Origin of the sequence: Pseudomonas sp. 1912-s (assembly GCF_029269205.1) — a bacterium.
Lineage (GTDB): Bacteria > Pseudomonadota > Gammaproteobacteria > Pseudomonadales > Pseudomonadaceae > Aquipseudomonas.
Genome location: NZ_JARIXR010000035.1, coordinates 1 through 52,203, shown reverse-complemented (window position 1 = coordinate 52,203; position 52,203 = coordinate 1). Strand labels below are relative to the sequence as shown.

General features: G+C 61.7%; 48 protein-coding genes and 1 pseudogene. 25 read left to right on the top strand and 24 right to left on the bottom strand.

Annotated elements, in window-relative coordinates:
• Window positions 1-42: 42 nt before the first annotated feature.
• From P3C29_RS28690 to P3C29_RS28655, 8 genes are all read right to left on the bottom strand, one after another.
• Window positions 43-198 carry a hypothetical protein gene (locus P3C29_RS28690; RefSeq protein WP_275966036.1) on the bottom strand — a complete coding sequence of 52 codons (156 nt, stop codon included), beginning with the start codon at window positions 196-198 and terminating at the stop codon, window positions 43-45.
• A 251-nt stretch (window positions 199-449) separates the two neighbouring features.
• Window positions 450-2,156 carry an N-acetylglucosamine-specific PTS transporter subunit IIBC gene (gene nagE / locus P3C29_RS28685; RefSeq protein WP_275966035.1) on the bottom strand — a complete coding sequence of 569 codons (1,707 nt, stop codon included), beginning with the start codon at window positions 2,154-2,156 and terminating at the stop codon, window positions 450-452.
• 26 nt (window positions 2,157-2,182) lie between these two features.
• A complete protein-coding gene (gene ptsP / locus P3C29_RS28680) occupies window positions 2,183-4,690 on the bottom strand; it encodes a phosphoenolpyruvate--protein phosphotransferase (protein ID WP_201121618.1) in 2,508 nt (835 codons plus the stop codon).
• Window positions 4,691-4,726: 36 nt separating this feature from the next.
• Window positions 4,727-5,749 (bottom strand): SIS domain-containing protein, encoded by a 1,023-nt coding sequence (locus P3C29_RS28675; RefSeq protein WP_201121617.1) that lies wholly within the window; start codon window positions 5,747-5,749, stop codon window positions 4,727-4,729.
• Entirely contained in the window at window positions 5,730-6,836 is a 1,107-nt protein-coding gene (gene nagA / locus P3C29_RS28670) for an N-acetylglucosamine-6-phosphate deacetylase (protein WP_201121616.1), read from the bottom strand. Before nagA ends, P3C29_RS28675 begins: the two co-directional genes overlap by 20 nt.
• A gap of 10 nt (window positions 6,837-6,846) precedes the next feature.
• On the bottom strand, window positions 6,847-7,605 hold the full coding sequence (locus tag P3C29_RS28665) for a GntR family transcriptional regulator (protein WP_010176837.1): 759 nt from the start codon (window positions 7,603-7,605) through the stop codon (window positions 6,847-6,849).
• Between the two features lie 263 nt (window positions 7,606-7,868).
• Complete coding sequence (locus tag P3C29_RS28660; protein ID WP_010176835.1) at window positions 7,869-8,372, bottom strand: L,D-transpeptidase family protein; 504 nt, start codon at window positions 8,370-8,372, stop codon at window positions 7,869-7,871.
• A 43-nt stretch (window positions 8,373-8,415) separates the two neighbouring features.
• Window positions 8,416-8,964, bottom strand: a complete 549-nt coding sequence (locus tag P3C29_RS28655; RefSeq protein WP_003209606.1) for an NUDIX hydrolase — start codon at window positions 8,962-8,964, stop codon at window positions 8,416-8,418.
• A gap of 146 nt (window positions 8,965-9,110) precedes the next feature.
• On the opposite strand from P3C29_RS28655, the gene P3C29_RS28650 reads away from it, so the two are divergent.
• The 5 genes from P3C29_RS28650 (at window position 9,111) to purT (ending at window position 12,414) form a co-directional block, all read left to right on the top strand.
• Entirely contained in the window at window positions 9,111-9,713 is a 603-nt protein-coding gene (locus P3C29_RS28650) for a CoA pyrophosphatase (protein WP_010176834.1), read from the top strand.
• 39 nt (window positions 9,714-9,752) lie between these two features.
• On the top strand, window positions 9,753-10,277 hold the full coding sequence (locus tag P3C29_RS28645) for a gamma carbonic anhydrase family protein (RefSeq protein ID WP_201121615.1): 525 nt from the start codon (window positions 9,753-9,755) through the stop codon (window positions 10,275-10,277).
• The gene (locus P3C29_RS28640; RefSeq protein ID WP_087695119.1) at window positions 10,274-10,489 is read left to right on the top strand and encodes a DUF1289 domain-containing protein; all 216 of its coding nucleotides are present in this window, start codon (window positions 10,274-10,276) and stop codon (window positions 10,487-10,489) included. Before P3C29_RS28645 ends, P3C29_RS28640 begins: the two co-directional genes overlap by 4 nt.
• Window positions 10,490-10,694: 205 nt before the next feature.
• Entirely contained in the window at window positions 10,695-11,162 is a 468-nt protein-coding gene (locus tag P3C29_RS28635) for a hypothetical protein (RefSeq protein ID WP_003209599.1), read from the top strand.
• Window positions 11,163-11,232: 70 nt separating this feature from the next.
• Window positions 11,233-12,414: a formate-dependent phosphoribosylglycinamide formyltransferase gene (purT, locus tag P3C29_RS28630; protein WP_177083579.1), complete on the top strand. Its 1,182-nt coding sequence runs from the start codon at window positions 11,233-11,235 to the stop codon at window positions 12,412-12,414.
• A gap of 94 nt (window positions 12,415-12,508) precedes the next feature.
• On the opposite strand, the gene P3C29_RS28625 is transcribed toward purT, so the two are convergent.
• From P3C29_RS28625 to ccsA, 3 genes are all read right to left on the bottom strand, one after another.
• Entirely contained in the window at window positions 12,509-13,819 is a 1,311-nt protein-coding gene (locus tag P3C29_RS28625) for an MFS transporter (RefSeq protein WP_010176830.1), read from the bottom strand.
• A gap of 222 nt (window positions 13,820-14,041) precedes the next feature.
• Window positions 14,042-15,280 carry a transporter associated domain-containing protein gene (locus tag P3C29_RS28620; RefSeq protein ID WP_201121613.1) on the bottom strand — a complete coding sequence of 413 codons (1,239 nt, stop codon included), beginning with the start codon at window positions 15,278-15,280 and terminating at the stop codon, window positions 14,042-14,044.
• Window positions 15,281-15,292: 12 nt separating this feature from the next.
• The gene (gene ccsA / locus P3C29_RS28615) at window positions 15,293-16,096 is read right to left on the bottom strand and encodes a cytochrome c biogenesis protein CcsA (RefSeq protein WP_003209591.1); all 804 of its coding nucleotides are present in this window, start codon (window positions 16,094-16,096) and stop codon (window positions 15,293-15,295) included.
• A gap of 243 nt (window positions 16,097-16,339) precedes the next feature.
• On the opposite strand from ccsA, the gene ffh reads away from it, so the two are divergent.
• The 11 genes from ffh to P3C29_RS28560 all read left to right on the top strand — a co-directional run bounded on the left by ffh (window position 16,340) and on the right by P3C29_RS28560 (window position 29,722).
• Complete coding sequence (gene ffh / locus P3C29_RS28610) at window positions 16,340-17,716, top strand: signal recognition particle protein (RefSeq protein ID WP_003209589.1); 1,377 nt, start codon at window positions 16,340-16,342, stop codon at window positions 17,714-17,716.
• A gap of 250 nt (window positions 17,717-17,966) precedes the next feature.
• Entirely contained in the window at window positions 17,967-18,218 is a 252-nt protein-coding gene (gene rpsP / locus P3C29_RS28605; RefSeq protein ID WP_003209587.1) for a 30S ribosomal protein S16, read from the top strand.
• Window positions 18,219-18,223: 5 nt separating this feature from the next.
• Window positions 18,224-18,760 carry a ribosome maturation factor RimM gene (gene rimM, locus P3C29_RS28600; RefSeq protein ID WP_003175898.1) on the top strand — a complete coding sequence of 179 codons (537 nt, stop codon included), beginning with the start codon at window positions 18,224-18,226 and terminating at the stop codon, window positions 18,758-18,760.
• 43 nt (window positions 18,761-18,803) lie between these two features.
• A complete protein-coding gene (gene trmD / locus P3C29_RS28595; RefSeq protein WP_237151084.1) occupies window positions 18,804-19,514 on the top strand; it encodes a tRNA (guanosine(37)-N1)-methyltransferase TrmD in 711 nt (236 codons plus the stop codon).
• A 45-nt stretch (window positions 19,515-19,559) separates the two neighbouring features.
• On the top strand, window positions 19,560-19,910 hold the full coding sequence (gene rplS / locus P3C29_RS28590; RefSeq protein ID WP_003175895.1) for a 50S ribosomal protein L19: 351 nt from the start codon (window positions 19,560-19,562) through the stop codon (window positions 19,908-19,910).
• Between the two features lie 111 nt (window positions 19,911-20,021).
• A complete protein-coding gene (gene xerD / locus P3C29_RS28585) occupies window positions 20,022-20,918 on the top strand; it encodes a site-specific tyrosine recombinase XerD (protein ID WP_010176826.1) in 897 nt (298 codons plus the stop codon).
• Between the two features lie 154 nt (window positions 20,919-21,072).
• Entirely contained in the window at window positions 21,073-21,804 is a 732-nt protein-coding gene (dsbC, locus tag P3C29_RS28580; protein WP_003209582.1) for a bifunctional protein-disulfide isomerase/oxidoreductase DsbC, read from the top strand.
• A gap of 127 nt (window positions 21,805-21,931) precedes the next feature.
• Window positions 21,932-23,236 carry a homoserine dehydrogenase gene (locus tag P3C29_RS28575; protein WP_010176825.1) on the top strand — a complete coding sequence of 435 codons (1,305 nt, stop codon included), beginning with the start codon at window positions 21,932-21,934 and terminating at the stop codon, window positions 23,234-23,236.
• Window positions 23,237-23,303: 67 nt separating this feature from the next.
• A complete protein-coding gene (thrC, locus tag P3C29_RS28570) occupies window positions 23,304-24,713 on the top strand; it encodes a threonine synthase (RefSeq protein WP_275966034.1) in 1,410 nt (469 codons plus the stop codon).
• A 142-nt stretch (window positions 24,714-24,855) separates the two neighbouring features.
• Window positions 24,856-28,404 carry a transporter substrate-binding domain-containing protein gene (locus tag P3C29_RS28565; protein ID WP_275966033.1) on the top strand — a complete coding sequence of 1,183 codons (3,549 nt, stop codon included), beginning with the start codon at window positions 24,856-24,858 and terminating at the stop codon, window positions 28,402-28,404.
• 73 nt (window positions 28,405-28,477) lie between these two features.
• The gene (locus tag P3C29_RS28560) at window positions 28,478-29,722 is read left to right on the top strand and encodes an EAL domain-containing response regulator (protein ID WP_201121611.1); all 1,245 of its coding nucleotides are present in this window, start codon (window positions 28,478-28,480) and stop codon (window positions 29,720-29,722) included.
• Here the strand turns inward: P3C29_RS28560 and P3C29_RS28555 are convergent.
• Both P3C29_RS28555 and P3C29_RS28550 read right to left on the bottom strand, forming a co-directional pair.
• Window positions 29,691-30,344, bottom strand: coding sequence for a response regulator transcription factor (locus P3C29_RS28555; protein WP_169387195.1), 654 nt, complete (start codon window positions 30,342-30,344; stop codon window positions 29,691-29,693). The genes P3C29_RS28560 and P3C29_RS28555 overlap by 32 nt on opposite strands.
• Before the next feature lie 150 nt (window positions 30,345-30,494).
• Window positions 30,495-30,695, bottom strand: a complete 201-nt coding sequence (locus P3C29_RS28550; protein ID WP_177046462.1) for a hypothetical protein — start codon at window positions 30,693-30,695, stop codon at window positions 30,495-30,497.
• 303 nt (window positions 30,696-30,998) lie between these two features.
• Between P3C29_RS28550 and P3C29_RS28545 the strand changes: the two genes are divergently transcribed.
• Window positions 30,999-31,283: a DUF3509 domain-containing protein gene (locus P3C29_RS28545; protein WP_010176819.1), complete on the top strand. Its 285-nt coding sequence runs from the start codon at window positions 30,999-31,001 to the stop codon at window positions 31,281-31,283.
• Between the two features lie 171 nt (window positions 31,284-31,454).
• Here the strand turns inward: P3C29_RS28545 and P3C29_RS28540 are convergent, their stop codons facing one another.
• On the bottom strand, window positions 31,455-32,333 hold the full coding sequence (locus P3C29_RS28540; protein ID WP_201121610.1) for a TIGR02285 family protein: 879 nt from the start codon (window positions 32,331-32,333) through the stop codon (window positions 31,455-31,457).
• Entirely contained in the window at window positions 32,333-33,532 is a 1,200-nt protein-coding gene (locus tag P3C29_RS28535; protein WP_275966032.1) for a CaiB/BaiF CoA-transferase family protein, read from the bottom strand. The genes P3C29_RS28540 and P3C29_RS28535 overlap by 1 nt, the downstream gene beginning before the upstream one ends.
• A 148-nt stretch (window positions 33,533-33,680) precedes the next feature.
• Here P3C29_RS28535 and P3C29_RS28530 point away from each other — a divergent pair, with 148 nt between their 5' ends.
• The 6 genes from P3C29_RS28530 (at window position 33,681) to P3C29_RS28505 (ending at window position 38,884) form a co-directional block, all read left to right on the top strand.
• Entirely contained in the window at window positions 33,681-34,223 is a 543-nt protein-coding gene (locus tag P3C29_RS28530) for a YaeQ family protein (protein ID WP_003209567.1), read from the top strand.
• Between the two features lie 203 nt (window positions 34,224-34,426).
• Window positions 34,427-36,136, top strand: coding sequence for a single-stranded-DNA-specific exonuclease RecJ (recJ, locus tag P3C29_RS28525; protein ID WP_177046946.1), 1,710 nt, complete (start codon window positions 34,427-34,429; stop codon window positions 36,134-36,136).
• A 151-nt stretch (window positions 36,137-36,287) separates the two neighbouring features.
• Complete coding sequence (locus P3C29_RS28520) at window positions 36,288-37,394, top strand: NADH:flavin oxidoreductase/NADH oxidase (RefSeq protein WP_275966031.1); 1,107 nt, start codon at window positions 36,288-36,290, stop codon at window positions 37,392-37,394.
• A gap of 82 nt (window positions 37,395-37,476) precedes the next feature.
• A complete protein-coding gene (locus tag P3C29_RS28515) occupies window positions 37,477-37,977 on the top strand; it encodes an ATP-binding protein (RefSeq protein ID WP_010176814.1) in 501 nt (166 codons plus the stop codon).
• On the top strand, window positions 37,961-38,497 hold the full coding sequence (locus P3C29_RS28510) for a GNAT family N-acetyltransferase (RefSeq protein ID WP_201121607.1): 537 nt from the start codon (window positions 37,961-37,963) through the stop codon (window positions 38,495-38,497). Before P3C29_RS28515 ends, P3C29_RS28510 begins: the two co-directional genes overlap by 17 nt.
• A 201-nt stretch (window positions 38,498-38,698) precedes the next feature.
• Window positions 38,699-38,884, top strand: coding sequence for a hypothetical protein (locus P3C29_RS28505; protein WP_029616165.1), 186 nt, complete (start codon window positions 38,699-38,701; stop codon window positions 38,882-38,884).
• Window positions 38,885-38,929: 45 nt separating this feature from the next.
• Here the strand turns inward: P3C29_RS28505 and P3C29_RS28500 are convergent, their stop codons facing one another.
• The 9 genes from P3C29_RS28500 to P3C29_RS28460 all read right to left on the bottom strand — a co-directional run bounded on the left by P3C29_RS28500 (window position 38,930) and on the right by P3C29_RS28460 (window position 51,010).
• The gene (locus P3C29_RS28500) at window positions 38,930-40,555 is read right to left on the bottom strand and encodes a glucan biosynthesis protein D (RefSeq protein ID WP_010176811.1); all 1,626 of its coding nucleotides are present in this window, start codon (window positions 40,553-40,555) and stop codon (window positions 38,930-38,932) included.
• A 384-nt stretch (window positions 40,556-40,939) separates the two neighbouring features.
• The gene (locus P3C29_RS28495) at window positions 40,940-42,802 is read right to left on the bottom strand and encodes an NAD(P)/FAD-dependent oxidoreductase (protein WP_275966030.1); all 1,863 of its coding nucleotides are present in this window, start codon (window positions 42,800-42,802) and stop codon (window positions 40,940-40,942) included.
• Between the two features lie 91 nt (window positions 42,803-42,893).
• Window positions 42,894-44,318, bottom strand: a complete 1,425-nt coding sequence (locus P3C29_RS28490) for a gamma-aminobutyraldehyde dehydrogenase (RefSeq protein WP_275966029.1) — start codon at window positions 44,316-44,318, stop codon at window positions 42,894-42,896.
• A 21-nt stretch (window positions 44,319-44,339) separates the two neighbouring features.
• The gene (locus P3C29_RS28485) at window positions 44,340-45,149 is read right to left on the bottom strand and encodes an ABC transporter permease (protein WP_003209553.1); all 810 of its coding nucleotides are present in this window, start codon (window positions 45,147-45,149) and stop codon (window positions 44,340-44,342) included.
• Window positions 45,139-46,068 carry an ABC transporter permease gene (locus P3C29_RS28480; protein WP_003209552.1) on the bottom strand — a complete coding sequence of 310 codons (930 nt, stop codon included), beginning with the start codon at window positions 46,066-46,068 and terminating at the stop codon, window positions 45,139-45,141. The genes P3C29_RS28485 and P3C29_RS28480 overlap by 11 nt, the downstream gene beginning before the upstream one ends.
• A 1-nt stretch (window position 46,069) precedes the next feature.
• Window positions 46,070-47,104, bottom strand: a complete 1,035-nt coding sequence (locus P3C29_RS28475; RefSeq protein ID WP_169387200.1) for an ABC transporter ATP-binding protein — start codon at window positions 47,102-47,104, stop codon at window positions 46,070-46,072.
• A 179-nt stretch (window positions 47,105-47,283) separates the two neighbouring features.
• Entirely contained in the window at window positions 47,284-48,435 is a 1,152-nt protein-coding gene (gene ydcS / locus P3C29_RS28470) for a putative ABC transporter substrate-binding protein YdcS (protein WP_177046930.1), read from the bottom strand.
• A 72-nt stretch (window positions 48,436-48,507) separates the two neighbouring features.
• Window positions 48,508-49,965: a gamma-aminobutyraldehyde dehydrogenase gene (locus P3C29_RS28465; protein ID WP_275966028.1), complete on the bottom strand. Its 1,458-nt coding sequence runs from the start codon at window positions 49,963-49,965 to the stop codon at window positions 48,508-48,510.
• Window positions 49,966-50,098: 133 nt separating this feature from the next.
• Entirely contained in the window at window positions 50,099-51,010 is a 912-nt protein-coding gene (locus tag P3C29_RS28460; RefSeq protein ID WP_003209548.1) for a LysR family transcriptional regulator, read from the bottom strand.
• 168 nt (window positions 51,011-51,178) lie between these two features.
• Between P3C29_RS28460 and P3C29_RS28455 the strand changes: the two genes are divergently transcribed.
• Both P3C29_RS28455 and P3C29_RS28450 read left to right on the top strand, forming a co-directional pair.
• Window positions 51,179-51,892: a tellurite resistance TerB family protein gene (locus P3C29_RS28455; RefSeq protein WP_275966027.1), complete on the top strand. Its 714-nt coding sequence runs from the start codon at window positions 51,179-51,181 to the stop codon at window positions 51,890-51,892.
• A gap of 157 nt (window positions 51,893-52,049) precedes the next feature.
• A pseudogene (locus tag P3C29_RS28450) lies at window positions 52,050-52,175 on the top strand (IS481 family transposase); the annotation flags it as partial.
• Between the last annotated feature and the right edge of the window lie 28 nt (window positions 52,176-52,203).

The window sequence follows — 52,203 nt, the reverse complement described above, 5'->3', positions numbered from 1 at the left end:
CAAGCCCGCTCACCACAAGCAAGCTCGCTCACCACAATTTTGCTAGGCGCCGGTTACGGCTTCGCGGCCACTGACCAACCGTTCCAGTGCCTCACCCAAGCCCGACGCCTTGTCACCAATCAGCAAGTGCCAAATACCGCTCTCAAGTTGACTCACGCCCTGGCAACCCAGTGCCGTCAGTTGGGACTCGAACAGCACCGAACCATCCCCCAATTCCACCCGAACAGGCGGATCCGGTTTAGAAACATTTCTTCCCTATAGGCAGTAACCCTGTGGTGAGCGGGCTTGCCCCGCGCTGGGCTGCGCAGCGGCCCTAAAACCTGCCACAGGGTTCTATCTGAAAAAATGCGTCGTTCTTATTGGGGCTGCTGCGCAGCCCAGCGCGGGGCAAGCCCGCTCACCACAAGCAAGCTCGCTCACCACACGCAAGCCCGCTCACCACAATTTTGCTAGGCGCCGGTTACGGCTTCGCGGCCGCTGACCAACCGTTCCAGTGCCTCACCCAACCCCGACGCCTTGTCACCAATCAGCAAGTGCCAAATACCGCTCTCAAGTTGACTCACGCCCTGGCAACCCAGTGCCGTCAGTTGGGACTCGGACAGCACCGAACCATCCCCCAATTCCACCCGCAACCGCGTCATCGCCACCGCGTCCAGTTGCAGCACATTGGCCCGACCGCCCAGTGCGCTCAGCCATTTCTCGGCCTCGTGCACATTCACCGGCGTGCTCTTCTCAACCGGCGCAGCAGCGACCGGCGTTACCCCAACATACGAAGGCATCGCCAACCGAATCTCATCGGCAATGCTGTCCGCCATCGGCCCGACCACCACCTGCAAACTCCCGCCATTACCCGGCCGAACCACAGCCATGGCGCCCAGCGCTTTCAAATCGGCATCCACCGCCTTGTTGCGGTCCACCATGTCCAACCGCAGGCGCGTCGTGCAGGCACCCACACTGAGCAAATTCTCCGCACCACCCAGCGCCCGAATATAAGCCCCGGCCCGCTGGTTATCGGTCATGGTCTCAGCCTGTACGACCTGAATATCCTCACGCCCCGGCGTCTTCAAATTGAAGCGGCGGATGCAGTAATTGAACACGCTGTAGTAGATCACCGCGTACGCGAGCCCAACCGGGAATACCAGCCAGCCGTTGGTTGACTTGCCCCAACCCAGCACCATGTCGATAAACCCGCCGGAGAAGGTAAAGCCCAGGTGGATGTTGAGCATGTTGGTGATCGCCATCGACAACCCGGTCAACAGCGCATGCACCAGGTACAGGAACGGCGCGAGGAACATGAACGCGAATTCGATCGGCTCGGTCACGCCGGTGAGGAACGAGGTCAGCGCCATCGACAGGAAAATCCCGCCCATGATCTTGCGCCGTTCCGGCAGTGCGTTGCGATACATCGCCAGGCAGGCGGCGGGCAGGCCGAACAGCATGACCGGGAACATGCCGGTCATGAACTGGCCGCCTTTGGGGTCGCCGGCAAAGTAGCGGGTCAGGTCGCCGGTCACCACCGCGCCTGTCGTCGGGTCGGTAAAGGTACCGAACACAAACCACGCCATGTTGTTGAGGATATGGTGCAAGCCGGTGACGATCAGCAGGCGGTTGAACACGCCGAACACGAACGCGCCGAAGCTGCCGCTTTCCATCAGTAGCACGCCGAAGCTGTTGATTCCTTGCTGCACCGGTGGCCAGATCAAACCAAAGATCACCCCCAGCGCGACTGCCGAAAACCCGGTGACGATCGGCACAAACCGTCGCCCCCCAAAGAACGCCAGGTACTCCGGCAGCTTGATGTCCTTGAAGCGGTTATACAGCGCGCCGGCCATCAAGCCGCTGGCGATGCCCGCGAGCATGCCCATGTTGATGCTGGCGTCCATCACCTTGAGGGTGGAGACCATCACCAGGTAACCAATGGCCCCCGCCAGGCCCGCCGTGCCGTTGTTGTCGCGGGCAAAACCCACGGCAATCCCGATGGCGAAGATCAGCGCCAGGTTGGCGAAGATCGCCTGCCCGGCGTCGTGCATCACCGCGATGTTCAGCAAGTCGGTGTCGCCCAGTCGCAGCAGGAGGCCGGCGATCGGCAAAATCGCGATCGGCAGCATCAGCGCACGGCCCAGGCGTTGCAGCCCTTCGATAAAATATTGGTACACGGCGTGTCTCCCTATTCTTGTTGTTTTCAGCTCAGCGGCCAGTGGTGTTGACAGGCTTGGCGAACGGCTTTGGCGCTGCTCAGGTTAAGCAGGCTTTGGCTCAGTTGCCGGCATTGGGCTGCGTCCAGGTGGCGGACACGGTCCTTGATTTCTCCGATTTGCGGCGGGCTCACGGACAGCTCGCTGATGCCCAGGCCGATCAGCACCGGCGTGGCCAGCGGGTCGGACGCAAGCGCACCGCAAACACCGACCCAGCGGCCATGTTTGGCGGCGCCGGTGCAGGTCTGGGCGATCAGCCGCAGCAGCGCCGGGTGCAGGGCGTCGACCCGGGCGGCGAGGCCGGCGTGGTCGCGGTCCATGGCCAGGGTGTATTGGGACAGGTCATTGGTGCCGATGGACAAGAAGTCCGCGTGCTCGGCCAGTTGTTCGGCCATCAGCGCGGCGGCGGGCACTTCGATCATCACGCCCAGCTCCGGGCGTTGGGTCAGTTCCAGCTCGGTGCACAACTCATCGAGGCGCTGGCGGATCTGCAGCAGTTCGTCGACTTCGCTGACCATTGGCAGCAGGATCCGGCAACGCTCCAGTGGCGAGACTTGCAGCAGGGCGCGCAGTTGCTGGTCCAGCAGTTCCGGGCGCACCTGGGCCATGCGAATGCCCCGCAGGCCCAGCACCGGATTGGTCTCGAACGGCAGCGGCAGGTAGTCGAGCTGCTTGTCGCCGCCCACATCGATGGTGCGGATGATTACGGACTTGTCGCCCATGGCGTCCAGCACGGCTTGATAGGCCTGACGTTGCTCTTGCTCGTCGGGCGCAGTGCGGCGATCGACGAAGAGGAATTCAGTGCGCAGCAGGCCGACGCCATCGGCGCCGTTCTCAAAGGCCAATTGGGCTTCGGCGCTGGAGGCAACGTTCGCGGCCACTTCAATCCGCACGCCATCCTGGGTGCTGGCGGTGCCTTGGGCGTTGGCGTGTTGCTGTTGGCGGCGCAGTTTTTGTGCGTCGCGCAACTGGTGGACCTGGGCATGGCGCGCGTCATCCGGCGTCAGTTCCAGCCGGCCATTGGCGGCATCCAGCACCACACGCTGGCCTTGAGGCACATCAAGCAATTCAGTGCCCAGCGCAACCACACACGGCAAGCCTTTGCCTCGCGCCAGAATCGCCACGTGAGAGGTTGCACCGCCTTCAGCCATGCAGATACCCGCCGCGTGTTGTTGGCTCAGTTGCAGCAGATCCGAGGGGGTCAATTCATGGGCCGAGACGATCGCGCCGGCCGGTAATTCGAAATGCCAGGCCTCGCCCAACAGCGCCCGCAGCACGCGTTGTTGCAAGTCCCGCAGGTCGTTGGCGCGTTCGGCGAACAGCGGTTTGCCGAGGGCCAGCAGCACCGCGCACTGGGCCTGGATCGCGTCGCGCCAGGCGTGAGTGGCAGCGCTGCCGTGTTCGATGGCGGCGGTGGCGGCCTCCAGCAGCGTCGGGTCTTCCAGCAGCGCCAGGTGGGCAGCGAAGATTTCTTCTTCCTCCACATCCTTGCGCTGGCGGGCCTGGTCCAGGGTGTGGCGGATTTCACCGCGCACGTGTTCCAGGGCGGTGTCCAGGTGCTGCAGTTGCTCATCCGGGACGTTATTGCCCAAGTCTGCCGGCAGCTCGATTCCGTTCAGACGGAACAGCGGGCCGCAGACCAGGCCGGGCGCGGCGCAGACGCCTTGCAGTACACCGGCTTCGGTATTTGCACGGCGCGGGGCAATGACCACTGGCGCGTGATGTTCTTCGCCAACTGCCACCGACAGCGCGGCGACCAGTGCTTGCAGCGCCGCTTCACAATCCTTGCCCCGGCAGGTGACCTGCACCTCGTCCTGCTCGCCAATCCCCAATCCCATCAAGCCGATCAAACTGTCGCACGAGGCCGTCTTGCCGGCGAAGTGCAGCTGCGACTGGCTGCTGAATGCCTGCGCCGTCTTGCGGACCAAGGCAGCAGGGCGCGCATGCAGGCCGCCACGGTGGGTGATGCGAATCGTCGCGCTGGCTTCGGTGACCGACTCATCAATTACCTTCGCCGCCCCGGCCAACCGCGCAACCACGTGCAGCAGCGGCTCGCCGACCTTTACCGTCTTCAAGGTGATCGGCCGCAGCTCAAACAACTCGCTGTTGGTCAGGATGATCAGGCTGACCAGGCTTTTGCACTGGCGCGCGATCAGGTCCAGGTCAAACTGCACCAGCGCCTGGCCCTTGCTGACCCGCGCGCCTTGCTTGACCAGCAGCGCAAACCCTTCGCCATTCAGTTCCACCGTGTCGATGCCCACGTGCATCAGCAACTCAGCGCCGTTATCCGCACGAATGGTCAGCGCATGCCCGGTGCGGGCGACATGGATGATCACCCCATCGCACGGCGCATGCAGGCAATCGTTGAGCGGGTCGATGGCAATGCCGTCGCCCATGGCGCCACTGGCGAACACTTCGTCGGGAACGTTGCCCAGGGTCAGCACCGGCCCACTGAGGGGAGCGCTGAGGGTGAGGTCTTTATTGTTGTTGGACATGGGCACGGTACTCATCAGGAAAACGCTGCAATCAACTCAGTGGGTACGGGTCACTTTGCTCAAGTGACGCGGTTGGTCCGGGTCCATGCCTCGGGCCTCTGCCAAACCGGCTGCCATCACATAGAAGCTCTGGATCGCCAGGATCGGGTCCAATGCCGGGTGTTCGGCGCGGCTCAGGGTCAGGTCGCGTTCGGCGATGTCGTCGGGGGCGGCCAGCAGCACGCGGGCACCGCGCTGGCGCATGTCGGCGGCCAGGCTCAGCAGGCCGGCTTGTTCAGCACCGCGCGGGGCAAAGACCAGCAGCGGGTAGTTGTCATCGATCAGGGCCATCGGCCCGTGGCGCACTTCGGCGCTGCTGAAGGCTTCGGCCTGGATCGCCGAGGTTTCCTTGAGCTTGAGCGCCGCTTCCTGGGCGATGGCAAAACCGGCACCGCGGCCGATCACCATCAGTTGCTGGCAGTCGCGCAGGGCGTTGATGGCCACGCTCCAGTCTTGTTTGGCGGCTTCACGCAAACCGTCGGGCAAGGCCTTGCAGGCCTGGAGCAACTCGTCTTCCTGGTTCCAGTGGCCGATCAATTGGGCGCTGGCACTCAGGGTGGCGATAAAGCTTTTGGTGGCGGCAACGCTGCGTTCCGGCCCGGCGCACAGCGGCACGTGGAATTCGCAGGCGGCTTCCAGCGGTGAGTCTTCGGCGTTGACCATCGAGATGCTCAAGGCGCCACGTTTGCGCAACAGGCGCAGGCTGTTGACCAGGTCCGGGCTTTGCCCCGACTGTGAGAAGCCGAACGCCACTTGCCCGCTGACTTTGAGCGGCGATTGCAGCATGGTCACCACCGACATCGGCAACGACGCCACCGGAATCCCCAGGTGCTGCATGGTCAGGTAGGCGAAGTAGCTGGCGGCGTGGTCCGAGCTGCCGCGGGCGATGGTCATCACTACTTGCGGCGGCTGGCGTCGCAGGCGGCCGGCGACTTCCACCAGCAACGGGTCCAGGCGCTGCAGTTGAGCCTCGACGGCCTCACAGGAGGCCAGGGCCTCTTCAAGCATTTTTGAAGTCAATGGTTTCTCCTTCGACCATTACGTCGGTGAGGTTCAGGGAGCGGTCCAGGCGCACGCAGTCGGCAAAGCTGCCGGGTTGCAGGCGACCGCGTTCTTCGAGGCCCAGGTAGTCCGCAGGAAATTGCGACAGGCGTTGTGAGGCTTCGCTGATCGGCAGGCCGATCTTCACCAGGTTGCGCAGCGCCTGGTCCATGGTCAGGGTGCTGCCGGCCAGCGTTCCATCGGCCAGGCGTACGCCGCCCAGGCACTTGGTCACGGTATGGCTGCCCAGCTTGTATTCACCGTCGGGCATGCCGGCGGCGGCGGTGGAATCGGTGACGCAGTACAGGCACGGTATCGAACGCAAGGCCACGCGCATGGCGCCGGGGTGCACGTGCAACAGGTCGGGAATCAGTTCGGCGTATTGGGCGTGGGCCAGCGCCGCGCCGACGATGCCGGGCTCGCGGTGATGCAGCGGGCTCATGGCGTTGTACAAGTGGGTGAAGCTGGTGGCGCCGGCGGCGAGGGCGGCGACGCCTTCCTCGTAGCTGCCCAGGGTGTGACCGATCTGCATGCGCACGCCGCGTTCGCTGAGGGCGCGGATCAGGCCGTCGTGGCCGGCGATTTCCGGGGCAATGGTGATCACCCGGATCGGCGCCAGGCGCAGGTATTCTTCGACTTCGGCCATCAACGCGGTGTGGGCGAAGTTAGGTTGTGCGCCGAGTTTTCCCGGATTGATGTAGGGGCCTTCCAGGTGCACGCCGAGCACGCGGGCGGTGCCGGTCGGGCGGCTTTCGCAGTAAGTGCCGATTTCGCCGAGCACGCGGGAAATTTCGTCCACCGGCGCGGTCATGGTGGTGGCCAGCAGGGAGGTGGTACCAAATCGTACGTGGGTGCGGGTAATGGTCTGAAAGGCGTCGCTGCCTTCCATGATGTCTTTGCCGCCACCGCCGTGTACGTGCAGGTCGATAAAGCCTGGCAGCAGGTACGGCAGGTCGTTGTCAGCCGGGTCGCACGGGCTGCCTTCAACGGCAGTCACCTTGCCGTGCTGGTGCACCAGGCGGCCGCGAATCCAGCCGCTGGGCGTGAGGATGTTGTCTTCGGACATGGGCAGTTCTCTAAATTCGCAGTTCAGCGGAATAGTCGTGGCGGCGCAGTTCTGCGACGAAGTCGTAGTAGTCGTTGCGGCAATAGGTGTCGGTGATTTCAATCGGGGTGTTGTCGGCGGTGTAGCCCACCCGGGTCATCAGCAGCATGGCGGTGCCGGGGGCGATGCCCACCAGGGCCGCGAACTCGTCCGAGGCGTTGATTGCCTGGATGTGTTGCAGGGCGCGCACGATGGGCTTGCCGATGCTTTCCAGGTATTCGTAGAGCGAATTGCCGATGGCCTGCGGGTGCGGGAGGACAGAGGCGGGCATGGCGGTCATTTCAATCGCCATCACCGTGTCGTCGGCCTTACGTAAACGCTTGAGGCGCGCGACCTTGTCGCTGGGCGACAGGCCCAGGCGGATCAATTCTTCATGGGTCGGCGGGGTGATCTCGCGCTCCAGCCACTGGGAAGTCGGCACAAACCCCTTGAGCCGGAGCATTTCGCTGAAGCCCGAGAGGCGCGACAGCGGCTGTTCCAGACGCGGCGTGATAAAGGTTCCGGAGCCTTGGCTGCGACGGATCAGGCCTTGTTCGAACAGCACTTCCAGCGCCTTGCGGGCTGTGACTCGGGAAATGCTCAGTTGCTCGCTGAGGGCACGTTCCGAAGGCAATGCCTGCTCGGATTTCCATTGGCCGGCATGAATCGCGGCTTCCAGGTTACGGGCCAGTTGCAGGTACAGCGGCGTCGATTGTTTGTCGTCGGGGCGCAGGGTCAGGATGGGGTTCATCGTGTCGGTTTCCGATGCGGTTATTGGAGTGTTGTCGCCCGGTAGTGATCGAAAGCTAATACCACTTAAATACCATGTCAATGCAGCGAAAACGGTGCAGACGAGTGTTTGCGGGCGCCTTAATAGTGCGCCAGATCAAGTGGTATTAGAGAGGTCTTTCTTGTGGGCAGAAGCACGCAGCTTGCCGGGGTGAACTGGTATTCACCGGCAAGCGCTGCGCGAGGCAGGAATTTTTTTCGAATTATTTTACGGGTGGCGGGAAATTACGGACGAATCTCGATCATGGTGCCGTCCTTGACCAGGTTCCAGACCTCGCGCATGTCGACATTGCGCATGCCGATGCAGCCGTCGGTCCAGTCCAGGGTGTGGAACAGCTCTTCGGGGTAGTCCTCGGCGTCGGGGGTGCCGTGGATCATGATCATGCTGCCGGGTTTTACCCCTTCGCGGCGGGCGCGGGCGGAGTCGCTGATGTTGGGGTAGGAGATGTGCATGGCCAGGTTGAAGCGGTCGCTGGTCTTGCGCCAGTCGATCCAGTAGAAGCCTTCCGGGGTTCGACGGTCGCCTTCCATCAGCTTGGTGCCCTTGGGGTTTTTGCCCAGGGAAATGCGATAGGTCTTGAGGGGCTTGCCGTCGTTGATCAGTTGCAACTGATGGGCGGACTTGAGCACCAGGATTTTCTCGACAGGTTTGCCGCCCAGGATCAGTTGGGTGGAGGCTGGCGACAGCGTGGCAAACGACAGGCAGATCAGAGCAAGCAACCAACGCATTAAAACGGTATCCCCTGAGAAGACTACGTGCCGCCTGGAGTTGTTATTTGGCCAATTGGGTCAGTGGCGGCACCGACTCGCTGCGCACCGGATACGACTGTTGCCGGCGGTCAGCAAAAAAGCATTCTAAGGTACGCCCGACCGTGCGGAAAGCCAGCTCTGACCAAGGGATGTCGGCTTCATCGAATAAGCGCACTTCGAGGCTTTCGGGGCCTGCGGCAAAGTCCAGGTCGATCAGCTCGGCGCGGTAGAAGATGTGCACCTGACTGATGTGCGGCACGTCGATCAGGGTATAGATGCTCAGGTTGCGCACCCGGGCGCAGGCTTCTTCCAGGGTTTCGCGCATGGCGGCCTGCTCGACGGTCTCGCCGTTCTCCATGAAGCCGGCGGGCAGGGTCCAGAAGCCCAGGCGCGGCTCGATGGCGCGGCGGCACAGCAACACTTGATCGCCCCATACCGGCACGGTGCCCGCGACGATATTAGGGTTCTGATAGTGAATGGTCTGACAGTGATCGCAGACATAACGCAGGCGTGCGTCGCCTTCGGGAATGCGCTGGGTGACCGGTTTACCGCACTGGCTGCAGAAGTTCATGCTGGGGTTCCTGGAGAGTGCGCCTATCTTGGCGTGACCGGGTATGGGCTGCAAGTTGTCGTTTAGCGACATGGCCAGGGTTTTGGGGTTGGGCGTGCGCAAGGTTTGGTGCATGATGCAAGGTAGCCAACAGACCGAGATGACTCATGCTGGACGAGCTACTTCGCCGGGTAAGCAATCATACGCCCCACACGCTGGAGACCGACGGTCGTTTCCCGGAAGCGGCGGTACTGGTGCCGATCACCCGCAGTGACGAACCCGAGCTGATCCTGACCTTGCGCGCCAGCGGGTTATCCACCCATGGCGGCGAAGTGGCGTTCCCTGGCGGGCGCCGCGACCCCGACGATCCCGACCTGATATTCACCGCGCTACGTGAAGCGGAAGAAGAAATCGGCCTGCCGCCAGGGCTGGTGGAAGTCATCGGCCCGTTGAGCCCGTTGATTTCCCTGCACGGTATCCGTGTCACGCCTTATGTAGGCGTTATTCCTGATTACGTTGAATACCTGGCGAATGACGCCGAGATCGCGGCTGTTTTCAGCGTGCCCCTGGAGTTTTTTCGCCAGGACCCGCGCGAACATACCCACCGTATCGATTACCAGGGCCGCAGTTGGTACGTGCCCAGTTATCGGTTTGGCGAATACAAGATCTGGGGCCTGACGGCGATCATGATTGTCGAGCTGATCAATCTGCTCTATGACGATGCCGACATCAGCCTGCATCGACCGCCGAAAAGCTTCATCAATACCTAAGAGCCAGATGGCCATCGTTTCCGCCGTGAGGAACCACCTATGAAATACCGCCTGGGCGACGCCCGAGTCGAAACCCATCCCGACAGTTGGGTGGCCCCCAATGCCACGCTGGTGGGCAAGGTCAAGCTGGAGGAGGGCGCCAACGTCTGGTTCAACGCGGTGTTGCGCGGCGACAACGAGCTGATCCTGATCGGCAAGAACAGCAACGTGCAGGACGGCAGCGTGATGCACACCGACATGGGCTACCCGCTGACCCTGGGCACCGGTGTGACCATCGGCCATAACGCCATGCTGCATGGCTGCACCGTCGACGATTACAGCCTGATCGGCATCAATGCGGTCATCCTCAACGGGGCGAAGATCGGCAAGCACTGCATCATCGGCGCCAATTCGCTGATTGGCGAAGGCAAGGAAATTCCCGACGGTTCGCTGGTGATGGGCTCGCCGGGCAAGGTGGTGCGGGAACTGACTGACGTGCAGAAGAAGATGCTTGAGGCCAGCGCTGCGCACTATGTGCATAACGCCCGGCGTTATGCCCGTGACCTGGCTGAGCAGGAAGAATGAACCCGGTGGAACGCCCCGTCGCCTCGCCCTGCGTGAGCATTTGTGCGCTGGATGACGACGATATTTGCACCGGTTGCCAGCGCACGGTGGATGAAATCACCCGCTGGAGCCGCATGGACAATGCCGAGCGCCGGGTGGTGCTGGGGTTGTGCCATGAGCGGGCGAAGGCGAGTGGGCTGGTGTGGATGATTCCCGGTAAATCCGGCGCCTGATCGCTAGAGGGCTGCACTTAATGTGGCGAGGGAGCTTGCTCCCGCTGGGCTGCGAAGCAGCCCCAAATCAGACGACAGCATTACTTCAGGTACACCGCTATCGCCCATTTCAGGGCCGCTTCGCGCCCCAGCGGGAGCAAGCTCCCTCGCCACATTGATGGGTTGTGCAGTACCCTGTGGCCCTTGTTCACAGGTCCCTCGCCCCATGTTCTTCCTGATTGCCTACATCAGCAGTGTCGTGCTGATCAACTTTGCCTTTTCCACCGCCCCGCACCTGGACGTCATCTGGTCTGCCTGGGGCGGCTTGGTGTTTGTATTGCGGGACATGGTGCAAACCCGCTTCGGCCATGGCGCGATCATCGCCATGCTGGCGGCGCTGGTGCTGTCCTACATCACGTCCGATCCATCCATCGCCCTGGCCAGCGCCACGGCGTTTGCGGTGTCGGAGTGCATCGACTGGCTGGTGTTCAGCATCACCAAGCGTCCGCTCCACGATCGCCTGTGGATAAGTTCGGCGCTGAGCATTCCCCTCGATACCTTTATCTTTTTCGGCCTGATCGGCGCGCTGACGCCTGCGGTGGCGGGCACTGCGCTGGTCTCGAAGTTCGCCGGCGTTACCGTGGTATGGCTGGCCATGGCCTGGCGTTTGCGCCGGCAGCGCGTCGCCAACTGAAGCCAATCTTTACAGTTCATGTAAAATGCCGGCCTTTCTCCACCATGATCCGCTCCCCTGAGGACCTGAGATGACCCGAATCGGAACTCCATTGTCGCCAACCGCGACCCGCGTAATGCTGTGTGGCTGCGGTGAGCTGGGCAAGGAAGTGGTAATCGAACTGCAACGCCTGGGCGTTGAAGTGATTGCCGTGGATCGCTACGCCAACGCGCCGGCCATGCAGGTTGCGCACCGTAGCCACGTGATCAATATGCTCGATGGCGCCGCCCTGCGTGCCGTGATCGAAGCTGAAAAGCCGCACTTCATCGTGCCGGAAATCGAAGCGATCGCCACCGCGACCCTGGTTGAGCTGGAAGCCGAAGGCTTCACCGTGATCCCGACCGCCCGCGCGACGTTGTTGACCATGAACCGTGAAGGCATCCGTCGCCTGGCCGCCGAAGAGCTGGACCTGCCGACCTCGCCGTACCACTTCGCCGACACCTTCGAGGACTACAGCAAGGCCGTCACCGACCTGGGCTTCCCATGCGTGGTCAAGCCGGTGATGAGTTCGTCGGGCAAGGGTCAGAGCCTGCTGCGCAGCGCTGATGACGTGCGCAAAGCCTGGGACTACGCCCAGGAAGGCGGCCGTGCCGGCAAGGGCCGCGTGATCATCGAAGGCTTTATCGACTTCGATTACGAAATCACCCTGTTGACCGTGCGCCACATCGGCGGAACCACCTTCTGCGCGCCCGTCGGCCACCGTCAGGAGAAGGGCGACTACCAGGAATCCTGGCAGCCACAGGCCATGAGCCCGATTGCCCTGGCCGAATCCGAGCGTGTTGCCAAAGCGGTGACCGAGGCCTTGGGTGGTCGTGGTCTGTTTGGCGTCGAGCTGTTCATCAAAGGCGATCAAGTGTGGTTCAGCGAAGTCTCGCCGCGCCCGCATGACACCGGCCTGGTGACCCTGATTTCCCAGGACTTGTCGCAGTTTGCCCTGCATGCACGGGCAATTCTCGGCCTGCCGATCCCGTTGATCCGTCAGTTCGGGCCGTCGGCCTCGGCGGTCATCCTGGTGGAAGGGCAGTCGACCCAGACCGCGTTTGCCAACCTGGGTGCAGCCTTGAGCGAGCCGGATACGGCGTTGCGCCTGTTTGGCAAGCCGGAAGTGAACGGTCAGCGCCGCATGGGCGTGGCGCTGGCACGGGATGAGTCGATTGAGGCTGCCCGGGCTAAAGCCACTCGTGCTTCGAAGGCAGTTGTTGTAGAGCTGTAACCGAGGCGCGCCCTTCGCGAGCAAGCCCGCTCCCACATTTTGATTTGTGAATACATTCAAATGTGGGAGGGGGCTTGCTCCCGAAAGCGGCCTATCAGGCGACCTTGTTCAAATCGTTATGGCGCGTCTCTTTCAGGCACAACACAGCAATCAAGCTGATGACCGCTGCCGCCGACACATACCCGCCGACATAACTCAAACCGCCCATCGCCACCAGCTTGGTCGCGAAGAACGGTGCCGCCGACGCACCCACGATCCCACCCAGGTTATACGCCGCCGAAGCGCCGGTATAACGCACGCGGGTCGGGAACAGTTCAGGCAGCATCGCGCCCATCGGGGCAAACGTCACGCCCATCAAAAACAGCTCCAGCGCCAGGAACAATGCGACGGCCCAGGTTGAACCGTGGGTCAGCAACGGTTCCATGGTGAAGCCGGAGAGGATGGTCAGGATCGCCCCCACAATCAGCACCGGCTTACGCCCGTAACGGTCGCTTGCCCACGCCGCCAGTGGCGTCGCCGCGCCCATGAACAGCACCGCGAAGCACAGCAAGCCGAGGAACGTTTCACGGCTGTAGCCCAGCGTGGACACGCCGTAGCTCAGGGAAAATGCCGTGGTGATGTAGAACAGCGCATAACACACCACCATCGACGCGGCGCCCAGCAGCACCGGCAGCCAGTGCTGGCTGAACAGTTCCACCAGCGGCACCTTCACCGGCGCTTCTTTGGCCACGGCATTCGCGAACACCGGCGTTTCATGCAGTTTGAGGCGCGCATACAGGCCCACCATCACCAGTGCCGCGCTGAGGATGAACGGAATGCGCCAACCCCAGCTACGGAACTGCTCGTCGCTCAGGCTCATGGCCAGGATCAGGAACAGCCCGTTGGCCGCTAGAAAGCCAATCGACGGCCCCAGTTGCGGGAACATGCCGAACCAGGCGCGTTTGCCCTTCGGTGCGTTCTCGGTGGCCAGCAATGCTGCGCCGCCCCATTCGCCGCCTAGCCCGAGGCCTTGGCCAAAACGCAGCACGCAGAGCAGGATCGGCGCCCACGCCCCGATGCTGTCGTACCCGGGGAGCAAGCCGATTAGGGTGGTGCACACGCCCATCAGCAGCAGGGACGCAACCAGTGTGGACTTGCGGCCGATCCGGTCGCCAAAGTGGCCGAACAGCGCCGAACCCAGCGGCCGCGCGATAAACGCGATACCGAAGGTCAGGAACGAAGCCAGCATCTGCGCCGTGCCGGAGGTTTGCGGGAAGAACACCGGGCCGATCACCAGCGCCGCGGCGGTCGCGTAGATATAGAAGTCGTAGAACTCGATGGCGGTGCCGATGATGCTCGCGGTGGCGACCCGGGCCGTCGAATTGGTCGGGGCAGCGGTCGCCGCCTCGTTATAGGTGGTGCTCATGGAGGTATCCCTGACGGTCATTGCGCGTTTGGACGCGGATTATTATTGGTCGAACACCCATGGATCAGGGGTGTGCGCGGGGCGGCTCGGGATGGGAGCAAACACCGGTCAGACACGGTAAAGCGGTGCCTGGACACGCTCAGTGCGGGTAGCACGCGGTCGGGCGGGGCTTGGGTAAGCCGCCCCGATTATAGGAAGGGGTTTGCGGATCCAACAAGGGGCTTAAGCGGCGACCGGCACCGTGCTGGTGTGCCAGATCAGCACCTTGGCCACGCGGTTGTCCTCGGTTTCGAGGATTTCCAGGCGATAGCGGCCGATTTTCAGGCACACGGCGCAATCCGGGATGGTTTCCAGCGCTTCGGTCACCAGGCCGTTGAGGGTCTTGGGCCCGTCGCTGGGCAGGTGCCAGCCGAGGGTTTTGTTCAAGTCACGGATCGAGGCGGCGCCGTCGATCACGTAGCGACCATCCAGTTGCGGCTGGATGTGGGGGTTATCGAGGTGGTGCTCGCTTTCGAACTCACCGACGATTTCTTCAAGAATGTCTTCCAGGGTCACGATGCCCAGCACTTCGCCGTATTCATCCACCACCATGCCCAGGCGGCGCTGTTGCTTGTGGAAGTTCAGCAATTGCAACTGCAGCGGCGTGCTTTCCGGGACGAAGTAGGGCTCGTGGCAGGCGGCCAGCAGTGCTTCCTTGGTCAGGCTGGCGTCGGGCAGCAGGTGGCGAATCTGCCGCGTGTTGAGCACGGCTTCGACCTGGTTGATATCGCTGTGGAATACCGGCAACCGGGTGCGCGTGGAAACCCGCAGTTGCTCGATGATTTCCTCGACCGGATCATCCAGGTTGATGCCGTCCACTTCGCTGCGGGGCACCAGGATGTCGTTGACGGTGATGTTGTCCAGCGCATGGATGCCTGGCATGCCGGGCGCGCGGCTATTGGGGATTTCGGCTTCCGGCTCGTCGTCCTGGTCCGGCTGTGGCTCGTCGCTCTTCTTGACCACGCCGGCCTTGCGGGCGAACGGGCGCAGCAGCATCAGGCTGACGCCGTTGAGCAGCCAGGCCAGCGGGTAAAGGATTTTCAGCGGCACGCTCAGCAGAGTGTTGCCAAAGCCGAGGATGGTTTGCGGGTGGCGAGTGGCCAAGGCGCGGGGCAGATAGTCGGCCAGCACCAACAGGACGGCACTGGAGATCACCCAGCCGAGCCACGGGCCGTTTTCCGCCCAGGCGTAGATCGCCAGCAAGGTGCAGAGAATCACCACCACCGCACGGCACAGGGTGTTGCACAGGATCAGGCTGTTGCGCGGGAAATTCAGGCGGGCGGCGGCTTTGTCACCCTGGCGGGTGCCGGGGCGCAGGGCCAGCAAATGTTGCTGGGCGGCTTCGATGGCGGTAAACAGCGCCGACCATAAAACCAGCAAGGCTACTACCGCAAGCATCGGCCCCAGGGGCAAGTTGTCCATGTCGGCTGCCCGTCAGATATGCAGGATGTATTCGCGAACCAGCTTGCTGCCGAAATAGGCCAGCATCAGCAGGCAGAAACCGGCCAGGGTCCAGCGGATCGCCTTGTGCCCGCGCCAGCCCAGGCGGTTGCGGCCCCACAGCAGCACGCTGAACACCACCCAGGCCAGGCACGCCAGCAGGGTTTTGTGCACCAGGTGCTGGGCGAACAGGTTCTCGACGAACAGCCAGCCGGAGATCAGCGACAGCGACAACAACGTCCAGCCGGCCCAGAGGAAGCCAAACAACAGGCTTTCCATGGTTTGCAGCGGCGGGAAGTTCTTGATCAGCCCGGACGGGTGCTTGTGCTTGAGCTGGTGGTCTTGCAACAGCAGCAGCAAGGCCTGGAACACCGCGATGGTGAACATGCCGTAGGCGAGGATCGACAGCAGGATGTGGGCGAGGATGCCCGGCTCTTCGTCTATGACCTGCACGGTGCCGGTCGGGGTGAATTGCGCCAGCAGCACCGTCAGCATGCCGAGGGGGAACAACAGCACCAGCAGGTTCTCCACCGGGATCCGGTAGCAGGCCATCAGGGTCAGCGCGATCACGGCGGCGGCGATCAGGCTGGCGGCGCTGAAGAAATCCAGGCCCAGGCCCACCGGCGTCATCAAATGCGTGAACAGGCTGGCGGCGTGAGCCAGCAGGGCGAGAACGCCAAGGCCTACCAACAGGCGTTTGTCGGCCTTGGCGCCTTGGGCCAGACGAGTGCCCTGATAGAGGGTCGCAGCGGCATACAAGATGGCGGCGGCGAGGCTGGGTAGCAAACTGGGTGACAAAGGGAGCATAAATCCTGTTAAGCAGGCCCGAAAGGCGCTGAGTTTGGCATACACCTGCGTAACACGAAAGACTCTCAGGCCAGACAGCGGGTGTGCATGGCGGCAGTCTTCGCTATAATCCGCGACCTGCCCACGCCGCAGGCTCGCCGAGCGCTGTTTTTAATAGCGATTTACCACAGCCTGGGCCGCCATTACCTCGGTCTACCAATGCATTTCGATGAATAGGGCCTGAAAGGATCGCGCATGTTTGAAAATCTGACTGACCGTCTCTCGCAGACGCTGCGCCATGTCACCGGCAAGGCCAAGCTGACCGAGGACAATATTAAAGACACCCTGCGTGAAGTGCGCATGGCGTTGCTGGAAGCCGACGTCGCCTTGCCGGTGGTGAAGGACTTCGTCAACTCGGTCAAAGAGCGCGCGGTGGGCACCGAAGTGTCCCGCAGCCTGACCCCGGGCCAGGCGTTTGTGAAGATCGTCCAGGCCGAACTCGAAAGCCTGATGGGCGCGGCCAACGAAGATTTGAACCTCAGCGCCGTGCCGCCGGCCGTGGTGCTGATGGCCGGCCTGCAAGGTGCGGGCAAGACCACCACCGCCGGCAAACTGGCGCGCTTCCTTAAAGAGCGCAAGAAGAAGTCGGTGATGGTGGTGTCTGCGGACGTTTACCGTCCGGCCGCGATTAAACAGCTGGAAATGCTGGCGGGCGAAGTGGGTGTGACCTTCTTCCCGTCCGACCTGAGCCAGAAGCCGGTCGACATTGCCCAGGCAGCTATTAAAGAAGCCAAGCTTAAATTCATCGACGTGGTCATCGTCGATACCGCCGGTCGCCTGCACATCGATGAAGAGATGATGGGCGAGATCAAGGCGCTGCATGCCGCGATCAACCCGGTAGAAACCCTGTTCGTGGTCGACGCCATGACCGGCCAGGATGCGGCCAACACCGCCAAGGCCTTTGGTGATGCGTTGCCGCTGACCGGTGTGATCCTGACCAAGGTCGACGGCGACGCCCGTGGCGGCGCCGCGTTGTCGGTCCGTGCGATTACCGGCAAGCCGATCAAGTTCATCGGTATGGGCGAGAAGAGCGAAGCGCTCGAACCGTTCCACCCTGAGCGGATCGCCTCGCGTATCCTCGGCATGGGCGACGTACTCAGCCTGATCGAGCAAGCCGAAGCTACCCTCGACAAGGACAAGGCCGACAAACTGGCCAAGAAGCTGAAGAAGGGCAAGGGCTTCGACCTCGAAGACTTCCGCGACCAGCTGCAACAGATGAAGAACATGGGCGGCCTTGGCGGCCTCATGGACAAGCTGCCGAACATCGGTGGCGTGAACCTGGCGCAAATGGGCAACGCCCAGGGCGCGGCAGAGAAGCAATTCAAGCAGATGGAAGCCATCATCAACTCCATGACCCCGGCCGAGCGCCGCGACCCTGAGCTGATCAGCGGTTCGCGCAAGCGTCGGATCGCCATGGGTTCCGGCACTCAGGTGCAGGACATCGGTCGCTTGATCAAGCAGCACAAGCAGATGCAGAAGATGATGAAGAAATTCTCCGCAAAAGGCGGAATGGCCAAGATGATGCGCGGCATGGGCGGTATGTTGCCCGGCGGCGGCATGCCGAAGATGTAAAGAATTCGAGCAAAAGCCCGCTTTTGCTCCGACCCACAGGGATGTGGGATCTCCAGCAAACCCGCCGTTGGCGGGAGCTGACTTGCCGTTTTAACCGACGGCTCTATAGCAGATCTGAATGGCACGCTGATAGGCGCCAGAAAAAGACATTTGCAAAAGTCCGGATATTCCTTAGAATATGCGGCCTTTCGGGCACCTATGCCCGCTGTGCATTTAGATTTGCAGCACCGACTACAGGAACGATGTTCACATGCTAACAATCCGTCTTGCCCTTGGCGGCTCCAAAAAGCGCCCGTTTTACCACTTGACCGTAACTGACAGCCGCAACCCACGTGACGGCTCTCACAAGGAACAAGTAGGCTTCTTCAACCCGATCGCTCGTGGTCAAGAAGTCCGTCTGTCCGTGAACCAAGAGCGCGTAGCCTACTGGCTGAGCGTTGGTGCACAACCTTCTGAGCGCGTTGCTCAGTTGTTGAAGGATGCATCTAAGGCTGCGGCCTGAGCAATATGAACGCGACGCCAGCGGTTGCTGATGATTTGATCGTTATCGGCAAGATTTATTCTGTTCATGGCGTTCGCGGCGAAGTGAAGGTGTATTCCTTTACTGATCCGACTGAAAACCTGTTGCAGTACAAGACCTGGACGCTCAAGCGCGAAGGTAGTGTGAAACAGGTAGAGCTGGTCAGTGGACGCGGGAGCGACAAGTTCCTGGTCGCAAAGCTCAAGGGTCTTGATGATCGTGAAGAAGCTCGTCTTCTGGCCGGTTATGAGATCTGCGTGCCGCGCAACCTGTTCCCTGAATTGACCGACGGCGAGTACTACTGGTACCAGCTGGAAGGTCTGAAGGTTATTGATCAACTCGGGCAACTGCTCGGGAAAATCGATCATCTTCTGGAAACCGGCGCCAATGATGTAATGGTGGTCAAGCCTTGCGCTGGCAGCCTGGATGATCGCGAACGCCTGTTGCCCTATACCGAGCAATGCGTGTTGGCCGTCGACCTGGCAGCGGGCGAGATGAAGGTGGAATGGGACGCGGACTTCTAACGTGGCTAACCTGCGCGTTGAAGTGATCAGTTTGTTTCCCGAGATGTTTTCCGCCATCAGCGAGTACGGCATCACCAGTCGGGCGGTGAAACAGGGGCTCTTGCAGCTTACCTGTTGGAACCCGCGAGACTACACGACGGATCGACATCACACTGTGGACGATCGCCCATTTGGCGGTGGCCCGGGCATGGTGATGAAGATCAAGCCCCTGGAAGATGCATTGGTTCAGGCCAAGGCAGCCGCCGGGGAGAAGGCGAAGGTAATTTACCTGTCCCCTCAAGGCCGTCAGCTGAATCAGTCGGCGGTACGCGAGTTGGCGAATCTGGAAGCATTAATCCTGATTGCCGGTCGCTATGAAGGCATTGACGAGCGTTTTATTGATGCTCATGTCGATGAAGAGTGGTCGATTGGGGACTATGTCCTGTCTGGCGGCGAGCTGCCGGCGATGGTCCTGATAGATGCGGTTACACGACTGCTGCCTGGAGCTTTAGGGCATGCGGACTCCGCGGAGGAAGATTCCTTCACGGATGGTTTGCTGGATTGCCCGCACTACACCCGACCGGAGGTGTATGCGGATCAGCGTGTTCCCGACGTATTGCTAAGTGGCAATCACGCACACATCCGGCGTTGGCGTTTACAGCAGTCCCTCGGGCGGACCTATGAACGACGCGCCGATCTTCTGGAAAGCCGCTCGCTTTCTGGAGAAGAGAAGAAGCTGCTCGAGGAATACATCCTCGCGCGGGACGATAGTTAACAACGTATCGATGGTAGGTCCGATGACTTACCTTAGGAGCACAGCATGACTAACAAAATCATCCTTGCACTCGAAGCAGAGCAGATGACCAAAGAGATCCCTACCTTTGCCCCGGGCGACACCATTGTCGTTCAGGTGAAAGTGAAGGAAGGCGACCGTTCGCGTCTGCAAGCGTTCGAAGGCGTGGTAATTGCCAAGCGTAACCGTGGTGTGAACAGTGCTTTCACTGTTCGTAAAATCTCCAACGGTGTTGGCGTAGAGCGTACTTTCCAGACCTACAGCCCGCAAATCGACAGCATGGCCGTTAAACGTCGCGGTGACGTACGTAAAGCCAAGCTGTACTACCTGCGTGACCTGTCCGGTAAAGCAGCTCGCATCAAGGAAAAACTGGCTTAAGTCCAGCTTCCCGATGCAGAAAAAAGCAGCCTACGGGCTGCTTTTTTGTGCCCGCGATTTGAGTGGTCGCGATAGGATCTATCGACACCACCGTTTTCAGCCTGAGTTCTCATGCCTGCCATTGATCACCCCCAGATAGACCGCTTCCTCGACGCCCTCTGGCTGGAAAAAGGCCTGTCGGACAACACCCGTCAGGCGTACCGCAGCGACCTGGCGTTGTTCAATGGCTGGCTGCAGGAGAAAAACCTGGAGCTGCTCAACGCCGGTCGTGAGCTGATTCTCGACCACCTGTCCTGGCGCCTGGAGCAAAACTACAAACCCCGCTCCACTGCGCGGTTTCTTTCCGGCGTACGTGGCTTTTATCGCTACCTGCTGCGGGAAAAGCTGATTGCTATCGACCCAACCCTGCAAATCGATATGCCACAGCTGGGTCGGCCATTGCCCAAATCCCTGTCGGAAGCCGACGTGGAGGCTCTACTCGCTGCCCCAGACCTGAGCGAAGCCATCGGCCAGCGCGACCGCGCCATGCTGGAAGTGCTGTATGCCTGCGGCCTGCGTGTCACCGAGCTGATCAGCCTGACCCTCGAACAGGTCAATCTGCGCCAGGGCGTGTTGCGGGTGATGGGCAAGGGCAGCAAGGAACGCCTGGTGCCCATGGGCGAAGAGGCAATCGTGTGGATCGAGCGCTACATGCGCGACGCCCGCAGCGAGCTGCTCAACGGCCGCCCCAGCGATGTGCTGTTCCCCAGCCAGCGCGGCGAGCAAATGACCCGCCAGACCTTCTGGCATCGAATCAAGCACCAGGCCAAGGTCGCGGGCATCGGCAAGTCGCTGTCGCCCCACACGCTGCGCCATGCCTTCGCTACGCATTTGCTCAACCACGGCGCGGATTTGCGCGTGGTCCAAATGCTCCTGGGGCACAGCGACTTATCCACCACCCAGATCTACACCCATGTCGCGCGGGCACGTTTGCAGGACATGCACGCCAAGCATCATCCCCGCGGATGAAAATCACGCCGGAAAAAGCCCAATTTCCCCGCGACTGGCTGCCCTGCGGCCCAACTGTGGTAGGCTTTGCCGGTTCGCAAAGGGGACGGCCCAAACCCGTGTTTGAAGATCGGTGTTCCTGCTCCCGTCCCTGCATCTGCCTTCAGGAGTTCCCATGCGCTTGACCCAGATTTTTGCCATCGCAGCCATTGCGTTGGTCTCAACCTTTGCCGTCGCCGACGACGCCGCCGAGAAGACTATCCGCAAGAGCCTGGAAGCCCTCCAGCTCGACACCCCGATTGAAAGCATCAACGCCAGCCCGATGGCCGGCCTGTATGAAGTCAAGCTCAAGGGCAGCCGCGTGCTGTACGCCAGCGCCGATGGCCAGTACATCGTCCAGGGCTACCTGTTCCAGCTGAAGGACGGCAAGCCGGTGAACCTCACCGAAAAAGCCGAACGGTTGGGCGTGTCCAAGCTGATCAACGGCATTCCAGTAGCTGAAACCGTGGTGTACCCGGCCATTGGCGAGACCAAGACCCACATCACCGTGTTCACCGACACCACCTGCCCGTACTGCCACAAGCTGCACGCCGAAGTGCCTGAGCTGAACAAGCTCGGCGTTGAAGTGCGCTACGTGGCGTTCCCGCGCCAGGGCCTGGGTTCGCCGGGTGACGAGCAATTACAAGCCGTCTGGTGCTCGGCCGACAAGAAAGCCGCCATGGACAAGATGGTCGATGGCAAGGAAATCAAGGCCGCCAAGTGCGCCAACCCGGTTTCCAAGCAATTCGCCCTCGGCCAGTCGATTGGTGTGAACGGTACGCCGGCCATCGTATTGGCTGACGGTCAGGTGATTCCGGGCTACCAGCCTGCGCCGCAAGTTGCCAAACTGGCACTGAACGCAAAGTAAGCATTATCGTCGAGCCTTTGACGATCATGACTGGCCGACCATTCGGCGGGTCATTAATAGAGAGCCGCAGTTGTGCGGCTGTTTTCACGGCCGACCTAGAGTCGGCCGTTTCATGGGGAGTTCTTCAGTGAAACCGGTCAAAGTAGGCATCTGTGGGTTAGGGACCGTCGGTGGCGGCACCTTCAACGTACTTCAGCGTAACGCTGAAGAAATTTCCCGCCGTGCAGGGCGTGGGATTGAAGTGGCACAAATTGCCACGCGTACGCCAAAGCCTCAGTTCCAGACGACCGGTATTGCGATTACCAACGATGTCTTCGAAGTTGCCACCAACCCTGAAATCGATATCGTCATCGAGCTGGTGGGCGGCTACACCGTGGCCCGCGAGCTGGTGCTCAAGGCCATCGAAAACGGCAAGCACGTGGTTACCGCCAACAAGGCGCTGATCGCCGTGCACGGTAACGAAATCTTCGCCAAGGCCCGCGAGAAGGGCGTGATCGTGGCGTTCGAAGCGGCCGTGGCCGGTGGCATCCCGGTGATCAAGGCGATCCGTGAAGGCCTGTCCGCCAACCGCATCAACTGGGTCGCCGGCATCATCAACGGCACCGGTAACTTCATCCTCACCGAAATGCGCGAGAAGGGCCGTACCTTCGAAGACGTGCTGGCTGAAGCCCAGGCCCTGGGTTACGCCGAAGCCGACCCGACCTTCGACGTGGAAGGCATCGACGCGGCCCACAAGCTGACCATCCTGGCGTCCATCGCCTTTGGTATCCCGCTGCAGTTCGACAAGGCCTACACCGAAGGCATCACCCAGCTGACCACCGCCGACGTGAACTACGCCGAAGCCCTGGGCTACCGCATCAAGCACCTCGGTGTGGCGCGCAGCACCCCGGCCGGCATCGAGCTGCGTGTGCACCCGACGCTGATCCCGGCCGACCGCCTGATCGCCAACGTCAATGGCGTGATGAACGCCGTGATGGTCAACGGTGACGCTGCCGGTTCGACCCTGTTCTACGGCGCCGGTGCCGGCATGGAGCCTACAGCCTCCTCGGTGATCGCCGACCTGGTGGACGTGGTTCGCGCCATGACCAGCGACCCGGAAAACCGCGTACCGCACCTGGCCTTCCAGCCGGATTCGCTGTCGGCCCACCCGATCCTGCCGATCGAAGCCTGCGAAAGTGCCTACTACCTGCGCATCCAGGCCAAGGATCACCCGGGCGTGCTCGCTCAGGTGGCCAGCATCCTGTCGGAGCGCGGCATCAACATTGAATCGATCATGCAGAAGGAAGTCGAAGAACAAGACGGCCTGGTGCCCATGATCCTGCTGACCCACCGCGTGCTGGAACAGCACATCAACGATGCCATCGCCGCGCTTGAAGCGTTGCAGGGTGTGGTTGGGCCGGTGGTGCGGATTCGCGTCGAACACCTGAACTAATCGTTTTGCGCCAAGGGCCCCACGCGTTCGGCGGCCCTTGTTCAAGCATGCTCTAGAGGAGCCAGTCATGCGTTATATCAGCACCCGCGGCCAGGCACCGGCCCTGAATTTCGAAGACGTTTTGCTGGCCGGTCTGGCCACTGACGGCGGCCTGTATGTGCCGGAAAACCTGCCACGCTTCACCCAGGAAGAAATCGCTTCGTGGGCCGGCCTGCCGTACCACGAGCTGGCGTTCCGGGTCATGCGCCCGTTCGTCACCGGCAGCATCCCGGATGCGGATTTCAAGAAGATCCTGGAAGAAACCTACGGCGTGTTTTCCCACAACGCCATCGCCCCGTTGCGCCAACTGAACGGCAACGAATGGGTCCTGGAACTGTTCCACGGCCCGACCCTGGCGTTCAAGGATTTCGCCCTGCAACTGCTGGGTCGCCTGCTCGATTACGTGCTGGAAAAACGCGGCGAGCGTGTGGTGATCATCGGCGCCACCTCCGGTGATACCGGCTCGGCAGCGATCGAAGGTTGCAAGCATTGCGAAAACGTCGACATCTTCATCCTGCACCCGCACAACCGCGTGTCGGAAGTGCAGCGTCGCCAGATGACCACCATCTTCGGCGAGAACATCCACAACATCGCCATCGAAGGCAACTTCGATGACTGCCAGGAAATGGTCAAGGCGAGCTTCGCCGACCAGAGCTTCCTCAAGGGCACGCGCCTGGTGGCGGTGAACTCGATCAACTGGGCGCGGATCATGGCCCAGATCGTCTACTACTTCCATGCATCCCTGCAGTTGGGCGGCCCGGCGCGTTCGGTGTCGTTCTCGGTGCCAACCGGCAACTTCGGTGACATCTTCGCCGGTTACCTGGCGCGCAACATGGGCCTGCCGATCAACCAGTTGATCGTCGCCACCAACCGCAACGACATCCTGCACCGCTTCATGAGCGGCAACCAGTACGTCAAGGAAACCCTGCACGCCACGCTGTCGCCATCGATGGACATCATGGTCTCGTCGAACTTCGAACGCCTGCTGTTCGACATGCACGGTCGCAACGGCGCGGCCCTGGCCGGCTTGATGGACAGCTTCAAGCAAGGCGGCGGTTTCAGCGTCGAGCAAGAGCGCTGGACCGAGACCCGCAAGCTGTTCGATTCCCTGGCCGTGGACGACGCCGAAACCTGCGAGACCATCGCCGAAGTCTACGCCCAGACCGGCGAGCTGCTGGACCCGCACACCGCCATTGGCGTCAAGGCCGCGCGCGAATGCCGCCGCAGCCTGGACATCCCGATGGTGATCCTCGGCACCGCGCACCCGGTCAAATTCCCGGAAGCGGTGGAGAAGGCGGGTGTTGGCAAGGCGCTGGAATTGCCACCGCACCTGGCTGACCTGTTTGAACGTGAAGAGCGTTGCACCGTGTTGGCCAATGACCTGAAAGCTGTGCAGGCGTTTGTCAGCCAGCATGGCAATCGCGGCAAGCCACTCTGACCCAACGGCTTTACGTGGTAGCTCAAGCCCGTCCTCGTGACGGGCTTTTTCATTCTGGCGAGCCATACTTGCGCGGCGACCAACAAGAATAATCAAGGAAACCAACACGGTGTGTTTATCGACCCGAGGACGTGTGTGGCTGATGTGCGTGCTTTTGCTTGGCCATGGTTCGGCAAGCCTGGCTGCCGTCAGCCTGCCGTTCAAGCTGGTGCCGGCGTTCATTGCCCTGGAACCCATGCCCCTGACGTCCAGCGAGCAGCAATGGCTGGCGGCGCATCGGCCATTGAAGGTGGGCATCTCGATTGATGACTATCAGCCGATTGATATCACTCGCGACCGCAATCGCTACCAGGGCATCAGCGCCGATTATCTGAGTCTGATCGGCGCGCGCCTGAATGCGCCGATGCAGGTATTGGGTTTCGCCGAACGGGCGCAGGCAGTGGAAGCCTTGCGTACCGGTGCCATTGATATTCTCACCAGCGCCAATGGTTATGAACGTGACGTGCCGGGCCTGCGTTTTACCGCAGACTACATGCCGGATCGTTCGGTAGTGGTCGTGCGCCGGGATGACACCACCCAGAACGAAGACCTCAAGGACAAGAAGGTGGTGCTGCTGGAGGGCTACGCCAACGTCAAGAATGTGCACCATGCTTATCCCGGCAGCCACATCATGCTGGCACCGAATCTCTACAGCGGCCTGGAAGCGCTGAAGCAAGGCGATGCCGATGCGTTTATCGGCAACGAAGTGATTGTGCGGGCCTACAAATCGCTGCGGCCCTACCTCGGCTTGCAGATCAAGGTGGAAAGCCGGCTGGCTCCCATTGGCTTTGCTTTCGCCACTCGCGAGGCCGACCCGCAGCTGGGCTCGATGATGGACCAGGCGCTGTCGAGTATCGATGACTCCGTGCGCCGGGAAATCCTCGCGCGCTGGACCACCGGGCTCGGGGTGGGTATCGCCGCCGAGCGCATCGCCTTGTCGGCCCCGGAGCAAGCCTGGGTGCTCCAGCATCCCCACGTGGTGGTGGCGTCCCAGCAACTGTCGCCTTACGTATTCAAGGACAAGGACGGCCAGTGGGTGGGGCTGAATGTGGACCTGCTCAACCGCATTTCACGCATGACCGGTTTGCAGTTCGTCATGGAGGAAGTGTCTTCCACGGCACACACCCTGGCGCTGCTGGAAACCGGCAGGGCAGACATGAACACCACCCTGGCCGAGAATCAGGAGCGCCGGGCCTTTCTCAATTTCAGCCATGGTTTCGGGGGTTCCGGCTGGGTGTTCATCCAACGCGCTGACGCGCCGCCAGTGGCCAGCTTGAGTGACCTGTCAGGCGAGGTGCTGGCGTTGCCGGCGCGCCATGTCCTGGAAGGGTATATCCGTCGCGAGCACCCCGGGATCACGCTGCAATCGGTGGAGAACTACGCCCAGGCCCGTGAACGGGTCACGCGTGGCGTGGCGGCGGCGACCATCCAGAGTGAAGTGGAAGTGCAGAGTTACCCGGCCGACGAGTTGCGCATCGGTCGCAGCGTCGAGGGCAAGTGGTCGGCCAACAGCCTCTCGGTGCGCAAGGACCAACCCGAACTGCTGAGCATCTTGAACAAGGCGTTGGAGGCGCTTCCGGTGGCGGAGCTGAGCGCCTTGCGCCTGCGTTGGCTGGGCGCCGTGCCGATCCCGGTGCCCGCCTGGCAGCGTGTGCCGCCATGGGCTTATTGGACGGTCGCCATGGCGCTGCTGTTTGTGCTGGTGTCCCTGGCCTGGAACAGCCGGCTCAAGCGTCAGATTCGCCAGCGACTGCAGGCCGAGCAGCGGCTTAACGACCAGTTGGCGTTCAAGCGCGCGCTGCTGGATGGCATGCCCAACCCGGTGTTCGTGCGCGATCTGGACGGCCGCCTGGTGACCTGCAACACCAGTTATGAACAACAACTGAATACCCGGCGCGAGCAGATTCAGGGCCTGACGCTGATGGAAAGCCGGCTGATGCCCGACGCAACGGCCGCGCGCCTGCACGCCGGCCATATGGAACAGTTGGCGACGCAGCGGTCGTTGTTCGTCGACCGGCAGTTGGAGTTCAACGGCGGGTCTTTTCATGTCTATCAGTGGACGGTGCCGTTCTTTGATGCCAAGGGCCAACTGCAGGGTTTGCTCGGTGGCTGGATCGACATCCATGAGCGCAAGGTCCTGGAGAATCAGTTGATGGACGCCCGTCAGGCGGCTGACGAAGCGAACTACGCAAAAAGCGCATTTCTCTCGACCCTGAGCCACGAGATTCGCACACCGATGACCGCCATCATCGGTCTGCTTGAGCTGGAACAGGAGCGTGCCCTGGCTGAAGGCAACCCCGTGTCCGAAGCATTGCGGGTGGCCCATCGCTCGGCACGGGAGCTGATTGAGTTGATGGGCGACAGCCTTGATCTGGCCAAGATCGAAGCCGGTCATCTGCAACTGGCACCGCAGCCCACTGAGTTGAAAGGTTTCTTCGAGGACATACAGCGCCTGTTTGAAACCATGGCGCAGAAAAAGGGCCTTCACTTGACCCTGGCATTCGACCCGGCCGCCCAGGGGTATTACTGGTTCGACCCGCTGCGTTTGCGTCAGGTCATCCATAACCTGTTGGGCAACGCGCTCAAATTCACCCCGCACGGTGAGGTTCGGGTCAGTGTCGCCCGCAAGCTTGACCGCGCGGGCGTCGAATACTTGCACCTGTGCGTGGAAGACAGCGGCCCCGGCATCGGTATCGAACAACAGGCGCGGGTGTTCAAGCCGTTTATCCAGGTCAGCGCGCTGACCGCTGCCGAGCATGGCGGGACCGGTTTGGGCTTGAGCATCTGCCAGCAACTGGTGGAGTTGATGGGCGGCAGCATCAGCCTGAGCAGTGTTGTGGGGGAGGGCACGGTGGTGTGCATCGACCTGTACCTGGACCGGGTCGGCAGTGACGACGTGCCGGCGCAACCGGGTACGGCGCCGCTGGCCGCCAGCCGCAGCCTGTCGGTGTTGGTGGTGGATGACCTGCCGGCGAACCGGATGGTGCTGGTTCAACAGTTACAGTTCCTCGGCCATCAGGTCGTGGCCGTCGACTCGGCGGAGGCGGCCCTGCAGCGTTGGCGCAACGAGGTGTTTGACGTGCTGGTCACCGATTGCAACATGCCGGGCATGTCCGGCTATGCCTTGAGCGAGGCCATACGCCGGATCGAAGCCCAGGAGCAAAGGCCGCGCAGTGCGCTGGTGGGGTGCACGGCCAATGCCTTTGAGGATGAACAGCAGCGCTGCCGGGAGGCTGGAATGGATGAGCTGCTGGTCAAGCCCGTGACCCTGGAGCACTGGACACGGGTGCTCACCCGCGTGGCGCCTTCGCGCTCGTTCAGTATCCAGACGCTGCGCACCATGACTCAGGCCGACGGGCCGGTTTTGCAGCGGATGTTGGAGGAACTGGCGAGGAGCCTTGAGCAGGAGCAGCAGGTGCTGGCCGCCGCCATGGCAGATCACGACCAGGCCCGGCTGGGGGCCTCGCTGCATCGCCTGAAGGGCATTTGCTGCCTGGTGGATGCGTTGCCGTTGGCCAAGGCTTGCGTGGCGCTTGAAGGCTGTATTCGCGAGCAGCGCAATGCTGAAATTGACGTGCACTGGTTGGCGCTGTGCGATGCATTGATCGAGTTCCGGTGCGAGCTTGAGGGCCATCTGAATCAGCACAAATAGGACATGTCCTATGGGGAAAGCGCGGTGTTTTGGCTAGTCTTCGCGCCCTCGCTTCTCCCCGGTATTGTTTTCCATGCGCTCCCTCAATGTCCTGATCCTCGAAGACAACCCGTTCCAGCTGATGGCCCTGCATCAGATGCTCAATGCCAACGGCGTATTCAATGTACGCACGGCTGAAAGTGTCGACGCCGCTCGCCAGTCCCTGGAGAGCAAGGGCGCGGTGGACATTGCGATTTGCGATCTGTACCTGGAGCAGGGGGATGCTCTGGAACTGATCCGCGAACTGGCTGAGCGTCGTCTGGCGCAAGTATTGATCCTGCTGAGCAACGCCGAGCCGGATGTGCTGGACGGTGTGGCGAACATGGCGCGCCAGCTGGGGCTTAACGTGCTCGGCTGTTTGCCCAAACCGGCGTCGGCAAAGCTGATCGGGCAAGTCTTGACGGCGTGCCGGGAGCGCTTGCGGCCTGGGCCGCCAGTGATGTCCTGGGGGCGGGTGCGCCAGTTGCTGGGCTTGAGCGACATAGAGCAATTGCCGCCTTCGGCGGATGTGAGCCAAGCGGCTATCGCCCGTTGCGGCACTGTCTGGTATCAGCCCATCGTCAGCCAGGCGGGCGCGTTGCAAGGTGTCGAAGCGCTGGCACGTTGGCAACTGCCTGAAGGCGAACGGCTGTTGCCTGACGCGTTTCTGCCGGTGCTGGAGTTTGCCGGAATGGAAGAGGCATTTACCTGGCATGTGTTGGAGCAGGCGCTGGGCATGGCCGCACACGTCGTGCGCGAGAGCGGCCAGGTGCTGCCGGTGGCGGTGAACATCCCCGGACGTATGCTGGAGCGCCCGCACTTTTCCCAGGTGCTGCAAGGCCTGCTGCAGCTTCACGGGGTGCCAGCTCATGGTTTGACCCTGGAGTTGGTGGAAACCTCGCGCTTTAAGACGGACAGCGCCCACGTCACCGGCTTGCTGCGTGTGCGGATGATGGGGTGCAAGCTGTCCATTGGGGATTTCGGCGTGGGCGGCACCAGCCTGCAACGCTTGCTGGAACTGCCCTTCAGCGAGCTGAAAATACCCCCGACGTTTGCCAGCGGGATGGCCAAGGATGATCGCAAGGCGGCAGTGGTTGCTGGCGCCATGAGCATGGCCAGGCGCTTGGGCGTCGGTGTGGTGGTGACCGGGGTTGAAAGCGCTGCCGATTATCACGCGGTGAGTGAGTTGGGCGCGGCATCGTTGCAAGGCTGCTACATCGCCCGGCCCATGGACGGCGAGGCGCTGAAACAGTGGATCGCGTTTCAGGCTAGGCCAGTCCGTGTTCCTGCACATAGATAAACAGCGCGGCGTCGTTGCTCAGGCCCAGCTTGCGCATGGCGCTGACTTTCTGTGCGCTGACGGTCTGCTTGCTGCGGTGCAGATTTGCGGCAATCTCGCCTACCGTCAAACCGCCGGCCAGCAGGCGGATGACTTCCAGCTCACGGGGTGACAGTTGATCCTGAGAGTGCACGCGCTCGACGCCTGCCAGGTTCAGTGACTGACTGATGGTCTGGGCCACATAACGTCGCTGCTGGCGCACCTGACGGATCGCCTCCGGCAATTCGTCCGCCAGACTGGCCTTGCTCAGCAAACCCATGACGCCCAACTCCAGGATGGCGTGAAACAACCCGGCGTTATTGAGCATGGTCACCACCACGATGGGCAGCGCCGGGTGATGCCGGCGCAGTTGTTCAATCAGGCGCAAGCCGTCGGCCTGGGGCTCGGCGGGCATCATGAAGTCGGTGACCACTACGTCACAGGCACAGTGTTGCAGCAGCTCGCCGAGGGCCTGGGGAGAATTGGCCTCACCGACGATGGTTAGCCGTTCGTCACGCTCCAGGACCGCCCGCAGGCCGATGAGGAAAATCGGATGGTCGTCGGCGAGGACGATGCGCAATGGTTTTTCAGACGCTTCTTTCAATACAGGCTCCCGGGGTAATTCGGGGATTCTAGCCTGTTAACGCGGGAGATGAATTGGCGGTACGGTTTTACAGTTATGCAAAAACGCCGCCTTCCCTTCCTTGGGACAACGGCGCTTTTCGTTTCAGGCAGGCCCGGCTGGCGCGATGGTTTACGCCAGTAGTTTGTGCGCCAGGGCCATTATGGTGCCGATAGCGGTAAACATGCCGAGGACGATGCCCATGGGGTACCAGAAATTTTCGCGGGTGATCTTGTGCGCTTCAGCGTTGAGTTTGCGTTGCTCTGCATAGATGCGTGATATGTCGGCGTGAATCTTTTCCAATGCAGCCTGCTCTTGGTTGTGTTCCAGCATCGTCTTCATCCTTCGAAAGTTAGGGGCCTTTTGAGCTTCACTATTGCCTGCATGACAGCGTGACCAGCACCCACCGAGTATAGGATTCACCCTCGGCATCAGCGCCAAAACAGCGGCCCATTGAGTAAGCAGTTATGTGCCGCCGTTTTTTGCTTGTCATGTTGCAAGCGCATGCTGGACACGTCATCCCCGGCAACCCTTGAAAGACGAAAAAGCGAACTTTCCTACGAGACAAATAGTCACTTAGGATAGATGCAGCTCCCGTTTACACGATTGTTCCCGAACTATTGAGTGGTGATCGAGATGGAAAGTATCAGCCTATTGCTCGGTGAAGCACTGAGCCCTTACCAGGTCACGCTGACCACCTCGGGTGTGCAGGGCGAATGCCTTGTGACCGTAAAGAATCCAGCCGGTGCGATTGTGGTCGAACGCGAAGTCGACCAGGCCCAATTGACCGATAAGCGTGCGTTGGTGGATGTGGTGGACTGTTTGCACCGCGACCTGATGATTGCCGAAGGACGCCTGGAACCCTCGGTCATAGCGGCCTTGCGCAATGCGGCCCTGACCCGGCCCATTGTCTGCGCATGAAGATTTATTTTTGTTGGGAACCTTCCTACGGCAAGGTGAGTCAGATTTTGTAACAGCGAGATCAAGCATTGTGCTCCGGTGCTTGTCGCTCGTTGTTACTGGTCTTTGTAGGCCCTTATTAACCCCGAGTTGTCTCCCCACTGCTCGGGGTTTCTTTTTGCCTGCGATTTGTCATGGGGCGGGGACATCCTGGAAAAACGTCGGGTTGCCGTTGAGGTATTGCTCACGCATGACCGGGTCGAGCCATGAGGCGTAGGACTGTCGCAGTTGCTCCTGCGGGATCTCGCGCAGCACCTGGTTGATCCGCTCGATGGCCTCGCGGCCCGCCGGGGTGTCAGTGCAGGCAATCCGGGTCAGTTGATAGGGCGGGGTGCCTTTGATGGGGTAGAAGACCAGGTCCTGTGGATCGATGCCCTGTTGCAATGCTTGATAGCGAACTTCGGTCCAGTAACCCAGTACCGCCTCCAGCCGACCCTTTCGTTGCATCTGCAGCAGGCTGCCGAGGGCATCATTGCCGTAGTGCGGTGCCAGCTTGTGGGCACTGGCGTGCTTCAGCGCTTCATCGATGATGGCGCCATAGCTGCGTTCGGCGATGACGCCAAGGCGCGCATCCCGGGCACTCAAAAACGCCTCCAGGTCAAACAGGCCACCCTCTACAAACGGCGCCAGCGCCGCCCGCTGACTCTGGCGGATCGTCACGCCATTGCTCACAGTCGCAAAGGCCTGGGCGGAAAACACAATGGTTTTCGCGCGTTCTGCGGTCCACAACAGGGACGGGTCGCAGGTCAGTGTGCTCGGGTCGCGGAGCATTTGCATGCCGCGCGCACGGTTCACGTGGAGGATCTGGTGCCGATACTCCGGCATGTGCTCGGCGAGTATCGGCAGCAGTTGGTCGAGGGCACCCTGGCCTTTTTGCGGGCCCTCGAAAATCGTCACCGGCGGCAGGTCACGCAATAGCCAGATCAAGGTGTCGTCGGCGTGGCTCGACAGCGGCCACCCCCCGAGCAATGAACCGAGGACGCAGAGTCGAATGATGAAGCGCCGGGCCATCAGATCGCGCCATCCTCGCGCAGGCGCGTAATGGCGGCCGTGTCGTAGCCCAGTTCGTTGAGCAGCACGCTGTTGTGCTCACCCAACTGCGGGCCGACCCACTCACAACTGCCCGGCGTGTCCGACAGTTTGGGCACGATGCCCGGCATCTTGAAGTCCTTGCCGCCGGGGAGCTGCGCCTTGAGGAACATCTCGCGGGCGAGAAACTGCGGGTCTCCCAACATGTCTTCGGCGCTGTAGATGCGGCTGGCGGGCACTTCGGCCTTGTTCAATTGTTCGACCACCTGCTCCAGCGGCAGCGAATTGACCCAGCGATCAATCACCCCATACAACTCATCTCGACGGCTGTCGCGGCCATCGTTGCTGGCCAGGGCCGGGTCGTTGGCCAGGTCGTCCCGACCAATGGCCGACATGAAGCGCTTGAAGATCGCATCGCCATTGGCGCCGATCTGCACATGTTTGCCATCGGCGCTGGTGTGGATCGAGGAGGGCGTGATGCCGGGCATGATGTTACCGGTGCGCTCGCGGATAAAGCCGAAAACGTCGAACTCCGGGATCATGCTCTCCATCATCGCGAAGATCGCCTCATACAGCGCCACATCCACGACCTGGCCGAGCCCGCCATTCACTTCGCGATGACGCAAGGCCATCAGCGCCCCAATTACCGCCCACAACGCCGCGATCGAGTCGCCAATGGAAATCCCGGTGCGCACCGGAGGGCGGTCCTCGAAACCGGTGATGTAGCGCAGGCCGCCCATCGACTCGCCCACCGCGCCAAACCCGGGCTGATCCTTCATCGGCCCGGTCTGGCCAAAACCCGAGAGGCGCACCATCACCAGTTTCGGGTTCAGGGCATGCAAGGTTTCCCAGCCCAGGCCGAGCTTTTCCAGCACGCCAGGGCGAAAATTCTCGATCAGGATGTCTGCATCCGCCAACAGCTGCTTGAGGATCGCCAGGCCGTCCGGGTGTTTCAGGTTCAGGGTCAGGGATTTTTTGTTGCGCGCCTGCACAAACCACCACAGCGAGGTGCCCTCGTACAGCTTGCGCCACTTGCGCAACGGGTCGCCGCCGTCCGGGGATTCGACCTTGACCACCTCGGCGCCGAACTCGGCGCAGATGCGGGACGCGAACGGGCCGGCAATCAGGGTGCCGAGTTCGATGACTTTCAGGCCGGCAAGCGGTTTGGCGGTAAACGACATGAGGATCCTTTCAGGCGTGGTACGGGGATGTGATGCCTTTTAACATAGGCGAGTGGCGCAGTGATAAGGATGATGCAGCGCAGGATTCGTTGAATCACCTCGCCATCGGTTAGACTTGCCGCCTTTCCCTGTCTCTAGAAGTCCGTTCATGGCCCAGCCGTCCACGACCTACAAGTTTGAACTCAACCTCACCGACCTTGACCGTTCGGTGTACGAGAGCGTCAAGCAGACCATTGCCCGCCATCCTTCGGAAACCGAAGAGCGCATGACCGTGCGTTTGCTGGCCTACGCCCTTTTCTACAACGAGCAGTTGTCTTTTGGTCGTGGCCTGTCAGATGTAGACGAGCCGGCATTGTGGGAAAAAAGCCTGGATGATCGCGTCCTGCACTGGATCGAAGTCGGCCAGCCGGACGCAGATCGCCTGACCTGGTGTTCGCGCCGCACCGAACGCACCACCTTGCTGGCCTACGGCAGCTTGCGCGTCTGGGAAGGCAAAGTGGTGCCGGTGGCGAAAAACCTGAAAAACGTGAGCATCGCCGCCGTACCCCAGGAAATCCTGGAAGTCCTGGCCAAGGACATGCCACGGGTGATCAAGTGGGACGTGATGATCAGCGAAGGCACGATCTTCGTGACCGATGACCGTGGCCAGCACGAAGTCCAGCTGGAGTGGCTGGCTGGCGAGCGCGGCTGAAACGTCGATAACTGATTGGACGCTGGTCGAGTGTGGGAGCTGTCGAGCTTTGGCGAGGCTGCGATGCAGGCGCTGCGGTCTGACAGGTACACCGAGGTGACCCTATCGCAGCCTCGCCGGGGCTCGACAGCTCCCACAAGGGATCACCGCTGTTTTCAGCATTAATTTTCAACGCTGTATTAAAGAGAAGCTTCCGTCACCCCATGCGTATCGATCCTCGCCCGTTGCCCGCCGTCTTGCCATTTCTCGGTGAATTGCCACCGTTGTTGACCCGTCTCTACGCCGCACGCGGGGTGCAATCGGAAGCCGAGCTGGATAAAAGCCTGGCGCGGCTGATCCCGTATCAGCAGCTCAAGGGTATCGATGCCGCCGTGGACCTGCTGGTGACGGCCCTGGAACAGCGCCAGCGGATCCTGATCGTGGGGGACTTCGACGCCGACGGCGCCACCGCCAGCACCGTGGGCACCCTGGGCCTGCGCCTGCTGGGAGCTGCACACGTCGACTACCTGGTGCCCAACCGTTTCGAATACGGCTACGGCCTGACCCCGGAAATCGTCGCCGTGGCGTTGCAGCGCCAGCCCCAGCTGCTGATTACTGTGGACAATGGCATCTCCAGCGTCGAAGGCGTGGCAGCGGCGAAAGCGGCGGGGCTCAAGGTGCTGGTCACCGACCACCACTTGCCGGGCGACGAACTGCCGGCGGCCGACGCCATCGTCAACCCGAACCAGCCGGGCTGTGAATTCCCCAGCAAGGCCTTGGCGGGTGTGGGCGTGATCTTCTACGTGCTGATGGCCCTGCGCGCGCGCTTGCGCAGTTTGGGTTGGTACGAGAACAAGCCGCAGCCGAACATCGGCGAACTGCTGGACCTGGTGGCCCTGGGCAGCGTCGCCGACGTGGTCCCGCTGGACGCCAACAACCGCATCCTGGTCTACCAGGGCCTGGAACGCATTCGCGCCGGTCGCGCCCGGCCGGGGATCAAGGCGATCCTCGAAGTGGCCAAGCGCGATCACGCTCGCATTACCTCCACCGACCTCGGTTTTATCCTCGGCCCGCGCCTGAACGCCGCCGGTCGCCTGGATGACATGAGCCTGGGCATCGAATGCCTGCTCACCACGGATTTTGCCGCCGCCCGGGAAATGGCCGCGCAGCTGGACGGCATGAACCAGGACCGCAAATCCATCGAACAAGGCATGCAGCGCGAGGCCCTGGCCCAGCTCAAGGACTTGCCGGTGGAATCGATGCCGTATGGCTTGTGCCTGTTCGACCCGGAATGGCACCAGGGCGTCATCGGCATCCTCGCCTCGCGGATGAAAGAGCGCTACTTCCGCCCGACCATCGCCTTTGCCGATGCCGGTGACGGCCTGCTCAAGGGCTCCGGGCGTTCCGTGCCGGGCTTTCATATCCGTGACGCACTGGCCGTGGTGGCCAGCCAGCATCCGACCCTGATCGCCAAGTACGGCGGCCACGCCATGGCCGCGGGCCTTACCTTGCCCGAGGCCAACTTCCCACTGTTCGCCGAGGCGTTTGACGCCGAAGTGCGTCGGCAACTGCGCGAAGAAGACCTGACGGGCCGACTGCTGTCCGATGGCACCCTGGCGGTTGAAGAGTTTCACCTGGAACTGGCCCGCGCCCTGCGCAATGCCGGGCCGTGGGGGCAGCACTTCCCCGAGCCGTTGTTTCATGGGGTGTTCCAGTTGGTCGAGCAGCGCGTTGTCGGCGAGCGGCACCTGAAAGTGGTGCTCAAGAGCGAGTGTGGTTCGGTGAAACTGGATGGCATCGCGTTTGGTATCGACCGTGAAATCTGGCCCAACCCGACCATTCGCTGGGTGGAACTGGCCTACAAGCTCGACGTGAACGAGTTCCGGGGCCAGGAAACCGTGCAATTGATGATTGCCCACATCGAGCCGCGCTGAACCCTGTGCAATCCTCTGTTGTCGACTAGTCTCTAAGCACTGTGTGATCGGTCTTGTGACCTTGTCTTATTTCAGCCCGCCGGGGACGGGTTTTTCGTCGACCTTTCAAACAGAACCCTGGAGCCTGCCCACTGCATAAAAGAGGTGCCCCATGAGTCTGCTGCTTGAACCCTATACCCTGCGCCAACTGACCCTGCTCAACCGCATTGCCGTGTCGCCGATGTGCCAGTATTCCAGTGCCGATGGCCTGGCCAATGACTGGCACCTGGTGCACCTCGGCAGCCGTGCCGTCGGCGGCGCCGGGCTGATTTTTACCGAAGCCACCGCTGTCACTGCCGATGGCCGCATCACCGCCCAGGACCTGGGCCTGTGGAACGACGAACAGATCGAACCCCTGCAACGCATCACGCGCTTTATCAACGCCCAGGGCGCGGTGGCGGGTATTCAACTGGCCCACGCCGGGCGCAAGGCCAGTACGCACCGGCCGTGGATTGGCAAGCACGGCAGCGTCAAGCCGGAAGACGGCGGCTGGGTGCCGGTGGGCCCATCGCCGATTGCCTTTGACCCGCAGCACACCTCGCCCAGGCAACTGGATGAAGGGCAGATTCAGCAAGTGATCGCTGACTTTGTCGCCGCCGCCAAGCGCGCGTTGACCGCCGGTTTCAAAGTGGTGGAAATCCACGCCGCCCATGGCTACCTGTTGCATCAATTTCTCTCGCCCCTGAGCAATCAGCGCCAGGACCAGTACGGCGGCTCGTTCGAAAACCGCATCCGCCTGGTGCTGCAAGTGACCAAGGCGGTGCGCGAAACCTGGCCGCAGGACCTGCCCCTGTTTGTGCGGGTGTCGGCCACCGATTGGGTCGAAGACGGCTGGAACCCGGATGAAACCGTCGAACTGGCCCGCCGCCTGAAAGACCTGGGCGTGGACCTGATCGACGTCTCTTCCGGTGGCACCGCCGCCAATGCGGAAATTCCGACCGGCCCCGGTTACCAGACCCGCTTCGCCGAGCGTGTGCGCAAGGAGTCGGGCATCGCCACCGGCACCGTGGGCATGATTACCGAGCCCGCCCAGGCCGAGCACATTCTGCGCACCTGCCAGGCCGATATCATTTTCCTGGCCCGTGAACTGCTGCGTGATCCGTACTGGCCGCTGCATGCGGATGACGACCTGGGTGGTCGCAAGGCGACCTGGCCGGCGCAGTACCAGCGCGCAACCCATCGGGACCAGCCGATTCATGAGTCGGATCTGCGGGATTGATCGGTACAGGAATCGTGGTAAACATGAAAACCCGCCCTTGAACCGGCGGGTTTTTTTATTGGCTTCAACCCTGGAGAAACCCATGTTGCACCTGATCTGCGGCAAAATCGCGTCCGGCAAGTCGACCCTGACCCAGCAGTTGTCGCAGGCCCCACAGGCGGTATTGATCAGCGAAGATGAGTGGCTGTCGCGCCTTTATCCCGGGCAGATCAACGCCCTTGGCGACTATGTACGCTGCACCGGCCAGCTGCGCGATGCGTTGACGGCGCATATCATTTCGTTGCTCAAGGCCGGTATCTCGGTGGTGCTGGATTTTCCCGCCAACACCTTGGCCAGTCGCCGTTGGATGCGTTCGTTGTTCGAGGGCGCGGGCGCTGACCACCAATTGCATTACCTGGACGTGCCGGATGAGGTCTGCAAGGCACGCCTGCGTGCGCGTAACGCCGCCGGCACCCACGCGTTCGAAACCAGCGACGCCCAGTTCGACCTGATCACGGGCTATTTCGAAGCGCCAACGCCTGCTGAAGGCTTCAATCTTGTTCACTATCAGCCATCGGAAACACAGCATGTTGATCAAGCGTGATCTCGCCGAAAAGGACCTGCCGCTGCTGGCGCTGATTGACCGCACCGAACGGGTCGAGGCGTGCTATCGGGTGGAACACGGCGAGTTGCTGCTGTACCCCGAGTTCCACGACATGCGCGGCTGGCCCGAGGGTGAGGCCGAGCAGGACGCTGTGGCCCTGCATGCATGCCTCAAGCGCGGTGGTTGGCTGCACGGGGTGTTCGACGGTGAAAGGCTGCTGGCCGCCGTGGTGGTGGACAACCGGGTTATCCACACTCAGGGCCTGCCGATGCGCCAGCTCAAATTCCTGCATGTGAGCCACGGCGCCCGTGGCCTGGGCCTGGGCGGCCAGCTGTTTGCCATGGCTTGTGAGCACGCCCGCGCAGCCGGCGCCGAGGCGTTATATGTATCGGCCACGGAGTCACGTAACACGGTGGAGTTCTATCTCCGGCACGGTTGCCGGCTGCTCAAACAGCCGGACCCCGAGCTGTATCAACAGGAACCGCACGACATCCATTTGTATCGCCCGCTTGTGGGATAGCGCTGTAGGTCATTGCCCCGTAAGCGTTTTTTTCAAGTGATTACTCTAAAAAGCCTCACGCCCGGCAAGATAGTTTCTACGCTTACGGTAAGTCTGATCTCTGGCCCAGGAAGTCAGTCGGTTGATCCTCGCAAGCATTGCGTGTCGAGGGATGAGGTGATGGGCAATCAGGAGCAGTCGATTGATACGAGGAGACAGTCCATGGCCAAGTCTTGTGGTGTTGCGGGTGTTGTGTCGTCTTTTCTGGCCCGCAGGATGTCGTTGCGTGGCAAACGCTTGAGTTCGGACGAGGAGCAATTGCTGGAACAGTACCGTGCCCTCACCGAGAGTGATCAGGTGGCGATGCGGTACTTGATCGGGGCGATGAAGAGTATTTCTCGGTTCTGAAAGCGCCGAAGGGACGTTCCCACGCACGCGTGGGAACGTTCGGTATCAGGTGTACTTGCGCTTGTCTGGCGCAGGTGGGAAGTACTGGTACAGCCAGGTTTCACTCAAGGTACGGTCCTGGGTGCGGATGAACAGTCGCAGCTCAACCGGCTCCACACTGTCGCTGGTCGGGTACCAATCAAACAGGATCCGATAACCCTTGATGGCATCCAGCACCAATACGCTGAAGTCCTTGACCTCACCGTGGGAGCAGGTCACCACCGGTTCGATCCCGGTGCCTTCAGGCAAACGATCCAGCCCGCCGCCGTTGAAGTCCACGGCAAAGCGTCGCGCCCACACCTGCGGGTAATGCTCGCCCGGTGCCCAGCCTTCGGTGAAGCCGCCCATGCCCGAACGGGTAGCGTTAACCTGCGCCAGCGGCGTGCTGACCGGCGGCAGGGCGCTCCAGTAGAGCTTGTAGCCGTAGTTCAGGGATTCACCGGCCGCCACGGGCTTTTTCGGGGTCCAGAAGGCCACGATGTTGTCCAGGGTCTCGCCGGTTGTAGGAATTTCCAGCAGGTCGATCGAGCCTTCGCCCCACGCAGTTGTAGGTTCTACCCACAGGCTCGGGCGCTTGCTGTACCAGTCGACCGTGTCCTGGTAGCTGGCGAACTCATGGTCGGTCTGCACCAGGCCGAAGCCTTTCGGGTCGGTGTCGGCAAAGGCGTTGAATTGCAGGGTGGCCGGGTTGTTCAGCGGGCGGCAGATCCACTCGCCGTTGCCGCGCCACATGGCCAGGCGGTCCGAGTCGTGGATTTGCGGGTGGATGGTGTCGCACATCCGCCGTTCATGGGTGCCGCAGCTGAACATGCTGGTCATCGGTGCAATGCCCAGCTGTTCGATGGCGGTACGCGCGTTGATATGGGCGTCGATCGCCATCACCACCTGGTTGGCCTGGCAGTCGATGTCGAAGCGGTAGGCACCGGTGGCGCTCGGCGAGTCCAGCAGGGCGTAGACCACGAAGCGGGTGCTGTCCTTGTCCGGGGTTTCGAACCAGAACTTGGTGAAGTCCGGGAACTCCTCGCGCTTTTTCGCGTAGGTGTCGATGGCCAGGCCGCGTGCGGAAAGGCCGTACTGGCCAGTGGAATCCACCGCCCGGAAGTAGCTGGCGCCGAGGAAGGACAGCACGTCGTGGCGGTCCAGTTCCGGGGCCTTGAACAGCTTGAAGCCGGAGAAACCCAGGTCGCCGGTCAGCTGTTTGGTGTCCACCGTGGTTTTTTCATAGTTGAACAGCGAAGGGCGGAAGTGCACTTCGCGGGCCTGGCGGGTTTTCGGGTCGACGCTGTACATGCGCACCGGCGTCTTGAAACCCATGCCGACGTGGAAGAATTGCACGTCCAACTGGCCGTTCAGCTCCTTCCACAGGGAATGCTTGCCGTCGTAGCCGATGGCATTGAAATTCTGCGGGGTCATGGTCGCCAGGGTAGGCGGCAATACCTGCTTGGTGTCCTGGTAGCGATTGCTGGCCAGTTGCTTGGCCTGGATCTTCAGCGCCTCGAAATCGAAGGCCTGGGCCTCACCATCGGCGGCGCGATTGCCCGCCCAGGCTTGGGCGGCCAGCAGGCCACTGGCCGACAGACCGGTGTAAGCCGCAATGGCCATGGACGCTTTGAGCAAATTCCTGCGGTGCATAAATACAACCTGTCGTGAACAATCCCGCGCCGTTCCTGGCACGTGCTGGATCAAGAAAAACGGTTCGGACATGCCTTCGGCCAAACGCAACGGACATTAAACAGATGCCAAATAGCTTAAGCGGTTCGGTGCGGAAGGAAAAATGATTGATGGCGGGTTGATGGCGTTGCATATGAAACAAGACGTTTCTACACAACGCTGGTGTCTGTGAAGATGGGATTTTCTGTGGCGAGGGGGCTTGTCCCCCGTTGGGCTGCGCAGCGGCCCCATTAAAGCCACCGCCCTTTCCAGGCAGGAATTCAAGTCAGCTTTTGGGGCTGCTACGCAGCCCAACGGGGGACAAGCCCCCTCGCCACAAAAGCCCTTCTGCTTGAAGAGCAGGGGTCAACCCACTTCACCTACCGCCCGATACGCCTCATCAATCGCCGCATGGGCATACGCACTCCACGCCGCGTCCGAGTTGGCGATGCTCACATGCCCCAGCGGTTTGCGCGCCAGGTCCTTCAGCTTTTCGCTTTCATCGGCATCGTCAAACAAGCTGTTGGAGAAGGTCGCATAGCCGTGTGACCAACGGTTGACAGTGATCGCCAGAATATCGGTCTGGTGGTTGAAACCGCCCGGGCCGAGCATGCGTTGCAGTTGATCCCGCAATTGCGCTTCCAGTTGTTCAAACGTCTGCCCATACAGCTTGCCCCGCCCGGCGCGGGCCTGGTCGCGGCCGCTCATGCCGCTGTTGGGGCTGGTGGGCACGTACACCATGTGCAGGCCAATCGGCTGCGTCGGGTCACGCGGGTGCTCGTAGCCGCCCATGCTCACCGGGTAGTCGAGCTTGATCCGGCTGTAGGGCTGGGTGGCCGCGTAGATCTCATGCACCCCCAGCTTCTGGAACGACGTCCAGTTGCGCACCACCACTTTGGTGTAAACCAGTGGGTACTTCACGTTCTGGCTCAGGGCTTGGGCCTGCTGCTCCGGCAGGTCCCGCAGCAGGTACGGGATCATCATGTTGTAGCAGGCCAGGATGCAGCGCTTGCCACGCACCTGTGCGAGTTGGCCGCCACGGCTGTAGCCGATGTGCACGCCGTCAGCGACGTTACGCACACTCACCGCCGTGCTGTTCAAGCGCACCCGCACCGGCGTCTTGGGTTGATCGAGCTTGGCGTAGTCAAACGGCGCCAGCACGATGTCTTCCATGGTGTGCCCGGGCGCCACGGCCGGAATCAGGCTGCGCACCAGCAGCCGCGCCAGCGACGCGTTGCCGTCGGGGAAGTGGTAGATGTAGGGCTCTTCCATTTCTGCCGCGGCTTCTTCGCTGATGGGCGCGAGGTTCATTCCGGCGAAGCCCGGGAAACCCACGCTGTAGGCATCGGCCGAAGCCACGGCATCGATGCTCAAGGCCATGAAGTCGTTGGTGCGGCTCTGGAAGTACTTCACCGCGCCTTCCGATAATCCCACGTCCTTGAGCAGGAAATCGCGGTAGCTGGTGGCGGCCAGGTAGTCGGCCTTTTCCTCGGCGGTCTTGCCCGGCAAGTAATCCTTGGGGGCGACATGCAGGGCAATCAAAGCCTCGCGATCAGCGTGCGGCAGCGGGAAGTCATTGATGAAGTCGCTGATGGAGCGCGCATGCAATTGGTCCGGGGCGATGTCGTCGGCGACCATCGGCGTCGGGTCGCCGGTGACCAGTTTGTCTTCGCCGAAGTTTTCCTTGTCGAAGAACACCCCGCGTGACAGGCCAAGGCCTGGGTAGAACTGACGGTCGAACGCGGTCTCGAAGCGCTTGATGTTCACCCCGAGTTTCTTCAACAGTCCGTTTACTTCTTTGCTGTAAAGATGATTCGGCGACTGGAACGCTTCGCTGCCGCCGTAGCCGATGATCATCCGGCCACCGGCCTGGAATTCATTGCGCTTGGCGTGGCCGCCGAAGTCGTCGTGGTTTTCCAGGATCAGGATCTTTGCCTTCGGGTGCTTCTCACGGTAGAACCACGCCGCCGACAAACCGCTCAGGCCACCGCCGACCACCACCAGGTCATAGTCCTCGGTGATCGGCAATTTGTCGGTGTCGAACACCTTCTTTTCCCAGCCCATCTGGTGGGCGATTTCGAACGAACCGACATGGCTGCCACGCAAGCCGGTGAGGGCGGGCGGGTAGTAGCGGCCATCGGGAGCGGCCTGGAGGAGTTGCAGTGGCGTCATGCCGGCGGCAATAGTGATGGCGACGCCGTTGAGGAAGTCGCGGCGGGTGATGTCCATGGGAACCTGCGAATTATTTATTGTTATGAGGAGATCCCCTGTGGGAGCGGGCCGTTGTGGCGAGGGAGCTCGCTTCGACAGGGGTTATGGGTCAGTGCTTGAACATCACATGGCGAACGGTGGTGTAGTCCTCCAGGCCATACATGGACATGTCCTTGCCATAGCCGGACAGTTTCTGACCGCCATGAGGCATTTCGCTGACCAGCATGAAGTGGGTATTCACCCAGGTGCAGCCGTACTGCAAACGCGCCGCCAGGCGGTGGGCGCGGCCGACATCGGCGGTCCACACCGACGACGCCAGGCCGTAGTCCGAATCATTGGCCCAGCCCAATACCTGGGCCTCGTCATTAAACCTGGTCACCGACACCACTGGCCCGAACACCTCGCGGCGCACGATCTCGTCGTCCTGTTGCGCGTCGGCCAACACCGTCGGCTCAAAGAAGAACCCGTTGCCTTCCACGGCCTTGCCGCCGGTGATCAGGCGGATGTGAGATTGCGCCACGGCACGCTCCACAAACCCGGCCACACGGTCGCGATGCTGCGCGGTAATCAGCGGTCCCAACTCGGTGGCAGGGTCATCCTGCAAACCGTATTTGATGCTGGCCACCGCCGCGCCGAGCTTCTCGACGAACGCGTCGTAGATATCGGCCTGTGCATAAATCCGGCACGCCGCCGTGCAGTCCTGGCCCGCGTTGTAGAAGCCGAAGGTGCGAATGCCTTCCACGGCCGCGTCGATATCGGCGTCGTTGAAGATGATCACCGGTGCCTTGCCGCCCAGTTCCATGTGCATGCGTTTGACGCTGTCGGCGGTGCTGGAAATGATATTGGCACCGGTGGCAATCGAACCCGTCAGCGAGACCATGCGCACTTTCGGGTGATTCACCAGCGGGCTGCCCACGGACGGCCCGCGGCCAAACACCAGGTTGAGCACACCGGCCGGGAAAATTTCAGCGGCCAGCTCCACCAAACGCAACGCGGTCAGCGGGGTTTGTTCCGACGGCTTGAGCACCACGGTATTACCGGCGGCGAGGGCGGGGGCGATTTTCCAGGCGACCATCATCAGCGGGTAGTTCCACGGCGCGATGGAGGCGATCACGCCCACCGGGTCGCGGCGGATCATCGAGGTGTGGCCCGGCAGGTATTCACCGCCGGCCGAACCGCTCATGCAGCGGCTGGCACCGGCGAAGAAACGGAACACGTCGGCCACCGCCGGGATCTCGTCGTTCAGCGCGGCGCTGTAGGGCTTGCCGCAGTTGTCCGACTCGAGCTTGGCCAGTTCTTCGCCGTGGGCTTCGATGGCGTCGGCCAGTTTGAGCAGCAGCAACGAGCGGTCTTTGGGCGGGGTCTGGGACCAGCCTTCAAACGCGCTGTCGGCGGCGCGCACGGCGGCGTCGACCTGGGCTTCGCTGGCTTCCTTGATCTCTACCAGTACCCGGCCCAGTGCGGGGTTGAACACCGGCTGCGCCGGGCCTTCGCCTTCGACCAGTTGGCCGTTGATCAGCAGTTTGGTTTGCATGTTCGTGTCCTCTTCAAACAATTATTTACCGCCACTACCGGCCACGCTTTCGCCGCCGCGGGTCAGGTAATAGGCACCCAGAATCGGGAACATCGTCACGATCATCACCAGCATCGCCACCACGTTGGTCACCGGCACATCCCGTGGCCGGCTCAACTGGTTGAGCAGCCACAGCGGCAAGGTGCGCTCGTGGCCGGCGGTGAAGGTGGTGACGATGATTTCGTCGAACGACAGCGCAAACGCCAGCATGCCGCCGGCCAGCAACGCCGAGCCGAGGTTGGGCATGATGATGTAGCGGAAGGTCTGCCAGCCGTCGGCCCCGAGGTCCATCGAGGCTTCGATCAGGCTGTGGGAAGTGCGGCGCAAACGGGCGATCACGTTGTTGTAGACGATCACCACGCAGAAGGTCGCGTGGCCGACGATGATGGTGAACATCCCCGGCTCGATGCCCAGCGTCTTGAAGGTCGCGAGCAGCGCGATACCGGTGATGATCCCCGGCAGTGCAATCGGCAGGATCAGCATCAGCGAGATGCCTTGCTTGCCGAAGAACTCCCGGCGATACAACGCCGCCGACGCCAGGGTGCCGAGCACCATCGCAATCAGCGTGGCGATGGCCGCGATTTGCAGCGACAGCTTGATCGCTTCCAGCACGTCCGGCCGCGAGAAGGCCACGCTGAACCACTTCAGGGTGAAGCCCTGGGGTGGAAAGCTGAACGCCGCTTCTTCGGTGTTGAAGGCGTAGAGGAAGATGATCAGGATCGGGAAGTGCAGGAAAACCAACCCACCCCAGGCCGCGATTTTTAAGCTCAGTGAGGCTTTTTCAGAGTGCATCGAAGGCCCCCAGGCGTTTGACGATGGACAGGTAAACCGCGATCAGCACGATCGGCACCAGGGTGAACGCTGCGGCCATGGGCATGTTGCCGATGGCGCCTTGTTGCGCGTACACCATGCCGCCGACGAAGTAACCCGGCGGGCCCACCAGTTGCGGCACGATGAAGTCGCCCAGGGTCAGCGAGAACGTGAAGATCGAACCTGCTGCAATCCCCGGCACCGACAGCGGCAGAATCACTTGCATGAAGGTCTGGCGCGGCTTGGCGCCGAGGTCTGCCGAGGCTTGCAGCAACGACGGCGGCAAACGCTCCAGCGAGGCCTGGATCGGCAAAATCATGAACGGCAGCCAGATGTACACAAACACCATGAACCGCCCCAAATGCGAGGTGCTCAAGGTGCTGCCGCCCACGCCGGGAATGCCCATGATGAATTGCAACGCCGGCTCCAGGCCCAGGTGCTGCACGAACCACTGCGCCACGCCGCCCTTGGCCAGCAGCAAGGTCCAGGCGTAGGCCTTGACGATGTAGCTGGCCCACATCGGCATCATCACGGCGATGTAGAAAAACGCCTTGGTCTTGCCCGTGGTGTAGCGCGCCATGTAGTAGGCGATGGGGAACGCGACGATGGCACTGGCGATGGACACCACGACCGCCATGCTCAAGGTGCGCACGATGATGTCGAAGTTCGACGGCTGGAACAGCGCGGCAAAGTTGGCCAGGGTCAGGTCCGGCGTGACCGCCATGGTGAAGTCGTCAAAGGTATAGAACCCTTGCCACAGCAGGGTCAGCAACGAACCCAGGTAGATTGCGCCGAACCAGATCAGCGGCGGCACCAGCAGCAGCGACAGGTACAGGTTGGGCTTCTTGTACAGCAGGTTGGAAAACCTGCGCATCGGGGGTTGGGACAGGGCCAGGCTCATGTCACACCTCGCCTGCGATGTCGGTCAACGGCGTCATGGCTTCCCGCGCCCAGCGCGCGGTGATGGACTGGCCGACCTGATGCCCGGCGGTGGTGTCCAGCCATTGGTTGTTGGCCTGGCTGATGTTCAGGGCCTGGCCGTTTTCCAGTTTCAGTTCATAGCGGGTGGCGCTGCCCTGATACTGGATATCGTGCAGCAGGCCGCTGACTTCCACTTCACCGCTGCCCAGCGGGCCTTCGGCGAAACGCACATGTTCCGGGCGGATCGAGAATGGCTGCGGGCTGCCGCTCAAGCGTTGCGCCAGTTCGCCGCGAATCACGTTGGAGGTGCCGACGAATTCCGCGACGAAGGTGGTGGCGGGCTTCATGTACAGGTTGCGCGGGGTGTCGACCTGTTCGATGCGGCCCTTGTTGAACACGGCCACGCGGTCGGACATCGACAGCGCTTCGGTCTGGTCGTGGGTCACGAAAATGAAGGTGATGCCGAGCTGGCGTTGCAGCTTCTTCAGCTCGCTTTGCATCTGTTCGCGCAGCTTCAGGTCGAGGGCGCCCAAGGGCTCATCGAGCAGCAGCACACGAGGGCGATTGACCAGTGCGCGAGCCAGGGCCACGCGTTGACGCTGGCCGCCGGAGAGTTGCACCGGCTTGCGGTCGCCGTAGCCGCCGAGGGCAACCATGCCCAGGGCTTCTTCGGCGCGGTTGAGCCGTTCGGTCTTGGCCACGCCTTTGACTTTCAGGCCGTAGGCCACGTTGTCCCGCACGTTCATGTGGGGGAACAGCGCGTAGTCCTGGAACACGGTGTTCACGTCGCGCTGATACGGTGGCAGGCCGGCGGCTTCTTCGCCGTGAATACGGATGGAGCCGGCACTCGGTTGTTCGAAACCGGCGATCAGGCGCAGGCACGTGGTTTTGCCCGAGCCGGAAGGGCCGAGCATGGAAAAGAACTCGCCGTCCTGGATATCGATGGAAACCCGGTCAACGGCTTTCACTTCGCCGAACTGACGGGAAACGTGGGTGAATTGGACTGCAAGCGTCATGGTGCGGTGCTCCAAAAAGGTACGGGTCGTCGCAGCGGCCCGGCCTGGACTTCTGAAAAATCTATCAATAGCGGTGAGAACCCTTGTAGGAGCCGGCTTGCCGGCGATGGCGGCCTTGAATACTGCAAAGAACTCAAGGGCCTCATCGCCGGCAAGCCGGCTCCTGCAGGAAGGCGGTGTCAGCGGCCGCCCATGATCGCGATGTAATCCTGGGTCCAGCGGCTGTACGGCACGAACTTGCCGCCTTCAGCCTGCGGGGTTTTCCAGAAGGCGATCTTCTCGAACTGGTCGAAGCCGTTGGTCTTGCAACCCTCTGCGCCCAGCAGTTCGCTTTCCTTGCACGCAGCAGGCACCGCCGGCAGCGAGCCGAACCACGAGGCCACATCACCCTGGACCTTCGGCTGCAGCGACCAATCCATCCACTTGTAGGCACAGTTCGGGTGCTTGGCATCGGTGTGCAGCATGGTGGTATCCGCCCAGCCGGTGGCGCCTTCCTTTGGAATGGTCGAGGCAATCGGCTGCTTCTCGTTCACCAGGCCGTTGACCTGATACGGCCAGGCGCTGGAGGCCACCACGCCTTCGTTCTTGAAGTCACTCATTTGCACGGTGGTGTCGTGCCAGTAGCGGTGGATCAACGGTTGCTGGGCGCGCAACAGGTCGAGCACGGCCTTGTATTGGGTTTCGGTCAGCTCGTACGGGCTCTGGATGCCCAGTTCCGGCTTGGTCGCCTTGAGGTACAGCGCCGCGTCGGCGATGTAGATCGGGCCGTCATACGCCTGCACACGGCCTTTGTTGGGCTTGCCGTCGGGCAGGTTCTGCGCATCGAACACCACGTTCCAGCTGGTAGGCGCGGTCTTGAACACGTTGGTGTTGTACATCAACACGTTCGGGCCCCACTGGTACGGCGTGCCGTACGTCTGCTGGCCGACCACGTACCACGGCGCATCCTTGAGGCGCGGGTCGATGTTCTTCCAGTTGGGAATCAGCGAGGTGTTGATCGGCTGCACACGCTTGCCGCCGATCAGCCGCAACGAGGCATCGCCCGACGCGGTGACCAGGTCGTAGCCGCCCTTGGCCATCAAGCTCACCATCTCGTCGGAGGTGGCGGCGGTCTTGACGTTGACCTTGCAGCCGGTCTCTTTCTCGAAACCGGTGACCCAGTCGTAGTTCTTGTCGCTTTCGCCACGTTCGATATAGCCGGGCCAGGCGACGATATCCAGTTGGCCTTCACCGGCACCCACCGCCTTGAGCGGTTCGGCGGCCTGGATGCTGACACTGGCCAGCAGCGCGGTGGTCAGGGCACTGAGCAGTGCGGTCTTGTGCGCAGACATGGGGGTTCCCTCTTCTTTAATTATGGTCGGGGCAGTTTTTGCAGCAGGTGGTGCATGAGCGTAGTTGTTGTTTTAAAGATGCTGGCCGTGGCGCGCCATGATGTGCCGCACCACGCTGTAGTCCTGTAGCGAATCGCTGGACAGATCTTTCCCATACCCCGAGCGCTTCAAGCCGCCGTGGGGCATTTCGCTGACCAGCATGAAATGGCTGTTGATCCAGGTGCAGCCGTACTGCAGGCGCGACGCTACCTGCATGGCCTTGTCCAGGTTCTGGGTCCAGACGGAGGAGGCCAGGCCGTATTCCGAGTCGTTGGCCCAGTCGACGGCCTGTTCCAGCTCGTCGAAGCGGGTCACGGTGACCACGGGGCCGAACACTTCGCGCTGCACGATTTCATCATTCTGTTTACAACCGGCCAGCAACGTTGGCTGATAGAAGAAGCCGGCACCGGAGTGCACGGCGGCGCCGGTGATGCGTTCAATATGCGGCTGGCCGAGGGCGCGCTCGACAAAACTGGCCACGCGGTCGCGCTGGCGCGTGCTGATCAGCGGGCCGAGTTCGTTGTCGGCATCGCGCTTGCCGGCAAACCGCAGGCTGCTGACGGCGGCGCCGAGGTCGGCCACCAATTTGTCGTGGATGCCGGCCTGGGCGTAGATGCGGCACGCGGCGGTGCAGTCCTGGCCGGCGTTGTAATAACCGTAGGCGCGCACGCCTTCGACCACCGCTTGCAGGTCGGCGTCGTTGCACACGATCACCGGGGCTTTGCCGCCCAATTCAAGGTGAGTGCGCTTAAGCGTCTTGGAGGCGGCCTGGAGGATTTTCTGCCCGGTAACGATATCGCCGGTCAACGACACCATGCGCACTTTCGGGTGGCTGACCAAATGGCTGCCGACGCCTTCGCCGCCGCCACACAGAATGTTGATCACCCCGCGCGGCAACAGTTGGTTCAGTGCGGGCGCCAGGGCCAGGATCGACAGCGGCGTATGTTCCGACGGCTTGAACACCAGGGTATTACCGGCGGCCAGGGCCGGGGCGATTTTCCAGGCGGCCATCATCAGCGGGTAGTTCCATGGCGCGATCGAGGCGACCACGCCAATCGGATCGCGGCGCACCATGCTGGTGTAGCCCGGCAGGTATTCGCCGCTCAGTTGCCCGGTCTGGCAGCGCACGGCGCCGGCGAAGAAGCGGAACACATCGACGGTGGCGCTCAAGTCATCCTGGCGCGCGAGGTGCAACGGCTTGCCGCAGTTCAGCGATTCCAGGCGGGCGAGGTAGTCGGCTTGTTTTTCGATGGCATCGGCGATGCCCAGGAGAATGTTCGAACGCTGCTGGGGCGTGGTCCGCGACCAGCCGGCAAAGGCGCGGTGGGCGGCGAGAATCGCAGCTTCAACCTGCTCGGTGCTGGCTTCGGCGATATGGGTGAGGATTTCACCGGTGGCCGGGTTGATGATCGGCTCGACAAACCCCTGGCCCGGGACCAGTTCGCCGTCGATCAGCAACGCAGTGAGCAGCGGTGTGGGCGCGCCAGACATTTTTCGCGATCTCTTTTCTTGTGTGGTCATGGCTGTTCTCGTGCGAGGCGCCTGACCTTCTCTTAGGGGATGAGCAGAGACTAGAGGTCAGGCGCGAGGTCAACAAATACTAAATACTGAAAGCAGCATTCGATTAAATAGATGGCTTGCGCGGGTGCGGCTGTTCGCGGGCTACCGTCAGGAACGGGTCCACCAGCGCCGGGCGCGCCGTGCCCCGGCGCCAGGCCAGGCCCACGTCGAGGGTTTGGCTGAGGTCGGCAATCGGTCGGGCCTCGATGATGTCGCCTTCCAGGGACCAGGGGCGGTAGGTCATGTCTGGCTGGATCGACACGCCCAGGCCGGCGGCGACCAGGCTTCGCACGGCTTCCGTCGACGCGGTACGCAATGTGACGCGGGGTTGTAGCCCTGCGCCGGTCCACATGCGCTGGGCGTTGTGGCCCATTTCATCGACGTTCAACTGAATCAGCGGCTCGCGCGCCACGTCGGCGAGGTTGATGCTGTCGTGTTCCAGCAGCGGGTGCTGGGCCGGCAGCCACAGGCGGTGGGGTGAGTGGGTCAGCACTTCGGTTTGCAGGGCGTGACGGTCTTCGAGGTTGGAGAGGATCAACACGCCGACGTCGATTTCACCGCTGACCAGCAAGTGTTCGATGTAGGGGCGCTCGTCTTCCATCACGCGGATTTCCACATTGGGGTAGGCGCGCTGGAAGCGGGTGAGCAAATCCGCCAGGTAATAGCCGGCCACCAGGCTGGTTACGCCGATGATCAGTTGCCCGGCGACCTGGTCGGTGCTCTGTTGCAGGCTGCGCTTGGCGTTGTCGACGGTGGCGAGGATCAGGTGGGCCTGGCGCAGGAACTGGTGGCCCTGGTGAGTCAGGGTCATGCCCTTGGCGTGGCGGTTGAACAGGTTGACGCCGATTTCCTGTTCCAGTTGCTGGATTGCCAGGGTCAGGGTGGACTGGGAGATGAAGGCGGTCTGGGCGGCGGCGGAGATCGAGCCGGTCTCGGCCACGGCGATGAAGTGACGGATCTGACGCAAGGTCATCATGCTGGAATTACCAGTGGGGTGTTTTTATAGATTTGTTCGAGTGTATATCGTTTTAATTGAGGGGTAAGCGCGTTACATCTGGAAGCACTCTAGATCGGGGGTTTTTGGCACTTAGTTTTACGCTGGGGGCCTATTGGTCCTGTGAATCTGAGTTTCTGGAGGCTGTGAATGAATACCCGTGGATTGCTTGATCAACTGCTCAAATCCGGCCAGGACATGCTGCAGAACAAGGCTGGTGGGCAGCGTAAAGGTGAGGACAAAGGTGCCCTCGGTGGCTTGCTCGGTAGCGGCGGGCTGGGCAGTTTGCTCGGTGGTGCGGGTGGGGGTGCCCTGGCAGCCGGCGCTATGGGGATTTTGTTGGGGAACAAGAAAGCTCGCCAGTTTGGTGGCAAGGCGCTGACCTACGGCGGGTTGGCTGCGTTGGGCGTGATTGCCTACAAGGCCTATGGCAATTGGCAGGCGCAGCAGGCCAGTGCGCCCCGGGGTGAGCCGCAGACTATTGATCGCTTGCCGGCCGCTCAGGTTGAGTTGCATAGCCAGGCGATTCTCAAGGCGCTGGTGGCGGCGGCCAAGGCGGATGGGCATGTGGATGAACGCGAGCGTGAGTTGATCGAAGGGGAGTTTGTGAAGCTGGACAACGACCGCGAGTTGCAGCAATGGCTGCATGCCGAGCTGAACAAGCCTCTGGATCCGGCAGATGTGGCTCGGGCGGCCAGTACGCCGGAGATGGCGGCCGAGATGTATATCGCCAGTGTGATGTTGGTGGATGAGGAGAACTTCATGGAGAAGTCTTATCTCGATGAGTTGGCGCGGCAGCTTAAGTTGGAGCCGGGGTTGAAGGCTGAGCTTGAGAAACAGGTGCGGCAGGTGGTGGCTGGTTGATTGTGTACATATCCGTTTCTTTGGTAACGGCTGCTTAGGGTTCCGCTCTTACAGCGGGTCACTTTGCAAAAGCGTGTACGGACCGGACACATGGTTGACGGGTGTGCGGGGACATGGTGGACACTTTTCGGCGAGCTAACTTCGCCGGAAAACCATCATGCCCTGGAATACGAGAGACGCCATGAGCCTGAAAAAAGAGTTCGTTGCCTTTGCCCGGCAGCCCGGCAGCAATAAACGAGAACTGTGTCGACGGTTCGGTATCAGCCCCCAAACCGCATACAAGTGAGTGGCTCGAGCGCTACGAAGAACAA

Coding starts and splice junctions, on each gene's coding strand:
- ptsP (WP_201121618.1), bottom strand. CDS start 4,690: ATGTCCAACAACAATAAAGACCTCACCCTCAGCGCTCCCCTCAGTGGG.
- nagA (WP_201121616.1), bottom strand. CDS start 6,836: ATGTCCGAAGACAACATCCTCACGCCCAGCGGCTGGATTCGCGGCCGC.
- P3C29_RS28665 (WP_010176837.1), bottom strand. CDS start 7,605: ATGAACCCCATCCTGACCCTGCGCCCCGACGACAAACAATCGACGCCG.
- P3C29_RS28660 (WP_010176835.1), bottom strand. CDS start 8,372: ATGCGTTGGTTGCTTGCTCTGATCTGCCTGTCGTTTGCCACGCTGTCG.
- P3C29_RS28655 (WP_003209606.1), bottom strand. CDS start 8,964: ATGAACTTCTGCAGCCAGTGCGGTAAACCGGTCACCCAGCGCATTCCC.
- P3C29_RS28650 (WP_010176834.1), top strand. CDS start 9,111: ATGCTGGACGAGCTACTTCGCCGGGTAAGCAATCATACGCCCCACACG.
- P3C29_RS28645 (WP_201121615.1), top strand. CDS start 9,753: ATGAAATACCGCCTGGGCGACGCCCGAGTCGAAACCCATCCCGACAGT.
- P3C29_RS28640 (WP_087695119.1), top strand. CDS start 10,274: ATGAACCCGGTGGAACGCCCCGTCGCCTCGCCCTGCGTGAGCATTTGT.
- P3C29_RS28635 (WP_003209599.1), top strand. CDS start 10,695: ATGTTCTTCCTGATTGCCTACATCAGCAGTGTCGTGCTGATCAACTTT.
- purT (WP_177083579.1), top strand. CDS start 11,233: ATGACCCGAATCGGAACTCCATTGTCGCCAACCGCGACCCGCGTAATG.
- P3C29_RS28625 (WP_010176830.1), bottom strand. CDS start 13,819: ATGAGCACCACCTATAACGAGGCGGCGACCGCTGCCCCGACCAATTCG.
- P3C29_RS28620 (WP_201121613.1), bottom strand. CDS start 15,280: ATGGACAACTTGCCCCTGGGGCCGATGCTTGCGGTAGTAGCCTTGCTG.
- ffh (WP_003209589.1), top strand. CDS start 16,340: ATGTTTGAAAATCTGACTGACCGTCTCTCGCAGACGCTGCGCCATGTC.
- rpsP (WP_003209587.1), top strand. CDS start 17,967: ATGCTAACAATCCGTCTTGCCCTTGGCGGCTCCAAAAAGCGCCCGTTT.
- rimM (WP_003175898.1), top strand. CDS start 18,224: ATGAACGCGACGCCAGCGGTTGCTGATGATTTGATCGTTATCGGCAAG.
- trmD (WP_237151084.1), top strand. CDS start 18,804: ATGTTTTCCGCCATCAGCGAGTACGGCATCACCAGTCGGGCGGTGAAA.
- rplS (WP_003175895.1), top strand. CDS start 19,560: ATGACTAACAAAATCATCCTTGCACTCGAAGCAGAGCAGATGACCAAA.
- xerD (WP_010176826.1), top strand. CDS start 20,022: ATGCCTGCCATTGATCACCCCCAGATAGACCGCTTCCTCGACGCCCTC.
- dsbC (WP_003209582.1), top strand. CDS start 21,073: ATGCGCTTGACCCAGATTTTTGCCATCGCAGCCATTGCGTTGGTCTCA.
- thrC (WP_275966034.1), top strand. CDS start 23,304: ATGCGTTATATCAGCACCCGCGGCCAGGCACCGGCCCTGAATTTCGAA.
- P3C29_RS28565 (WP_275966033.1), top strand. CDS start 24,856: ATGTGCGTGCTTTTGCTTGGCCATGGTTCGGCAAGCCTGGCTGCCGTC.
- P3C29_RS28560 (WP_201121611.1), top strand. CDS start 28,478: ATGCGCTCCCTCAATGTCCTGATCCTCGAAGACAACCCGTTCCAGCTG.
- P3C29_RS28550 (WP_177046462.1), bottom strand. CDS start 30,695: ATGCTGGAACACAACCAAGAGCAGGCTGCATTGGAAAAGATTCACGCC.
- P3C29_RS28545 (WP_010176819.1), top strand. CDS start 30,999: ATGGAAAGTATCAGCCTATTGCTCGGTGAAGCACTGAGCCCTTACCAG.
- P3C29_RS28540 (WP_201121610.1), bottom strand. CDS start 32,333: ATGGCCCGGCGCTTCATCATTCGACTCTGCGTCCTCGGTTCATTGCTC.
- P3C29_RS28535 (WP_275966032.1), bottom strand. CDS start 33,532: ATGTCGTTTACCGCCAAACCGCTTGCCGGCCTGAAAGTCATCGAACTC.
- P3C29_RS28530 (WP_003209567.1), top strand. CDS start 33,681: ATGGCCCAGCCGTCCACGACCTACAAGTTTGAACTCAACCTCACCGAC.
- recJ (WP_177046946.1), top strand. CDS start 34,427: ATGCGTATCGATCCTCGCCCGTTGCCCGCCGTCTTGCCATTTCTCGGT.
- P3C29_RS28520 (WP_275966031.1), top strand. CDS start 36,288: ATGAGTCTGCTGCTTGAACCCTATACCCTGCGCCAACTGACCCTGCTC.
- P3C29_RS28515 (WP_010176814.1), top strand. CDS start 37,477: ATGTTGCACCTGATCTGCGGCAAAATCGCGTCCGGCAAGTCGACCCTG.
- P3C29_RS28510 (WP_201121607.1), top strand. CDS start 37,961: ATGTTGATCAAGCGTGATCTCGCCGAAAAGGACCTGCCGCTGCTGGCG.
- P3C29_RS28505 (WP_029616165.1), top strand. CDS start 38,699: ATGGCCAAGTCTTGTGGTGTTGCGGGTGTTGTGTCGTCTTTTCTGGCC.
- P3C29_RS28500 (WP_010176811.1), bottom strand. CDS start 40,555: ATGCACCGCAGGAATTTGCTCAAAGCGTCCATGGCCATTGCGGCTTAC.
- P3C29_RS28495 (WP_275966030.1), bottom strand. CDS start 42,802: ATGGACATCACCCGCCGCGACTTCCTCAACGGCGTCGCCATCACTATT.
- P3C29_RS28490 (WP_275966029.1), bottom strand. CDS start 44,318: ATGCAAACCAAACTGCTGATCAACGGCCAACTGGTCGAAGGCGAAGGC.
- P3C29_RS28485 (WP_003209553.1), bottom strand. CDS start 45,149: ATGCACTCTGAAAAAGCCTCACTGAGCTTAAAAATCGCGGCCTGGGGT.
- P3C29_RS28480 (WP_003209552.1), bottom strand. CDS start 46,068: ATGAGCCTGGCCCTGTCCCAACCCCCGATGCGCAGGTTTTCCAACCTG.
- P3C29_RS28475 (WP_169387200.1), bottom strand. CDS start 47,104: ATGACGCTTGCAGTCCAATTCACCCACGTTTCCCGTCAGTTCGGCGAA.
- ydcS (WP_177046930.1), bottom strand. CDS start 48,435: ATGTCTGCGCACAAGACCGCACTGCTCAGTGCCCTGACCACCGCGCTG.
- P3C29_RS28465 (WP_275966028.1), bottom strand. CDS start 49,965: ATGTCTGGCGCGCCCACACCGCTGCTCACTGCGTTGCTGATCGACGGC.
- P3C29_RS28460 (WP_003209548.1), bottom strand. CDS start 51,010: ATGATGACCTTGCGTCAGATCCGTCACTTCATCGCCGTGGCCGAGACC.
- P3C29_RS28455 (WP_275966027.1), top strand. CDS start 51,179: ATGAATACCCGTGGATTGCTTGATCAACTGCTCAAATCCGGCCAGGAC.